This is a genomic window from Micromonospora sp. NPDC005291 (genome assembly GCF_040607415.1).
Lineage (GTDB): Bacteria > Actinomycetota > Actinomycetes > Mycobacteriales > Micromonosporaceae > Micromonospora.
Map to the genome: position 1 here is coordinate 108,807 of NZ_JBEXGR010000014.1, position 57,671 is coordinate 166,477.

General features: G+C 70.9%; 53 protein-coding genes and 1 riboswitch (2 of these 54 cut by a window edge). Of the genes, 23 read left to right on the forward strand and 30 right to left on the reverse strand.

The features are described 5' to 3' along the window. From ABZT18_RS19885 to ABZT18_RS19940, 12 genes are all read left to right on the forward strand, one after another. Positions 1–231 carry the 3' end of an aldehyde dehydrogenase family protein gene (locus ABZT18_RS19885; protein WP_354996441.1) on the forward strand. It extends 1,194 nt beyond the left edge of the window, so only the last 231 of its 1,425 coding nucleotides appear in the window; its start codon lies off the left edge, out of view; it ends in the stop codon at positions 229–231. Beyond that, positions 218–1,510 (forward strand): MFS transporter, encoded by a 1,293-nt coding sequence (locus tag ABZT18_RS19890; protein ID WP_354996442.1) that lies wholly within the window; start codon positions 218–220, stop codon positions 1,508–1,510. The genes ABZT18_RS19885 and ABZT18_RS19890 overlap by 14 nt, the downstream gene beginning before the upstream one ends. Before the next feature lie 79 nt (positions 1,511–1,589). Then, complete coding sequence (locus ABZT18_RS19895; protein WP_354996443.1) at positions 1,590–2,789, forward strand: CoA transferase; 1,200 nt, start codon at positions 1,590–1,592, stop codon at positions 2,787–2,789. 31 nt (positions 2,790–2,820) lie between these two features. Further along, entirely contained in the window at positions 2,821–3,687 is an 867-nt protein-coding gene (locus ABZT18_RS19900; RefSeq protein ID WP_354996444.1) for a cyclase family protein, read from the forward strand. Further along, entirely contained in the window at positions 3,680–5,110 is a 1,431-nt protein-coding gene (locus ABZT18_RS19905; RefSeq protein WP_354996445.1) for an MmgE/PrpD family protein, read from the forward strand. Before ABZT18_RS19900 ends, ABZT18_RS19905 begins: the two co-directional genes overlap by 8 nt. 63 nt (positions 5,111–5,173) lie before the next feature. Continuing rightward, the gene (locus tag ABZT18_RS19910) at positions 5,174–6,619 is read left to right on the forward strand and encodes a dihydroorotase family protein (protein ID WP_354996446.1); all 1,446 of its coding nucleotides are present in this window, start codon (positions 5,174–5,176) and stop codon (positions 6,617–6,619) included. Further along, the gene (locus ABZT18_RS19915) at positions 6,616–7,503 is read left to right on the forward strand and encodes a CoA ester lyase (protein ID WP_354996447.1); all 888 of its coding nucleotides are present in this window, start codon (positions 6,616–6,618) and stop codon (positions 7,501–7,503) included. Before ABZT18_RS19910 ends, ABZT18_RS19915 begins: the two co-directional genes overlap by 4 nt. 108 nt (positions 7,504–7,611) lie before the next feature. Then, positions 7,612–8,520, forward strand: coding sequence for an FAD:protein FMN transferase (locus ABZT18_RS19920; RefSeq protein ID WP_354996448.1), 909 nt, complete (start codon positions 7,612–7,614; stop codon positions 8,518–8,520). Then, the gene (locus tag ABZT18_RS19925) at positions 8,501–9,016 is read left to right on the forward strand and encodes a flavin reductase family protein (protein ID WP_354996449.1); all 516 of its coding nucleotides are present in this window, start codon (positions 8,501–8,503) and stop codon (positions 9,014–9,016) included. The genes ABZT18_RS19920 and ABZT18_RS19925 overlap by 20 nt, the downstream gene beginning before the upstream one ends. 44 nt (positions 9,017–9,060) lie before the next feature. Further along, positions 9,061–9,909, forward strand: coding sequence for an alpha/beta fold hydrolase (locus ABZT18_RS19930; RefSeq protein WP_354996450.1), 849 nt, complete (start codon positions 9,061–9,063; stop codon positions 9,907–9,909). Continuing rightward, positions 9,906–10,664 (forward strand): alpha/beta hydrolase, encoded by a 759-nt coding sequence (locus ABZT18_RS19935; protein WP_354996451.1) that lies wholly within the window; start codon positions 9,906–9,908, stop codon positions 10,662–10,664. The genes ABZT18_RS19930 and ABZT18_RS19935 overlap by 4 nt, the downstream gene beginning before the upstream one ends. Further along, a complete protein-coding gene (locus ABZT18_RS19940) occupies positions 10,661–11,872 on the forward strand; it encodes an LLM class flavin-dependent oxidoreductase (RefSeq protein WP_354996452.1) in 1,212 nt (403 codons plus the stop codon). Before ABZT18_RS19935 ends, ABZT18_RS19940 begins: the two co-directional genes overlap by 4 nt. A 7-nt stretch (positions 11,873–11,879) precedes the next feature. On the opposite strand, the gene ABZT18_RS19945 is transcribed toward ABZT18_RS19940, so the two are convergent. After that, positions 11,880–12,632 carry an FCD domain-containing protein gene (locus tag ABZT18_RS19945; RefSeq protein ID WP_354996453.1) on the reverse strand — a complete coding sequence of 251 codons (753 nt, stop codon included), beginning with the start codon at positions 12,630–12,632 and terminating at the stop codon, positions 11,880–11,882. A gap of 205 nt (positions 12,633–12,837) precedes the next feature. Between ABZT18_RS19945 and ABZT18_RS19950 the strand changes: the two genes are divergently transcribed. Then, the gene (locus ABZT18_RS19950) at positions 12,838–13,620 is read left to right on the forward strand and encodes an alpha/beta hydrolase (protein ID WP_354996454.1); all 783 of its coding nucleotides are present in this window, start codon (positions 12,838–12,840) and stop codon (positions 13,618–13,620) included. A gap of 14 nt (positions 13,621–13,634) precedes the next feature. On the opposite strand, the gene ABZT18_RS19955 is transcribed toward ABZT18_RS19950, so the two are convergent. Genes ABZT18_RS19955 through ABZT18_RS19965 form a run of 3 tightly spaced genes read right to left on the reverse strand, consistent with a single transcriptional unit; the run spans position 13,635 to position 19,668 of the window. After that, positions 13,635–16,412, reverse strand: coding sequence for a hypothetical protein (locus ABZT18_RS19955; RefSeq protein ID WP_354996455.1), 2,778 nt, complete (start codon positions 16,410–16,412; stop codon positions 13,635–13,637). 14 nt (positions 16,413–16,426) lie between these two features. Beyond that, positions 16,427–17,992 (reverse strand): hypothetical protein, encoded by a 1,566-nt coding sequence (locus ABZT18_RS19960; protein WP_354996456.1) that lies wholly within the window; start codon positions 17,990–17,992, stop codon positions 16,427–16,429. After that, on the reverse strand, positions 17,989–19,668 hold the full coding sequence (locus tag ABZT18_RS19965) for a hypothetical protein (protein WP_354996457.1): 1,680 nt from the start codon (positions 19,666–19,668) through the stop codon (positions 17,989–17,991). Before ABZT18_RS19965 ends, ABZT18_RS19960 begins: the two co-directional genes overlap by 4 nt. Positions 19,669–20,352: 684 nt before the next feature. Here ABZT18_RS19965 and ABZT18_RS19970 point away from each other — a divergent pair. Genes ABZT18_RS19970 through ABZT18_RS19985 form a run of 4 tightly spaced genes read left to right on the forward strand, consistent with a single transcriptional unit; the run spans position 20,353 to position 26,051 of the window. Then, a complete protein-coding gene (locus tag ABZT18_RS19970; protein ID WP_354996458.1) occupies positions 20,353–21,057 on the forward strand; it encodes an RNA polymerase sigma factor in 705 nt (234 codons plus the stop codon). Next, a complete protein-coding gene (locus ABZT18_RS19975) occupies positions 21,057–22,280 on the forward strand; it encodes a CU044_5270 family protein (RefSeq protein ID WP_354996459.1) in 1,224 nt (407 codons plus the stop codon). The genes ABZT18_RS19970 and ABZT18_RS19975 overlap by 1 nt, the downstream gene beginning before the upstream one ends. 44 nt (positions 22,281–22,324) lie before the next feature. Next, positions 22,325–25,795 (forward strand): S8 family serine peptidase, encoded by a 3,471-nt coding sequence (locus ABZT18_RS19980; RefSeq protein ID WP_354996460.1) that lies wholly within the window; start codon positions 22,325–22,327, stop codon positions 25,793–25,795. A gap of 40 nt (positions 25,796–25,835) precedes the next feature. Next, a complete protein-coding gene (locus ABZT18_RS19985; RefSeq protein WP_354996461.1) occupies positions 25,836–26,051 on the forward strand; it encodes a hypothetical protein in 216 nt (71 codons plus the stop codon). A 763-nt stretch (positions 26,052–26,814) separates the two neighbouring features. On the opposite strand, the gene ABZT18_RS19990 is transcribed toward ABZT18_RS19985, so the two are convergent. Continuing rightward, a complete protein-coding gene (locus ABZT18_RS19990; protein ID WP_354996462.1) occupies positions 26,815–27,489 on the reverse strand; it encodes a hypothetical protein in 675 nt (224 codons plus the stop codon). 128 nt (positions 27,490–27,617) lie between these two features. On the opposite strand from ABZT18_RS19990, the gene ABZT18_RS19995 reads away from it, so the two are divergent. Further along, positions 27,618–28,631: a tyrosine-type recombinase/integrase gene (locus ABZT18_RS19995; RefSeq protein ID WP_354996463.1), complete on the forward strand. Its 1,014-nt coding sequence runs from the start codon at positions 27,618–27,620 to the stop codon at positions 28,629–28,631. A gap of 6 nt (positions 28,632–28,637) precedes the next feature. Here the strand turns inward: ABZT18_RS19995 and ABZT18_RS20000 are convergent, their stop codons facing one another. The 5 genes from ABZT18_RS20000 to ABZT18_RS20020 form a co-directional block, all read right to left on the reverse strand. Continuing rightward, complete coding sequence (locus ABZT18_RS20000) at positions 28,638–29,267, reverse strand: fasciclin domain-containing protein (RefSeq protein ID WP_354996464.1); 630 nt, start codon at positions 29,265–29,267, stop codon at positions 28,638–28,640. A 96-nt stretch (positions 29,268–29,363) separates the two neighbouring features. Beyond that, positions 29,364–31,472: a M14 family zinc carboxypeptidase gene (locus ABZT18_RS20005; RefSeq protein ID WP_354996465.1), complete on the reverse strand. Its 2,109-nt coding sequence runs from the start codon at positions 31,470–31,472 to the stop codon at positions 29,364–29,366. Between the two features lie 114 nt (positions 31,473–31,586). After that, the gene (locus ABZT18_RS20010) at positions 31,587–32,387 is read right to left on the reverse strand and encodes an MBL fold metallo-hydrolase (protein ID WP_354996466.1); all 801 of its coding nucleotides are present in this window, start codon (positions 32,385–32,387) and stop codon (positions 31,587–31,589) included. Next, entirely contained in the window at positions 32,384–33,184 is an 801-nt protein-coding gene (locus tag ABZT18_RS20015; protein WP_355252118.1) for an alpha/beta hydrolase, read from the reverse strand. The genes ABZT18_RS20010 and ABZT18_RS20015 overlap by 4 nt, the downstream gene beginning before the upstream one ends. Before the next feature lie 108 nt (positions 33,185–33,292). Continuing rightward, on the reverse strand, positions 33,293–34,072 hold the full coding sequence (locus ABZT18_RS20020) for an endonuclease/exonuclease/phosphatase family protein (RefSeq protein ID WP_354996468.1): 780 nt from the start codon (positions 34,070–34,072) through the stop codon (positions 33,293–33,295). 183 nt (positions 34,073–34,255) lie between these two features. Here ABZT18_RS20020 and ABZT18_RS20025 point away from each other — a divergent pair, with 183 nt between their 5' ends. Both ABZT18_RS20025 and ABZT18_RS20030 read left to right on the forward strand, forming a co-directional pair. After that, positions 34,256–35,029 (forward strand): TSUP family transporter, encoded by a 774-nt coding sequence (locus ABZT18_RS20025; protein ID WP_354996469.1) that lies wholly within the window; start codon positions 34,256–34,258, stop codon positions 35,027–35,029. After that, a complete protein-coding gene (locus tag ABZT18_RS20030) occupies positions 35,029–35,802 on the forward strand; it encodes a GNAT family N-acetyltransferase (protein WP_355252121.1) in 774 nt (257 codons plus the stop codon). Before ABZT18_RS20025 ends, ABZT18_RS20030 begins: the two co-directional genes overlap by 1 nt. A gap of 4 nt (positions 35,803–35,806) precedes the next feature. On the opposite strand, the gene ABZT18_RS20035 is transcribed toward ABZT18_RS20030, so the two are convergent. Next, entirely contained in the window at positions 35,807–36,316 is a 510-nt protein-coding gene (locus ABZT18_RS20035; RefSeq protein ID WP_355169845.1) for a peptide deformylase, read from the reverse strand. Positions 36,317–36,347: 31 nt separating this feature from the next. Continuing rightward, on the reverse strand, positions 36,348–37,571 hold the full coding sequence (locus tag ABZT18_RS20040) for a chorismate-binding protein (RefSeq protein ID WP_355252153.1): 1,224 nt from the start codon (positions 37,569–37,571) through the stop codon (positions 36,348–36,350). Between the two features lie 96 nt (positions 37,572–37,667). Between ABZT18_RS20040 and ABZT18_RS20045 the strand changes: the two genes are divergently transcribed. Further along, positions 37,668–37,868, forward strand: coding sequence for a DUF5999 family protein (locus ABZT18_RS20045; protein ID WP_007460326.1), 201 nt, complete (start codon positions 37,668–37,670; stop codon positions 37,866–37,868). 124 nt (positions 37,869–37,992) lie between these two features. On the opposite strand, the gene gcvP is transcribed toward ABZT18_RS20045, so the two are convergent. The 3 genes from gcvP to ABZT18_RS20060 all read right to left on the reverse strand — a co-directional run bounded on the left by gcvP (position 37,993) and on the right by ABZT18_RS20060 (position 43,107). Further along, positions 37,993–40,815 (reverse strand): aminomethyl-transferring glycine dehydrogenase, encoded by a 2,823-nt coding sequence (gcvP, locus tag ABZT18_RS20050; protein WP_355252124.1) that lies wholly within the window; start codon positions 40,813–40,815, stop codon positions 37,993–37,995. Between the two features lie 70 nt (positions 40,816–40,885). Further along, a riboswitch (glycine riboswitch) is annotated at positions 40,886–40,984 on the reverse strand. A gap of 81 nt (positions 40,985–41,065) precedes the next feature. Next, positions 41,066–41,923 (reverse strand): NAD-dependent protein deacetylase, encoded by an 858-nt coding sequence (locus ABZT18_RS20055; RefSeq protein ID WP_355252126.1) that lies wholly within the window; start codon positions 41,921–41,923, stop codon positions 41,066–41,068. A 116-nt stretch (positions 41,924–42,039) separates the two neighbouring features. Continuing rightward, positions 42,040–43,107, reverse strand: coding sequence for a MerR family transcriptional regulator (locus ABZT18_RS20060; protein WP_355252129.1), 1,068 nt, complete (start codon positions 43,105–43,107; stop codon positions 42,040–42,042). A gap of 157 nt (positions 43,108–43,264) precedes the next feature. Here ABZT18_RS20060 and ABZT18_RS20065 point away from each other — a divergent pair, with 157 nt between their 5' ends. Together ABZT18_RS20065 and ABZT18_RS20070 are read left to right on the forward strand one after the other, a co-directional pair. Next, complete coding sequence (locus ABZT18_RS20065) at positions 43,265–43,921, forward strand: SDR family oxidoreductase (protein ID WP_355252132.1); 657 nt, start codon at positions 43,265–43,267, stop codon at positions 43,919–43,921. A gap of 70 nt (positions 43,922–43,991) precedes the next feature. Beyond that, positions 43,992–44,813 carry a hypothetical protein gene (locus ABZT18_RS20070; RefSeq protein ID WP_355252135.1) on the forward strand — a complete coding sequence of 274 codons (822 nt, stop codon included), beginning with the start codon at positions 43,992–43,994 and terminating at the stop codon, positions 44,811–44,813. A gap of 224 nt (positions 44,814–45,037) precedes the next feature. Here the strand turns inward: ABZT18_RS20070 and ABZT18_RS20075 are convergent, their stop codons facing one another. The 15 genes from ABZT18_RS20075 to ABZT18_RS20145 form a co-directional block, all read right to left on the reverse strand. Continuing rightward, entirely contained in the window at positions 45,038–46,789 is a 1,752-nt protein-coding gene (locus ABZT18_RS20075; RefSeq protein WP_355252138.1) for a substrate-binding domain-containing protein, read from the reverse strand. A 529-nt stretch (positions 46,790–47,318) separates the two neighbouring features. Beyond that, positions 47,319–48,014, reverse strand: coding sequence for a cell division protein DivIVA (locus ABZT18_RS20080; RefSeq protein WP_354996478.1), 696 nt, complete (start codon positions 48,012–48,014; stop codon positions 47,319–47,321). A 43-nt stretch (positions 48,015–48,057) separates the two neighbouring features. Then, positions 48,058–49,239: a globin domain-containing protein gene (locus ABZT18_RS20085; protein ID WP_354996479.1), complete on the reverse strand. Its 1,182-nt coding sequence runs from the start codon at positions 49,237–49,239 to the stop codon at positions 48,058–48,060. 2 nt (positions 49,240–49,241) lie between these two features. Then, the gene (locus ABZT18_RS20090; protein WP_355252141.1) at positions 49,242–49,640 is read right to left on the reverse strand and encodes a group 1 truncated hemoglobin; all 399 of its coding nucleotides are present in this window, start codon (positions 49,638–49,640) and stop codon (positions 49,242–49,244) included. A 336-nt stretch (positions 49,641–49,976) separates the two neighbouring features. Continuing rightward, entirely contained in the window at positions 49,977–50,567 is a 591-nt protein-coding gene (locus tag ABZT18_RS20095; RefSeq protein WP_355252144.1) for a MerR family transcriptional regulator, read from the reverse strand. A gap of 195 nt (positions 50,568–50,762) precedes the next feature. Further along, positions 50,763–51,227, reverse strand: coding sequence for a bifunctional nuclease family protein (locus ABZT18_RS20100; protein ID WP_354996482.1), 465 nt, complete (start codon positions 51,225–51,227; stop codon positions 50,763–50,765). A gap of 184 nt (positions 51,228–51,411) precedes the next feature. Then, positions 51,412–52,113, reverse strand: coding sequence for a MerR family transcriptional regulator (locus ABZT18_RS20105; RefSeq protein WP_354996483.1), 702 nt, complete (start codon positions 52,111–52,113; stop codon positions 51,412–51,414). A 50-nt stretch (positions 52,114–52,163) separates the two neighbouring features. Next, positions 52,164–52,616, reverse strand: coding sequence for an FHA domain-containing protein (locus ABZT18_RS20110; protein WP_354996484.1), 453 nt, complete (start codon positions 52,614–52,616; stop codon positions 52,164–52,166). Positions 52,617–52,830: 214 nt separating this feature from the next. Then, positions 52,831–53,211 carry a glycine cleavage system protein GcvH gene (gene gcvH, locus ABZT18_RS20115; RefSeq protein WP_354996485.1) on the reverse strand — a complete coding sequence of 127 codons (381 nt, stop codon included), beginning with the start codon at positions 53,209–53,211 and terminating at the stop codon, positions 52,831–52,833. Between the two features lie 60 nt (positions 53,212–53,271). Beyond that, a complete protein-coding gene (locus ABZT18_RS20120; protein WP_354996486.1) occupies positions 53,272–54,276 on the reverse strand; it encodes a DUF881 domain-containing protein in 1,005 nt (334 codons plus the stop codon). A gap of 11 nt (positions 54,277–54,287) precedes the next feature. After that, entirely contained in the window at positions 54,288–54,620 is a 333-nt protein-coding gene (locus ABZT18_RS20125) for a small basic family protein (RefSeq protein WP_354996487.1), read from the reverse strand. Next, entirely contained in the window at positions 54,617–55,561 is a 945-nt protein-coding gene (locus ABZT18_RS20130; protein ID WP_354996488.1) for a DUF881 domain-containing protein, read from the reverse strand. The genes ABZT18_RS20125 and ABZT18_RS20130 overlap by 4 nt, the downstream gene beginning before the upstream one ends. Next, entirely contained in the window at positions 55,558–56,190 is a 633-nt protein-coding gene (locus ABZT18_RS20135; protein ID WP_354996489.1) for a CDP-alcohol phosphatidyltransferase family protein, read from the reverse strand. Before ABZT18_RS20135 ends, ABZT18_RS20130 begins: the two co-directional genes overlap by 4 nt. A 291-nt stretch (positions 56,191–56,481) precedes the next feature. After that, entirely contained in the window at positions 56,482–56,946 is a 465-nt protein-coding gene (locus ABZT18_RS20140) for a MarR family transcriptional regulator (protein WP_354996490.1), read from the reverse strand. A 56-nt stretch (positions 56,947–57,002) separates the two neighbouring features. Beyond that, positions 57,003–57,671: the 3' portion of a PP2C family protein-serine/threonine phosphatase gene (locus ABZT18_RS20145; RefSeq protein WP_354996491.1), read on the reverse strand. It continues 510 nt past the right edge of the window; only the last 669 of its 1,179 coding nucleotides appear in the window; its start codon lies beyond the right edge, outside the window; it ends in the stop codon at positions 57,003–57,005.

Genomic DNA, 57,671 nt, shown 5'->3' on the forward strand with positions numbered 1-57,671 from the left:
GCCCGGGCCCACCGGTTCGCCGGGCAGGTACGGGCGGGCACGGTGTGGATCAACACCTACCGGGTGCTGTCCGACCTGGTGCCGTTCGGCGGCGTCGGCCTGTCCGGCTACGGCCGGGAGAACGGCACCGAGGCGGCCCGGCTCTACCTGCGCCCGAGGTCGGTGTGGACCTCGCTGACCAGCGGCACCCCGCAGGGGTACGGAATGGGAGGCGCGGGTGCGGCAGGCTGACAGCCCGCCCGGTGCACCGGTCGACGCGCCCGCCGCCGAGATGGGACGCGGCGGTCTCGCGTTGCTGCGGGACCGCCGCTTCGGCCCGTACTTCTTCGGGTCGCTGGCGTCCAACACCGGCACGTGGTTCCAGAACGTCGCGGCGATCCTGACCATCTACGCGCTGACCCGCTCGGCGTTCATGGTGGGTCTGGTCACCGCCCTGCAGTTCGCCATGCAGTTGGTCCTCGCCCCGGTGATCGGGGCGCTGGCCGACCGCGCCGACCGGCGGCTGCTCATCATCGTGGGGCAGACGCTGGGCGGCGCCGCCGCGGCTGTTCTGGCGGTGCTGGCGTTCCTGGACGCGTTGAACCCCGGGCTCCTGCTCACCTTCATCGGACTGTCCGGGGTCGGCCAGGCGATCACCGGCCCGGCCGCGCAGGCGCTGGTGCCCAACATCGTCGGACGGGCCGACGTCCCCCAGGCGATCGCCCTGCACTCGCTCACCTTCAACCTGTCCCGCGCCATCGGCCCGATCGCCGGGGCGGCCACCTACGCGGTGGCCGGCGCCGGCACGGCGTTCGCCGTCAACGCCGCCAGTTTTCTGGTGTTCGCCCTGGCGCTGACCGGTGTACGGCTGCCCCGGTCGGGCGACGGGACCCCAGCGCGCGGCCGGCTGGGCGTGTTCGGCGGCGTCGCCTACGTGCGTCACCGCCCCGAACTGGTGCGCTGCCTGGTCGCCGTGGCCCTGATCGGGCTGGCGATGGAGCCGATCAACACGCTGTCCCCACTGTTCGCCGAGGGCTTCGGCGGCGGCGACCTGATGGTGGGCGTCTTCATCACGTTCTTCGGGGTCGGCTCGGCGTTGATCGCCGGCTGGGTCGGCAAGCTGCGGCGGACGGTGGGCAGCGGCCGGACGGGGGCTCTGGGTGTGGCCGCGCTGGGTGCCGGGATGGTGGTGCTGGCGGTGAGTCCCGGGCCGGTGGTGGCCACCGTCGGCATCGCCGTCGGTGGAGCCGGCTACCTGCTCGCCGTGAGCGACGTCAACGCCACCATGCAGCAGGGACTGGCCGACGCGGTGCGCGGCCGGGTGATGGCGCTGTGGTCGATGTGCTTCCTCGGTATCCGGCCGGGTGCCGCGATGCTGCACGGCTGGCTGGGTGACACGTTCTCCGCGCGTACCGGCGCGTTCGTCGCGGCGGCGGCGGCGCTGGCCGCCGCCGTGGTGCTGCGCGGCGGGCTGACCCGGCCCCGGTCGGCGACCGGGCGTGCGCGGCGGGGATCGCCGGCATCCCGTTGACCCCGAACCAGATGAACGTCTATTCTGCTGAGCGAAACACTGTTCGCTTGATGCGAACGAACCGAATAGGGGAGGCCCAGTGCACGACGGACCGTTGACCGGACTCCGCGTCATCGACGCCTCGACGATCCTGGCCGGACCGCTGTGCTGCCAGATCCTCGGCGACTTCGGTGCCGACGTCATCAAGATCGAACACCCCGTCGCCGGAGACAGCATGCGCGGACACGGCCACGCCAAGGACGGCGTACCGCTGTGGTGGAAGGAGATCTCCCGTAACAAGCGGACGGTCGGCCTCAAGCTGTCCACACCGGAGGGCGCCGACCTGCTGCGGCGCCTGGTCGCCACCGCCGACGTGCTCGTGGAGAACTTCCGCCCCGGCACCCTGGAACGGTGGGGGATCGGCCCGGAACACCTACAGGAGATCAACCCCGGCCTCGTCGTCGTCCGCATCTCCGGCTTCGGCCAGCAGGGCCCCTACGCGCACCGACCCGGCTTCGGCACGCTCGCCGAGGCGATGAGCGGCTTCGCCCACCTGACCGGCGCCGAGGACGGCCCGCCGACACTGCCGGCGTTCGGCCTGGCGGACAGCATCTGCGGCATCGCCGCCTCCTCGGCCACGATGGTGGCGCTGTGGGCCCGCGACCGCAACGGCGGTAAGGGCCAGGTCGTCGACATGAGCCTGCTGGAGCCGATCATGATGGCGGTCGGTCCCGGACCCACGGTGTACGACCAACTCGGCGTGGTCGAGCACCGGCACGGGAACCGGTCCACGAACAACTCCCCGCGCAACACGTACCGCACCAGAGACGGCGACTGGGTGGCGGTGTCCACCAGCGCGCAGTCCATCGCCGAGCGGGTGCTGCGTCTCGTCGGGCACCCCGAGGTCATCGACGAACCGTGGTTCGCCTCCGGGCGGCAGCGGGCCGCGCACGCCGACCTCCTCGACGAGTACGTGGGCGGGTGGATCGCCGAGCGCACCCGCGACGAGGTCATGCGCGCGTTCGAGGAGGCCGGCGCGGCCGTCGCGCCCGTCTACACCGCCCGCGACATCGTCGCCGACGAACACGTCCAGGCCGCCGGGATGGTGGTCAAGGTTCCCGACGCCGACCTCGGCGAGGTGCTGATGCACAACGTGCTGTGGCGCATGTCCGACACGCCCGGTCGGATCCGCTTCACCGGTCGGCCCCTCGGGGCCGACACCGACGACCTTCTCGTCAACGAGCTCGGCTGCACCCCCGACACCGTCGCCGAGCTGCGCTCGCGGCAGATCGTGGCCTGACGGCCGCCACCACCGAAGGGTAAGGATTGTCGTGACCACAACGAGCATCACCGCCGGAACCAGCCCGGCGACCGGGACCGCGGCGCTCCTGGCCGCCGTCGACGCCGGAGTCCGGGTCTACGACCTGGGCCGCCGCCTGACCATCGGCATGCCACAGTCACCGAACCACCCGCCGTTCTGGCATGCCCTGCCCCGCCGGCACGGCGACGCCGTACGATCCGACGGCGGCTCCGCCGCCAACGACATCATCACCATGGGCACCCACGTCGGCACCCACGTCGACGCCTTCTCCCACGTGTCCCAGGACGGGCGGCTGTTCGACGGCTCCGACGCCGCCGACGCCGGACGCGGCGGCCGGTACGCCGAACTGGGCGCGCACACCATCGCCCCGATGGTCCGCCGGGGCGTGCTGCTCGACGTCCCGGCCGCCCTGGGCCAGCCCGACGGCTGCGCTCCCGGGTACGAGATCACACCGCGGGACCTGTCGGCCGCGGCCGAGCGGCAGGGCACCCCGGTCCGGCCCGGCGACGTGGTGCTGGTCCGAAGCGGCTGGGGCACACTGTTCGACCACGAGGACCGCACCCGCTACGTCGGGCACGACACCGGCGTGCCCGGAGTCGCCGAGGCCGGCGCCACCTGGCTCGCCGACCAGGGCGTCCACGCCGCCGGGGCGGACACCATCGCCTTCGAGTGCCTACGACCGGGCGCCGGGCACAGCGTCCTACCGGCCCACCGCGTGCTGCTGGTCGAACGCGGCGTCTACATCATCGAGACGATGGCGCTGGAGGAGTTGGCCGCCGACGGTGTCCACGAGTTCCTGTTCGTGCTGTCGCCCCTGGCCATCTTCGGCGCCACCGGCTCGCCGGTCCGCCCCCTGGCGGTGATCGTCAATGGCTGAGCAGACCCTCGCCCGCCAACTCGCCGCCTTCGCGGCCCGCACGGCCGCCGAGCCCCTGCCCGAGCGGCTCGCCACCAGCGTGCGCCAACGGGTGCTCGACATCCTCGGGCTGTGCGTGGCCGCGCACCGGCTGCCGACCAGCCGCGCCGCGTTGGACTACGTCGCCGACCAGGGCGGGCGCGCCCACGCACACGTCGTCGGGCTGCCCGACGCGGTGCCGGCGGCGCAGGCCGCGTTCGGCAACGGCGTACTCGCCCACTCGCTGGACTACGACGACACCCACCTGCCCTCGGTGCTGCACCCCAGCGCCGCCGTGGTCCCGGCGGCCCTGGCCGCCGCGCAGGCCGCCGGCGCCGACGGCGCCGCGCTCACCAACGCGGTCGCGGTCGGCATCGAGGTGACCGTACGGCTGGGGATGGCCGGCTTCGACCCGGTGCTGAACAACTCGGTGTTCTTCGAACACGGCCAGCACGCCACCTCCATCTGCGGCGCGATGGGCGGCGCCGTGGCCGCCGGCATGCTGCTGGGCCTCGACGAGGACGGGCTGCTGGACGTGCTCGGAGTGACCGCCTCCATGGCCTCCGGGGTGATCGAGGCCAACCGAACCGGCGGCACGGTCAAGCGGCTGCACTGCGGCTGGGCCGCACACAGCGCCGTCACCGCCGCCGACCTGGTCCGGCGCGGCTTCACCGGGCCGCCCACCGTGCTGGAGGGCCGGTTCGGTTTCTTCACCGCCTTCCTCCGCGGTGAGGCCGACCACGACCAGGTCACCGACGGGCTCGGCGAGCGGTGGGCGGTGCCGGACATCTTCTTCAAGCCGTACCCCGCCAACCACTTCACCCACGCGGCCATCGACGCCGGCCTGGCCCTGCGCGCGCAGGGCGTGCCCGTGGACCGGATCGAGCACATCGAACTGCGGGTACCCGCCGCGGTGATCCGCACCATCGGGGAGCCGATCGCCACCAAACGCGCCCCGGACACCGGCTACCAGGCGCAGTTCAGCGGGCCGTACGCGGTCGTCGCCGGCCTGCTCGGCGGCGGCGGGCTGGGGCTCGGGCTGGAGGACTTCACCGACGAGTTGGCCCGTGACCCCCAGCGCCGGGCGCTGATGGCCCGCGTCGACGTGATCCCCGACGACGAGTGCAACACGATCTTCCCGCACCAGTTCCCGGCCATCGTGGCGGTACGCACCGACGACGGACGGACGTGGCGCGAGGAGGTGCTGACCAACCGCGGCGGCCCGCAGCGACCCCTGTCCGACGCCGAACTGGCGTTGAAGTTCCGGGACAACGTCGCCGGGCGGGTCGACCCGGAAACCGCCGACCGCGTGGTGGCCACCGTGCTCGGCCTGGCCGACGTCACGGACGTCGGCGACCTGCTGCGCCCACTGACCCGACTCCGCAGCGGCAACGGCTCCAACTGACACCGCACCCACTCCGCTGTCCGCCAACCTCAGGAGCACATCGTGGAACCTTTCGATCTCGTAGTGAAGAACGTCAGAGTGGTGCGGCACGACCAGGCCGAGCCTGCGGCGCTGGACATCGGCGTACGCGACGGACGGGTGGCGAGCCTCGCCCGGTCGATCGACCCCGCCCGCGCGAACGCCGTCGTCGACGGTGGCGGCAAGCTCGCCTTCCCGGGCGTCGTCGACGCGCACCAGCACTGGGGCATCTACCACCCGCTGGCCGAGGACACCGGCACGGAGAGCCGCGCCTGCGCGCAGGGCGGTGTCACCTCCGCGATCAACTACATCCGGACCGGCCAGTACTACCTCAACCGGGGCGGACCGTACCGCGAGTTCTTCCCGGAGGTGCTCAGCGCCACCGACCAGAAGTCGTACGTGGACTACGCCTTCCACGTCGCGCCGATGACCGCCGAGCACATCGACGAGATCCCCGACCTGGTCCGCGACCACGGCGTCACCTCGTTCAAGGTCTTCATGTTCTACGGTGGCCACGGGCTGCACGGGCGCTCAACCGACCAGAGCTCCTTCCTCATGATCCCGCCGGACGCCCGCTACGACTACGCCCACTTCGAGTTCGTCATGCGCGGTGTGCAGGCCGCCCGCGAGCAGTTCCCCGACCTGGCCGACGAGATCTCGCTGTCCCTGCACTGCGAGACGGCGGAGATCATGCGGGCGTACACCCGGTTGGTCGAGGAGGACGGCACGCTGAGCGGGCTGGCGGCGTACAGCGCCTCCCGGCCACCGCACTCCGAGGGGCTCGCGATCAGCATCGCCGCCTACCTCGCGCACGAGACCGGCCTGCCCACCATCAACCTGCTGCACCTGTCGTCGGCCAAGGCGGTCGACGCGGCGATGCGCATGGCCCAGGCGTTCCCGCACGTCGACTTCCGCCGCGAGGTGACCATCGGTCACCTGCTGGCCGACATCGACACCGCGTACGGCCTCGGCGGCAAGGTCAACCCGCCGTTGCGTCCCCGTGAGGACGTGGAGGCGCTGTGGGGCTACCTGCTCGACGGTAATCTCGACTGGGTCGTCAGCGACCACGCGTGCTGCCGCGCCGAGACCAAGTTCGGCGAGCCGAAGGACGACATCTTCGTCGCCAAATCCGGCTTCGGCGGCGCCGAGTACCTGCTGCCCGGCCTGATCAGCGAAGGCTCCAAGCGGGGCCTGTCGTACGCCCGTGTCGCCGAGCTGACCTCGTGGGCGCCGTCCCGCCGATTCGGCCTGGCCACCAAGGGCGCCATCGCCGAAGGGTTGGATGCCGACTTCTGCCTGGTCGACCCGGACCACACCTGGACGGTACGCGCCGACGAGTCACTGTCGGCACAGGACTACACGCCGTTCGAGGGCATGGAGTTGACCGCTCGCGTCACCGACACGTTCCTGCGCGGCGAGCAGATCCTGCGCGACGGCACCGTGGTCGGGCAGCCACGCGGCCGGTACCTGACCCGCCCCACCCGGCCGTGACCGCCGTCGGACAGCCCCGGGCCACCGCCCGCAGCTACCTGTACGTGCCGGGCGACCAGCCGGACAAGGTGGCGCGTGCGGCGGCCCGTGGCGCCGACGCCTGCATCCTCGATCTGGAGGACGCGGTGGCACCGGCGAAGAAGGACACCGCCCGGGCCACCGTCGGCGCGTTCCTCGCCGACGCCGCGGCGTCGGCGCCCGCCGCCCCGCAGTGGTGGGTACGCCTCAACGCGGACACGCCGAGCGCGGACATCGTCGCGGTGCTCGGCCCGCACCTGACCGGCGTGGTCGTGCCGAAGGCCGACGTCGACCTGTTGGCCGAGGTGCACCGGCTGCTCGGCGACGCGGAACGGGATCGTGGCCTCCCGGTCGGTGGCATCGCGGTGTTCGCGCTGCTGGAGACGGCCGGTGGGGTGCTGCGCGCCGAGGCCGTGGCCGCCGCCCCCCGGGTCGAGCGCATCGGGCTGGGGGAGGCGGATCTCGCCGCGGAACTGCGCCTGCAACCCGGTCCGGACAAGGTGGAGCTGTGGCCGTTTCGCTCACGCGCCGTCCTGGCCTGCGCGGCGGTCGGTCTCGCCCCGCCGGTGGGTCCGACGGAGACGGCCCTGCGCGACCCGGACCGACTTGAGGCGACCAGCCGGTTGCTGCTGCGTCAGGGATTTCGCGGCCGCACGGCGATCCATCCCGCGCAGGTGCCCGTCGTCAACCGGGTGTTCTCGCCGACGGCGACGGAGGTCGACGCGGCACAGGACATCGTCGACCGGCTGGCGGGCGCCGAGCAGAGCGGCTCGGGGGTGGCGGTCGCCGCCGACGGGCGGATGATCGACGCGGCGGTGGCCCGCAGCGCCCGGGAGGTACTGGACCGGGCCGCCACGGACCGGTAACCGGTCCGCGTGACCCCGGCCGGCCCTGTGCGGCCGGGGGACCGACCCTTGCCTTATAAACATCATCATGTTTAGCATATTAAGACTGGTGGTGAAGGGAGAGCCCACATGACCGTCGCGTCCACCGCGCCGACGCACCACCTGCCCACCACCGTGCGACGGCACACCTGCCAGGTGTTCACCTGCGACGTCACGCTCGCCAGCCACGGCCCACCGGCCACACCCTTCACCGAGGTGCAGCGGCGGTTACGGGCACTGGACCGCAGGTACTCCCGCTTCCGCGCCGACAGCGAACTCTCCCAACTGAACGCCGCCGCCGGTCGATGGCACCCCATCTCCGACGACCTGCACGCGATGCTCCGACACGCCCTCACGGTGGCCGTCGCCAGCGCCGGCCTGGTCAACGCGGCGATCCTGCCGCGGCTACTCGCCGCCGGCTACGTACGGTCCTGGGCGACCGACACCTCGCCCGCCGCACCACCCACGACACCGACGCCCGTGCCACCGCTGGCCTCGCTGCTGGAACTGCGCGACCACACGGCCCGCCTGGCACCCGGATACAGCGTCGACGTCGGGGCGCTGGCGAAGGGCAGGTGGGCTGACGACGTCGTGACCTGGCTGGGCCCCAACTCGGCAGCCAGCATCGGGGGAGACGTGACCTGCCGGGGACCGGGCCCGGACGGCGACGGCTGGCCCGTCGACCTGCCCAACGGCGAGATCCTGCTGGTACGCGACGGCGGCATCGCCACCAGCGGCACCGGCAAACGCCGCTGGGGCACCGACCGCCACCACCTGATCGACCCAGGCACCGGGCAGCCGGCCACCTCCGACATCACCCAGACAACGGTTCTCGCCCGTACCGGCGCCAGCGCCGACTGGGTCGCCTCAGCGGTGGTGATCGGCGGCAGCCCGGCGGCGGCCCACCTCACCGCCCGACCCGACGTACACCACATGTGGCTGACCCGAATGGACAACCAACCGACAGGGGAGCGGCACCATGAACCCCACCAGCCGTGACCGCCTCGTCGAGACCACCCGGTTCCGGGCCGCCTTCCGACAGGTGCCCGCACCGGTGGCGATCGTGCTCGTGCCCGGTGGCCCGGCCGGCGTCACCGGCATCACCTGCACCTCCGCCAGCTCCCTGTCCGGCGAACCACCGATGGCCATGGTCGCCGTCGACCAGAAGACCGGCCTCGCGCCCCTGGCCGAACGAGCCGGCCGGTTCAGCATCAACTACCTCGCCGCGGACCGCGCCACCTGGGCGCGGGCATTCGCCGCCCGCGGCCGAGACCTCGACGACCTCGCCGCGGCCATGGTCACCGGCCGCACGCCGGTGCCCACCCTCGCCACCGGCACCACCGCGGTCCTCGAATGCCGCACCACCGCCGTACACCAGGGCGGCGACCACTGGATCCTGTGCGGCGAGGTGCTGCACGCCCGATCCCAGACCGACGCCCCGCCACTGCTCTACCTCAACGGGCGCTACGGCACCTTCCAGGCCGACGCGCTCTGACAACCCCGATACACGCACGACGCACCCGCCCCGAAGGCAGGAAAATGCCCCCACCACGGACCCACACCGTCGACGCCGGCGGGTTCACCACCCGCTACTGGGAATGCGCACCCCCCGGACAACCCGAGGGCACCGTCGTCCTCGTCCACGATGGAGCGTTCGGCGGCGACGCCATCGGCAGCTGGGCCGACATCATGCCCATCCTCGCCCAGCACTACCGGGTACTCGCACCCGACCTGCTCGGCTACGGCGACACCGACAAGGTCGTCTACCTGGACCGGTCACCGTACTCCTTCCGCACCACCCACCTCGCGGCCTTCTGCGCCGCCCTCGGCGTCGACGCCGCGCACTTCGCCGGCCAGTCCTTCGGAGGATCACTCCTGCTGCGGGCCCTCGCCACACCGGCACCCACCCTCCCCGCCCTGTCCGCGGTGAGCATCTGCGGCACCGGTGGCCCGTGGCGATCCGCCAAGGGAACCAGCGAACTCGGCCGCTTCGACGGCACCGAAGAAGACATGCACCGCCTCCTCGCCCTCATGACCGACCACTACGCCGGCTTCGACGAAGCCGTCCGGTTGCGCTACGCCAACACCCGCAAACCAGGACACGTACCGGCGTGCCTGGCCCCCCGGCTACGCCACCCCACGCTGCCCAGGCCCGGCGGCCCCGACGACTGGCCGGCCCCCCTGCGCGACTGCCCCCTACCGGTGCTGGTGGTCGAGGCCACCCGAGACGACCTGCTCGAACCGGACTGGGGCCGACACTTCGAGAACCTGTCCCCACAGGTCCACGTGCACCGCATGGACGCCAGACACGCGCCGAACCTCGACCAACCCGCAACGGTCGCCGCCCTCCTGCGAACCTTCTTCACGCAGGGGAGGGGCACACCGTGAGCACGCTGCTGTTCCTCCACGACGCGGACGTGCTACCCGGGCCGGTCGGCGCGCTCAACCTGCTGGCACGCAACCTCGACGTCATCGTGCCCCGACACCCCGGCTTCGGCACACCACTGGACGACACCACCCAGGAATGGGACACCGTCGCCGACCTCGCGCAGCACTACCTGTCCGGCCTCACCGCCGACCTGGTACGTGATCCGGCCACCGGCCCCCTCCACCTGGCCGGCGCGGGCTTCGGCGGCTGGATCGCACTGGACATGGCGGTACGCGCACCACACCTGTTCGCCTCACTCGTCCTCGTCTCCCCGTACGGGGTGAAACTGTCCGGGCCGACCGAACCCGACTTCGCCGACATCCTGCTGCTCGACCCCGCCGAGGTGGTGGAGCTGGGCTGGGCCGACCCCGCCGCCTGCCGCGACCTGCGGATGCCCGGCTATCCCGCCGGCCTCACCGACAGCGAATACGAACAGGCGTTCGCCGACCGGGCCGCCCTGTCGCGGTACGCCTGGAAACCGTTCCTGCACGACCCACGGCTGCGCCGATGGCTGCACCTGGCCACCATGCCGACACTGGTGCTGGCCGGCACCCACGACCGGCTCGTACCACCACGGCACAGCGCCGCACTGGCCGACCTACTGCCATCGGCGCACTTCGTCGACCTCCCGAACGCCGGGCACTACCCGTACCTGGAACGTCCCGACGAGTTCCACCAGCTGGTCCGATCCTTCCTGAGGGGAGAGGCACTGTGAGGCTCTACCACTTCACCGAGATGCCCTACCCGTTCGTCCCACCCGAGGCGGAAGAGGCCAACCGGGGCCTCAAGTACTTCATGCCCAACCGGTACTACGACCCGGTCCTCGGCCACGAGCTCTACCAGCGCTACCTCGACGAGTACGAACTCGCCGACGAACTCGGCTTCGACCTGATGGTCAACGAGCACCACCAGTCGGCGTCGACCCTGCAGGTGTCGGCGACCCTCAGCGCCGCGTCGGTGCTGCACCGCACCCGACGCGGCCGGGTCCTGGTGCTCGGCACCCCCCTGCCGCACCGGGAGAGCCCCATCCGAGTCGCCGAGGAGATCGCCTACCTGGACTCGGTCAGCGGCGGCCGCATCGACTGCGGGTTCGTCCGCGGCGTCCAGGGCGAGACGTTCCCCTCCAACCAGAACCCGGTACACAACCTGGAGATGTTCATCGAAGCCCACGACCTGATCAAGAAGGCGTGGACCAGCGGCGACGTCTTCTCCTGGGAAGGCCGCCACTACCACTACCGGTACGTCAGCGTGTGGCCACGCCCGTACCAACAGCCGCACCCACCGATCTGGATCAGCGGCACCTCCACCCGACTGGTCGAATGGACCGCCCAACACGGCTACACCCTGTGCAACCTGCTCGGCACGTACGACGACACCGCGACCTCCTTCCGGCTCTACCGCCGAACAGCCGTCGCTGCCGGCCAACCCGAACCCGGCCCGGACCGCTTCGCCTACATGGCCCTGTGCCACGTCGCCCCGACCGAGGAGAAAGCCCGCGACATCGGCCGCAAACTCATGTACTACCTCAAGCCCGGACGGTTGCGACTCGGAGCGGCCAGCCCACCCGGCTACTTCCCACCGTCCGCGGCCGTGGCCGCACTCCAGGGCCGCCTCGGCGCGGTCCGCTCGATGAGCTACGAGGACCTCATCGACGCCGGCATCCTGCTCGTCGGCACCCCCGACCAGGTGACCGCGCAGATCCACCGCCTCTACGAGCGGACCGGCGTCGGGCACCTCATCCTGATGAACCACGCCGGTGACATGACCAGCAACGAGGTACGCGACCACCTGACCCTGTTCGCCAGGGAAGTGATGCCGGCGGTAACCACCCTCGGCACCGACTGGCGCGACCAGGACACCACCTGGCGGGTCGACCAGGACCACACACCAGTGCAGGCGGTGCTCTCCAGCGCACTGTCCTGACCGGACCTCACCACCAGCCGATCACCTCGTCGCGCAGACCCGCGTAGTCGCGTTCGAGGTGATCGGCCAGGGCGGCCATGTGCGCCCGCATCAACTTCTCCGCCTCAGCCCCGTCCCCGTCGACGATCGCCGCGGCAACCGCCTGGTGCTCGCGTCGCACGTCCTCCCAGCGCTCCGGGCGACGCTCGGCCGCGACGACCCGCTCGGTGTAGATCTCCTTCAACGCCCGACCGAACAGATCCAGCACCCCGTTGCCCGACAAGCCCGCCACCACACCGTGGAAACGCTGCATGACCGCCAGGTAGCTGGCCTCGTCACGCTCCTCCAGCGTGCGGTGCTCCCGCATCGACTCGGCCAACTCGCGCAGACGCACGGCGTCGCGGCGCTCGGCAGCCAACCTGGCCATCATCGGCTCCATGATCACGCGCGCCTCGACCAGCTCACCGAACCGGGTCCGGCCCATCTGCATGAACAGCGCCATCGTCCGACCGAAGGTGTGCGGATCGACCGCCCCGACGATCGGCCCGCCACCACGACCCGGCCGAACCCGCACCAGGCCGTTGTTCTCCAGAATCCGCAGCGCCTCGCGCAGAGTGCCGCGGCTGACCCCGTACGCCTGCAGCATCTGCGCCTCGGTGGGCAGTCCCGCCCCGGCGGGCAGCCCCTGCTCGACGATGTCCTCCAGGATCTGCCGGGCCACCAACTCGCCCATCTTCGCCGCACGCTGGCGGAACCGCGGGGTCGGCTGGCCCTCAGACATGACCCGATCCTACGGCCCCACGATCTTGCCGGCCGTCGACTACTTCGCCGCCAGTCGTCGCTCTCGCTGGTCCACGGCTCGACCGGGCGGCCAGGGACGCGTTGACCGCCGCGGTCACCTCCTCGGCCAGACGGTGGCTGCTCAGCCGCATGACCCGCCGGTCGACGGTCATCTCGGTGACCCTGCCTCGGGCTACGCTCCCGGCATGAACCTGGCTGTCGACGAGTCGACACACACTGGACCGACAGTCGTCTGCCTCCCCATGTTCAGCACGACGCGCGCCGCCACGGCCGCCGCCTTCGCCCCGGCGTTCGCGGGCGCCGGCCTGCGAGAGGTGTACCTGGATCTGCCGGGCCACGGAGACTCCCCAGTGACCTGCCCACCCACCTCCCAGGCCGTACTGGACACCGTGGCCGCCTGGCTCGACCGCCACGTCGACGCGCCGGTCCTGCTGGCCGGTGCGTCCTACGGCGCATACCTGGCCGCCGGCATAGCGCGTCAACGGCCGCACCTCGTCCGCGGCCTGCTCCTCGTCTGCCCCGGCGTCACCATCGCGCCAGCAAGCCGGACCCTGCCCGAGCCCGCTGCGCCCGAAGCGCCCCCGGGCTGGCTCGACGGCGCCCCCACCGGCCTGCGCGCCCACCTCGACGTGGCGCTGGGTCACCGCACACCGGCCGTCGTCGCGACCGTGCTCGCGGCACTGGAGTCCGGCGGCCCCGGCGATGACACGTTCCAAAAGGAACTACGCGCAGGCCCCGAGTACGCCCTTCCCGACGAGGACACCGACATCACCTTCGACGGTCCGGTCAGCGTCGTCACCGGCCGGCAGGACGGCATCGTCGGCTACGCCGACCAGTTCCACGCCATGCGCCGCTATCCCCGCGGCACCTTCACGGCGATCGACGCGGCCGGGCACTACCTGCCGTTCGAACAACCCGCGCTGCTGCGGTCACTCACCCAGGACTGGCTGCACCGATCCGGCACCTGAGAACAGCCCGCCGCTCACGCCGACTCCGGATTCAGCTCAGCGCCAACCTGCAGACAGATCAGCGCCGTCGGGGTGCGCACCTCCCAGGGCTCGTCGACGGCTACCTCCTCGCCCGGTCGGTCGAGCGCGTCACCGATCAGATCCTCGATCGGCGGGTACGGGTTCCCACCGTCGCGCCAGGGACGCGGCGTCAGCGCCGGGATCTGCGAGGTCTCCAGGTACCGCCCGACCGCGTGCTCGTAACCGGCTCGCACCGGCACCGTCACCCGCGCGGCACCGGCCTGCAGGAACGCCTCATGAACAGCGTCCGAGCTGGTCCGGGACCGTAATGTCGCCCACCGCTCCCGACCGGCCCACTGGTACGGGTAGAACAGGTAGACCATGTTCTCCCACTCGAAGAGATCCTCGCCGAACTGGATCTGGTCCGCCTCCGCGCTGATCTCGACACGGTTGATCCGGGGCGCGTCGTCGGCCGGAAAGGTCAGACTGCCGAACTGGTCGAACTCATGACCGAAGAGGACACTCTGGCAGGCCCGTTTCAACTCCACCTGCTCGACCCGCCGGTTCACCTCCGCCGACTGCTCGGACCGGTACACCGCACGGGCCAACCGCAGACGCTGGTCGTTCTCGTACGCCGCCAGCTGCGTCAGATAGCTGGCCCGAATCGTCTCGTACGCCCGCAGCCGCCACGCCTCGTACGCCGCGGTGGTGCGCTCGCAGCGCACCCGCACCACGACCGTGAGCCCGCCACGCTGATCGGCGCTGATCCCGACCGGCAGCGGCCCGGGGAGCACCTGGTCGAGCGAGACAGTCATCTGGCCGTCCCCGCCGTCGCTGCTGCTGACCCGCTTCTCCCCGATGGAGATCTGCACGGCCTGCGGCGGGCTGCCCTCCTCCGCGGTGTACTCACCCTCCACCAGCCCCCACGTCGTGGTCACGTACGCCTCGGTCGCCTCGTAGCCGGCCGGCACCGACACCTCACCAACGTACGAGCTGTAGCCCCACTCCGGCTGCGACTTGTCCGTGGAGTTGCGGGGATAGTCGAACGGCCGAGCCGGGGGATCGGCGAACGTGACGGTGGCCGACACCTCCGACTCGGGCGGCGGTTCCACGCCCACCACATCCCAGCGCGCCGCCTTGTCGGCGTAGTTCTCCTCGTTCAGATCGGCCACGTCGAGGAACCAGCCGGTCGGCTTCGCGACCGCGCCCTCGTCGGTGCTCAGCTGCGCCAGGTGGACCAGCACGGCGGCCGGCTCCGGCACGACAAACTGCAGCAGCAGCCGTTCCCCGTAGTTGTAGACCTGAGCCTGGTCGACCTTCGTGAGCCACCGGTACACCCCGGTGATGTTCACCGACCCGTCGCCGTTGTCGAACCGGTGCTCGTTGGTCTCGGTCACCCGCGTCGTGCTGGTGATCGAGCGACGCTCGGACACCTCGCTGCGCAGCAGCTCGGACGCCCGCTCGGTGAGGGTCTTCGAGTACGAAACAGCCGAGCTCATGCTGCTCGCGGTGGTCGTGGACCGGTCGGCGTTGATGTCCACACCAGCCTGGACCGGGCCGAAGCCACCGGAGACGCTCACCCCCAACGACGTCGACGTGCTCTGGGTCGCCGCGGTGGTCAGCGCCCGGTCCAAGCTGTTCTGCTCCGTGGTCTCCAACTCCTGCGTCGTCTCGGCGATCGACTGCGTCGACGTGGTGACCGACTCCCGGGTGCTGGTGTCGACCACATGGGTCCGCCCGCGTACCTCGCTGGCCAGCACGTTCTCCACATGCGAGATCTCACCCAACTCGTAGCGCAGATGCGCCGTCCGGATGACCATGAGGTCACCGCGGCCGGCGACCCGCGCCTGCGCGCCCAGCACCGGCACGCGGGGCGGAACGTACTCGATGTCGTCACCGATGGGCACGCTCTCGACCAGCCGTCCCGAATCCGCCACGTCGGCCCGCCGATCCGCCCGACGGCGGGCAGCCTCCCGTTCGGTGTCGAACAGCGTGCGCAGGGCACGCAGCGTGGCCGTGGCCGGCACGCCCAGTTCGCCGGCGGCGCGCGACACCGCCTCGATGGCCGGGCCAAGGTCGACGAAGCCAGCCGCCCGCACATCGGCGAGAGTCGGATCCGTGGAACCGGTGACGCGTGCCCGGACGAGCAACCGCCCGACGTGCACGGCCAACTCGGCGAACTGCTGGGCATGCCCGATGTCGGCGTCGAGCTGCGGCGCCGGCTTCGGTGCGGGCGGTAACTCCAGGTCACGACCACCGACCAACGAGCGGACCAGGCAGGCGTCCTCGGCGGCACTGCCGGCGAGACGGACCAGCGTGATACCGCGCAGCAGGCGCAGAACGACACTCGACACCACGCCACGCGGCCGCCCCAGGAACCGACCGAGAGCGGTCATGTCCACGGCCCAGCGCGTGAGGGCGGCCACCAGAGCGCCGAGCTGTTCCGAGGTCACCTGCCGCTCGGCCGCCCACTCGGTGATGACCTCACGCAGCTTCCCGACGGTGAGCCGCGAGTCGACCGCGGCCCGCCGCACCAGGGCCACAACCAGGCGACCGAGAGCCTCGACCGCGTCGTCGTGCTCCTTCCTCCGCGCCGCGTACAGCGCCCACGCCTGCTCCACGTCGCGGTTGGTCACCGCGTTGCGGACCGGCGGCGACCAGTCGTCGCGGAAATCGAAGACCGGCCCGATGACAGCCGGTCCGGCCGTACAGGCGCCGTCCTCAGCGCCCCCGGGGTCACCCGCCCGACGCACCTGCACGAAACGGAGCGTGGCCTCTGGTATTGCCGGCATGGCCGATCCTCCAGTCAGAGTTGAGGCAGATGCAGCGCGGTCGGCATGCCGTAGCCGTCGACATGGCTGTTGAGTCGTCGCACGAGCGCGTTCCAGGCCCCGGCCGCCTCCGGTGTCGAGGCCAACGCCCTCTGCCACTCGTCGTCCCGCAACGCGGCCATCAGCTCGGCCAGGGTCCGCTGGTCGAACGCCACGACGGGCTCGGCCACCCGGGCGACGTCGGTCAGGGGAAACGGCTCCGCGGTCGCGCCGTACTGTGACGTGTAGTCCTGCGCGCGCGCCGCGAAGTCGTAGTCGGCCTCTTCCGCGACGGTCGGGACCACCCGGTTACCCCAGCGGTCCAGCCGGGTCATCCCGCCCATCATGCGTCCGGCGTAGAGGTCGGTCAGCGCGTGGTCCCGTGGGGAGAGCAGGTGCAGATTGCCCGGCTCGCTCGCCCCGGTCAGCATCGACAGCCGACTGCTCCACACATCCTCGTCGAGCTTCCTGCGCAACGTCCGAACCCACCGCTGCATCTCCCTGATGAACCGCTGAGGTCTCGCGTGCTCCCACTCATAGACACGGATCGCCACGTTCCGCGCCGAGGGAAGCCCCATGGCCATCTCGAACAGCTCATCCCGGGACAGCCGGTAGTACGGATCACGGCCGTACCGGCTGCGCACATCCAGCGGATCCCCCCGCGGCACCGTCGCGCTACGACCGTGGTGATCCCACAACCGCTGAAGCTCGACGCTGTCGACGGTCAGGACCCGCTCATCCTCCAGCCGCGCCGCGAGCTCCCACCGCGCCTGCGCCACAGTCCGAGCGCGAGGCGGCCCCTTCTCGAACGAGAAACGGTAGATCGGGGCGTCCCCGGTCGAGATCATGTGGGCGATCTGCACCTCGGACACCAACAGGTCGGGGTCGTAGTCCCAGGCGTGCACCTCGTCGAGACTCCGCACCTGCAGCTCCCGGAACAGCTCCGGACCCCGCGCGGTCAACGGGATCTCCCGATCCCACACCCGCGACGCCATGACCATGCCGATCGAGCGGTGACCCCGGCCGGTCACCACCGCGCCGTACGCCGGGTAGCGCGGATCCAGGCCCACCGGAGCGTTCATCGGCATGACGTTCAGATCCTCGGGCAACTCGACGTGGAAACCCTCGTGGTACCGGTACGACCCATAGGACACCCCACCGTCGAACGGCGTCGCGGCCGCCCGGAAATCAGCGTACGAACGCCGCAACGCGTCGATGTAGCGCGCGGGGTCCGACGTGCGCAGCAGCGTCGCGGACGCCTCCCCGAGCAGCGCGTCGACCACACCGGCCAGCAACGACCCCTGGCCCGCGCCCGCCAGGAACCCCTCCATCGAGATCGTCGGGAAATCCCGACGCGCCGCCTCGAAGGCGTGCTGCAGGAAGCCGGACCGAAGACAGACGCCAGACCGGTCCACCAACTGCTCGACATCGCGCAGAAACGCCAGCGGCGCGACGCCCGGCCGCAGGAGCGCCCGGGCCTGCGGAGTCATGCGCTGGAGCTGGCCCACCAGCGCGAGCCGCTCCGGGACGGACAAGCCGGCACTGCCCGGCGCACGCGTCATGGTGGGCTTCCCTCGACGCGTTCGACCAGCGAACGGGCCAGCACCCCATCGTCGGGCACCACCGCCTCCGCCGCCTCCCGCAGACGCCGGCCGGGATCATCGCCGAGGGTCGTGACCCGCCGACCCGAGGCCAGCAACGAGCCGACCGCCCGCTCGGCAACCTCGGGAAGCAGCACACCCCCGAGGGTGATCGCCGCTTCCAGGCCGCCCATCGGCTCGCCGTACAGGTCCTTCCCGGTCAGCACGTACGCCCCGACGCTGCCCAGATCACGCAGGTCGTACATGACCTGCACGGGTGGGAACGGAACGAACTCGCCAACCGCCACGGCGATATGGACGATCTCCTCGATCGTCGCCGGCCGTGCCTCCAACTGGGCCCCGGTGTCGACCTCACCATCGGCGACCATCAGCGGCACGTCGTCGAAGTGCGTCACGATCTTCTCCCGGTACTGCACGACACCCTCGATGTCCGATCCGCCGGCCACCCCGAGGGGCAGGTCCACCAGCACCCGCACGTTCTTCGTGCGGACCACGGTCAACCGGAAGCACGGTGCGAAAGGCGCGGTCGTCGCCGGCGGCTCGGCCGACACCTCACCGTCCGCGTCCAGAAAATCGAGTCGATAGGCAAAGCGGTCCTCCGCACTCGCGGGATCGACACGGAGACGAATCGGTACGGGTGCGCTCTCCGGCAGCCCGCCAAGCCACTGGACGTACGTGTCGAGCAGACCCGTCACCATCGCGAACACGGCGTCGTCGACGACCTTCGCCGCTTCGACCAGCCAATCCGGCTGCCAACTCCACGGGGCTCCCCGGGGCAGCCGACGCAGATCCGGCTTCATCAACACCAGGTCCACCCCGTCCGCACGGGTCTCCTGCACGGCAACGGGCCGCGGCTCGTCGAGCGCCCGAACCAGAGCCACCGCGTTCGCGACGACGTCCGGCTCCACCAGCGGTACGGGACGCAACGGCGCGCCCAACGCAGGAACCGTCATCGGATGACGGTGCCGCTCGAACTCGAAGCGCAACGCCTGATCACAGGTGACACTGCCGTCACCCGGACGGTAGGCCGCCCGGACGACACCCAGGGCCACCTCGCCCAGCAGCGGTCGCTGCTCGAACGTGACACCGGGCGCCGCCGCGACCCGCAGCGACATCGCACCCCAGTGGAAGATCGCCGACGGGTCCGTCGCCGGGTCGCCCGCCGGCGCATCGGAGATACCGAAGCCATGCGCGGGCGCGAACGCGTAGCCGTAGGGGAGTGGGTCGTACTCGACCGGCCCACGCCCCGACGGCAGCATGACGGTCTCCACCGCATCCCGGATCCTGTGCTCGACCGTCAAATCGAAGGCCAGGGGACGCGCGGTCGCGAAGTCCAGCACCGTCGCGGCGGAGACGTCGAGTGGACGGCCCAGCGAGGCGGCCGTAGCCACCTCATAGAACCAGCCGGGCAGGTAGACGATGGAGAGGTTCTCCGGGCCGAGATACCGCACGTGCAGCACGTTGCTCATGGCATCGACGCACACGAACACCGGGTCGACCGGAGACCCGCGGCACAGCTCCAACCAGCGCCCGCCGACGTGGTCCGGAGCGTCCACGGCCAGCCAGACGTCCGCCAGCAGACCGCCCAGATGCTGAACGGCAGCTCCGGCGGCCTCAAGGTTGGCGGCGTTCACCATGGCAGGAGGCTAGCCCGCATCGACCATGAACACTGTCGCCGATGCGCCAGCCGTCAATCCGGCCGATGTGTCTCCTCGCCGGCCGGGCAGCAGTCCAGCTCCGCTCAGCTGCCAGCGCCCGCCGCCGCAAGCCTGGTCCTAGATCCGATCCAGCCCAGCCGCGACGATTACGGCAGGCGCTTCTACGTTAACGGCCGGCACCGCCGCCAGGCGATGCTCCACGCTGGCGTACGCCGGACCCTGGTCGCCCACTGGGACTGGCCCGAACCGGGCGGCGAGCAATGAGGGAGGACAACGCCGCGCTGACCGAGGCGGTGCGTCAGCTCGTGGCGCAGGCTGGCACGGTGGGCCGAGTTTCCGGGCGCGAGCCCTGGCGCGAACTGATCGTTTGGGTTACCCGGGGACGGTCGGGCCGCCGAACCGGCTGGCCCGTTGTCCGGTCCTGACAACACCCTGGCAGGACACTATCTCCGCCGAACGGCACGGATGGCGCACCCGCGCCGCTCGGCGGCATGTGAGTGTGCCTCGGTCGGGCTGACCCGACGTTCAGCCGCAGGCCGCGTTTGTGAGCCTCGCGGGATGCCAGCCGTCGGGGCGTGAAGGGAAGCAGGTCGGTCGGGCGTAGAGGGGTATCGGATCCACGACGCTCCCTGGAGGACAGGCATCCATGACCGGACCTTTTTCGTGACCGCGCCATCCGGGTGCGCGGTCGACCCCGAGTCCCTGGCCGGCACCGACCCGCCCGACGACGTCGGTGCGGTTGCCGACGTCGTCCTGATCGGGCGGTCGCGTGACGAGCCGGAGCTGTTCGGTGTGCTCTTCGACCGGTACTACCCTGAAATTCACCGGTTCGCCGCGAACCGGCTCGACGCGGTCGTCGCCGACGACCTGGCAGCGGAGACCTTTCTGGTCGCCTTCGGCAAACGGGCCCTTTTCGACACCGGGGAACCCGCCGACGGCAGTGCCTCGGCCGACCGTGCCGGTGAGACCGGCATCGGAGCGGGCGGACATGTCCGGGCATGGCTGTACGGCATCGCCACGAACCTGATCCGCCGCCAGCGGCGTAGTGAGCAGCGCCGCTATCGGGCACTCGCCCGGGCGCCGCGGGACCAGCCCGTCGTCGGTCACGACGAGCGGATAACCGCGATGGTCAGCGCGCAGAGCGTGCAGCGTGATCTGGCCAAGGCGCTGGCCGCGCTCTCGGCCCGGGACCGTGACGTACTCCTGCTTGTCGCGCTCGGCGACCTCACCTACCACGAGGTCGCGGTAGCTCTGGAAATTCCGTACGGCACGGTCTGCTCCCGGCTCAACCGGGCGCGTCGCAAGGTGCGCAAGGCACTCGGCGACACCGATCCGACCAGCCACGATCGAGACCTGGGGAACCTGTGATGGACGAAGTGCGGATGATCCGCGAGGTACTGGGGACGGCCCCGACACCGCCCGCCGAGACGACGGCGCGGGCCCGGGCGGCCCTGCTGGCGCAGGCGCGAACCGATTCTGCGACCAGCCGGGCGAGCGACGTGGCGAAGCCGGGGCGTCGCCGCGCCGCAGCGATGCGGTGGTCGGGGCGTACCCGGCCGGCGGGACGGAGTGACCGGGCCGGCGCCCGGTGGTGGCACTGGTCGCTGGGTGGGCTCGGAATCTCGGGTGCGGTTGCCGCCGCGCTGGTCGTGCCGGCGGTCCTCGGCCCGGCGACGGTTCCCGGCGACCCGGACCGGGGTGGGGTGGCCAGCCTTCCGGCCACGGTCCCGATCGGCGACGGCGACAACGCCGGGACGGTGCTGCGGCTGGCCGCCGCGAACGCCCGGCTCGACCCGGCCGTCCAGACCCGGCCGGGGCAGTTCGTCTACCGGGTGGTCGAGGAGGGATCTCTGTACGTGGCCGGCGACGTCGAGGGGGGCGGGCCGGTGGCCAGGATCTGGCAGGTCCGCCGGCACGAGATGTGGTATACCGCCGAGGGCCTGCATCCGGCACGGACCCGCATCACGGAAGGGGTCAGTCGTACCCCGCTGACCCCGGCAGACGCCGAGGCGGCCCGCAAACTCGGGTACGACCTGACCGCCCCGCCCAAGGTCGAGGAGTACGGACCGGCGCCCGGCTACCAACCGCCTCCCGGCTGCACGAACTGCTGGGCGACCCGGGACCCGGGCGAGCTGTACCGGCCGACCCCGGCGTACCTGGCGGGCCTGCCAACCGATGCGGCCCGGCTACTGGAAACACTGCGGCAGGCCGTCAGCGGCCAGGGCAGCAAGCACTCGCCCGACCAGCAGGTCTTCACCGCGGTGCTGGACCTGCTCAGGGAGGCCGCCCCGATCATGCCACCGGCGCTGCGGGCCGCCCTCTACCACGCGGTCGCGCTGATTCCCGGGATCGAGCGGGTCGGCGGCCGGGTCGAGCTGGGTGGTCGGCAGGGCGTCGCGATCGGCCGTGACGGTGAGGCAACCGGGAACGAGACCGAGCGGGAGGAACTGGTCTTCGACACCGCCGGTCGCGAACTTCTCGGCTTCCGCACGGTGAAGATCCGGACGGGGAACGGCATACCGGCTGGCACCCTAAGTTCGGCGCACGTGGTCACGTTCACGATCGTCGACCGGGTCGGTGAGGTCCGATGATCGCCAGGAGAAACCTGTGCTGGGTCGGCGGCGGACGGAGACTGTTGGGTGTCGGACTGTCCGTCGCCGCGCTCCTCGCGGTCGTACCGACGTACGGGGCGGCCGAAGCCCCTTCCCGCGGATCGGCGGGGGCAACCGGCGACGGCAGGACGGCCGGTACCGGACTCACCGGGTCGAGGGCCGTCGGCACGGTAACCCTGATCACCGGGGACGTGGTCCGGCTCGATCCGGACGGCGAACCCTCGATCCAGCCGGCTACCGGGCGGGACGCGACCGGCCCGGTCCGGCCCGTCTCGTACGCCCGCTACGAGCGGAACGGTGCCTGGTATGTGATCCCCACCGACGCCGTACCCCTGCTCCGGGCGGACCTGCTCGACGAGCGCCTGTTCGACGTCACCGGCCTACTGGCCCAGGGGTACGACGACAGCGCCAGTCAGGTGCTGCCGCTGCTCGTCCAGTACGCCGACACCGGCCGGGCACGGCGGGCGGCTCCGCTGGCGGGAACGAGGGCCCGCCGGGTGCTGCCGGGGCTGAAACTGACCGCGAACGACCAGCCGAAGGCATCGGCAGCCCGGTTCTGGGCGGATCTGGTCCGTCAAGCGAACCCAGGGGCGCGAAGCATCCAGGGTGGCGTCAAGAAGGTGTGGTTGAACGCCCGTTACCGGGCGACGCTGGAGCGGAGCGTGCCGCAGATCGGTGCACCCGCAGCCTGGCAGGCGGGCTACACCGGTAAGGGTGTCACGGTGGCGGTCCTCGACTCGGGGTACGACACCGACCATCCGGACCTGGCCGGGCGGGTGTCGGCGGCGGCGGACTTCACCGGGACCGGGAGCGTCGAGGACCGGTTCGGCCACGGTACGCACGTGGCGGCGACCGTTGCCGGTTCGGGAGCCGGCGGTCGACATCGCGGGGTCGCCCCGGACGCGAAACTGGCGATGGGGAAGGTCCTCGACGACTCCGGTGCTGGGCCCGAGGAGTGGCTTCTCGCCGGCATGGAGTGGGCGGTCACCAAGGCCGGTGCGAAGGTGGTGAACCTGAGTCTCGGCGGGGCCCCGAGCGACGGTACCGACCCGGTCAGCCAGGCGGTGAACCGGCTCAGCGCGGACCACGGCACGCTCTTCGTGGCCGCCGCCGGCAACAGGGGCGCGTACGCACCGGTGTCGGCTCCGGCCAGCGCCGACGCGGCACTCGCGGTCTCCAGTGTGGACTCCGCCGACCGGATCAGCGGGTTCTCCAGCCGAGGACCTCGGATCGGGGACGGAGCACTGAAACCCGAGCTGGCCGCGCCGGGCGAGGCGATCCTGGCCGCCCGAGCGACCGGGGCGTACCCGGGGACCGCCGGTGCTCCCGACCACGTCCCGCTGTCCGGCACCTCGATGGCCGCGCCGCACGTCGCCGGGGCGGCGGCGATCCTCGCACAGCGGCACCCCGACTGGACCGGTACGCAGCTCAAGGCGGCCCTGGTCGGCAGCGCGGCGACGGCCCGGGAGTCCCGGGTCTTCGACGTCGGCGCCGGCCGGGTCGACGTGGCCCGGGCCGTCACCCAGCCGGTACGGGCCGAGGTGGCCGGCCTCAACGCGGATCTGCCCTGGGGGGCGCCCGGTGTCACCCGGGAACTGACCTACCGCAACGACGGGTCGACGCCGGTCACGCTGCGGCTGACGCTGAGCCTGGCCGACACCGCCGGTCAACCGGCCCCGCCGGGACTGGCCACGCTCGGCGCCACCACCCTCACCGTGCCGGCCAGGGGTCGCGCCACTGTCCCGGTGCGGATCGCCAGCCAGGAGAGGGTCGGGACGTACGGCGGGGTCGTGATCGCCGCTGGCGGTGACAGCAGCGTCCGGACCCCGGTCGGGGTGCGGCAGGCCGCCGAAACGCACGAGGTCACCGTCCGGCCGCTGGACCAGCAGGGCAGGCCCAATGACACCGTCACGACGATGGTGGTCGGCGTCGACGCCGTGAACAGCGGATTCCGGGACTTCGTGCGGGGATCGGGCACCGTGTCGGTGCCCGCCGGACGGTACGCCCTGCTGGCCAGCGCCGAGCTGCCGCCGATGGCGAACGGCGGGATCCGAACCGCTGTTCTCGGCTATCCAGGTCTGACGGTCGCCGACGACACCACGGTCACCCTGGACGCCCGATGGGCCCGGGCCGTACCGGTCGGCGTAGCCGACCAGCCGGCGGCGACCCAGGGAATACGAGAGATCATCATCAGTGGGCGGTGGGCCGGCGCGCCGAACAGCACCAGCATGGCGAACATCTTCGAACCGCAGTTCGGCGAGGTGCTGGTGGGCAGCGCACCCGGGGTGAACGCGGAGGAGTTCAGCCTCACCGACCTCGCAGTCCTGGAGCGGCCGATGCTGGAGCTGTCGGCGACCGCACCGGAACGGTTCCCGGTCCGGGTCGGCTGGCTCTGGCGGCCCGGACCGACGCCACCCTTCGAGGGGACCGCGCGACTTCCGGCCGTCCGGCTCGTGATCGGTGCGACCGGCGAGCTGCCCGATGTGGACGTCGCCGGCGCGCTCGCCGTACTCACCTCGCCGGACGACGCGGCGGAACCATTCGCACTGGCCCCGGTGGTACGGCAGCTCCAGGAGCGGGGTGCCCGGATGGTACTGATGGCGACCGGATGGTTCAGCTGGGCGGGTGAGCCGCTCGCCCAGCCGACCATCACCTCGGGACCCGGCCACCCGGGACTCGACAGATTTGTCGAACTCGCCGGTGCTGGGGCGCTCACCGCGACCGTGACCGGGCAGCCGGTCAGTCCGTACCGCTACCAGCTGGGATACCAGGTTCGGGGGCGGATCCCGTCGGACCTGGCGTACCGGCCGACGACGACCCAACTGGCCGCCGTGCCGACCAGCTACCACGATGCGGGCCAGGGGGTCCGGCATGTCCGTTCGTCGCTCCGGCTCGACGACGACCACCACGGGGTGTCGTTCACGGTGCCGGTGTTCGCGCCGCTGCACCGCACCGAGTACTACACGCCAGGTCACTGGCAGATCAACGTCGGAAATAACGTCTCGTGGGCGGCCGCGCGGGCCGAGATGGACCTGCTACCCGGGGGCAACCCGGCGGTCAGTTGGGACAAGGCGGTGGTGGGACCGGCGCTGACCGGACCCACCATCGACAACGCCGGCGAGCCGTGGGTGAGCCGGCAGGGCGACGTGTTCGACGTGGCGTTGCCGATGTTCACCGACGCCAGCGGCCATCCGAAACCCACCGACGAGTTCGGTGAAAGCACCACGGGTAGCACCAGCCTGTACCGGAACGGTCAGCTTGTCGGCACGGTGGCCGAGCCGGGCCGGGGCCAGTTCGGCGTACCGGCCGGGACGGCGACGTACCGGCTCACCGCTTCGGCGACGCACCACTCGCCGCTCTGGCGGCAGAGCACGACGGTCAGCGGGTCGTGGACCTTCCGGTCCGGTACGGAGCCGATCCGGCAGCCACTGCCGCTGCTGGGAATGCTACCTCGACGCACCGGTCGACCTGCGCAACACCGTACCGGTCGGTGACCGTCGGCCGGTACGGGTGTCGGTGCACCGGCAGGACGGGGTGGCCGAGCGACCGGTCGCGGCGGTGACCGTCGCCGTCTCGTACGACGACGGCCGGAACTGGCGCCCCGTGCCGGTCAACCGGAACGGCGCCGGCTGGCTGGCGTCGGTACCACACAGCCGGGCCGGTTACGTCTCGCTGCGGGCGAAGGCCACCGACGCGGACGGCAACGCGGTAGAGCAGACGGTGATCGGGGCGTACCAGGTCGGCGGATGACACGGTGGGGATCCCGCCGCTCGGATGCGATCGGCAGGATCCCCACCATCTTCGGCGCTGGCCGCCGACCAGAGGCCACGATGCGTGTACCCGCGCCGTTCCGCAGACCGCCAGGGCGACCCAGCGACCACATGCGCGCCGACCATAGGGCGAGTGAGGCGGGCAGCGCATTCACCGCGCTGGCCGGCAGTGGCGTCGGCGGCAGATCCGGACAGTCGACCGACCCCAGGCGGTCGCCGGCGCACTCGCCCGCTACCCCCACCAGATCCAGGCTGTGGTGTTTCTCGACGCGGTGCTGCCGCGGCCGGGCGGCTCAGGCCCCAGCCGAGGCGACGGCGGCCGGCCCGGCGGTGGGCGTGGTCATGAGGCTGGCTCCGGTGGGACATCGGGGGAGAGGGTCCAGTCGGTGCGGCCGGTGGGATCCCAGTGCGCGATCGACGCGCGGATCGCCGCCGCGTAGGGCCCGTCCAGCCTGGTGACGGCCTCGACCTTCACCCTCGGGCCGAGGACCACCACGTAGCGGGTGAAGGTCGGGACGCGCTGGAAGCCCGCTCGGCGCGAGGATTCGGCCTCGCGCCTGAGTAAGCAGGAGGCAAGGGTGCAGCGGTCCTCTAGTCACGGGTGCCCTCGCCGTGGCTCAAGTACGTGAGAGGGCTCAGAAGATGGCTCAAGTTGCTGAGAATGGCTCAGGAACCCGCCTGGGCATAGATTCGATAATGCACATTATGTAAAGTGGACCGATCTGGCGGTCCCCTGCGGGTGGTCAATCGCGCGTCAGTCCTGGCGGAAGCGCGTCCTCGTCGGGTTGGACGACGCGGGCGTTGACCAGCGGATTGCGCCGCAGGCCCGCGACCACAGCGGTGCTGCCGCCGACGTCGGTCCAGGTGTCGTCCCAGAGGGCGGAGACAAGCCAGGAATGATCCGCCGGAAAGAACAGGTCGGGCAGCGGCCCGTCGCCGCGCATGTGACCGGTCCGCCACGTGAGGGCCTGTTCGGGGCCGGCTTCGACCAGCACGTAGGACCAGCCCCAGTAGAGCGACACCTTCGGAGCGCGGGGAAAGACGATGTCGTGGGCGCCGGTGTCGAGATAGCCCAGCCACCAGGGCTGGTCCGGGGTACACGCCGCCAGCTCGTGGACGACGGCATGTTCGTGGGCGTCGAAACTGACGCCGTCGGGCGGGTGGAAGGTGGCGTACGCGTCGAACACCGGTGGGATCGCGGTGGTGACGGACAGGCCGTCGGGTGTGGTGTTGCCGGCGAGCCAGGCCACGTCGCTGGCCGTGCCGATCCGCCAGTTCCGCCCGTCCTTGGTGACGCCTTCGGGGGCCGTCCCGGTCGATGCGTCATCCGCCTCGCGGCTTCCGGCGACCGCGGCTGGTGATGCCCATGGAGCCCAACCGGGCTGGTCGGTCACTCGCCACTCGTCGGCCCACCCCATGCCGCGCACGATACGTGTTTCCTCGACCCAGCGCGGTGAGCTGGTCGGACGGTGGCTCTGGAGTTCTGGTATCTACTCCCCCTCTCCCCACCTTCCGGGGAACGCGAAAATGCTGCATAATATCCCTTATGCATGACAAACAGGACGAATCGCTCGGGGTGCTGATCGAGGAGTTCCTGATCGCCCGGGCAACCCGCAAGCCCTCCCCGCACACCCTGGCGGCGTACCGACGGGACCTGCAGGCGGTGGCGGTGCTGGTCGCCGAGGATGCCGCCACTCCCCTGCCCCTGGACGCGCTGTCGATCACCGACCTCTCCCCCCGCGTGATGCGGGCGGCCTTCGCCCGGTTCGCCGCGCCCCGGGCGCCCGCGTCGGTGCACCGGGCCTGGTCCACCTGGAACAGTTTCTTCACGTTCCTGGTCGCCGACGGGGTTGTGGCGGGTAACCCGATGCCGGCGGTCGGGCGACCTCGGGCGCTACTCCCCCAGCCGAAGCCGCTGCGCGGCGCGGACACCCCCGAGGTGCTGCTCGCGTCGGCCGCCCGTGACGACGGTCGGCAGCGTGACCCGTGGCCGGAGCGGGACGTCGCGGTGTTGGCGGTGGCGCTCTGCGCCGGGTTGCGGCTGTCGGAGCTGCTGGCGCTGCGGGTCGGCTCGTTGGGTGGTCGGCCTGGTGAGCGGCGGGTCGAGGTGACCGGGAAGGGCGGGCGGCCGCGGGTGGTGCCGATCGAGGCCGACCTGGATCGGGTGCTGGTGGACTATCTGGACAGTCGGGCCCGGCGTTTCGGGTCGCGGTCGGTACGCCCCGACTCGGCGTTGCTGGTGGATCGGCACGGCGAGCCGCTGCGCCGCGGCGGGCTCCAGTATCTGGTGGAGTCGTGTTACCGGCGGGCGGGCATCGGTGACCGGGTGCCGCGTGGGGCGCGGTTGCACGCGCTGCGGCACACGTTCGCCACCCGGCTGGCGGAGGACGGGGCGAGCGCGGCGGAGATCATGCGGCTGCTGGGGCACGCGTCGTTGGCGTCGTCGCAGACGTACATCGAGGTGACGGCCGGGCAGCAGCGAGATGCGGTGCGGGCCAACCGGACCAACCGCGCGCTGGCCGCGCTCGTGCCGGTCGATCGGGGGGCGGCGGCGCGGTGAGCGCGGTCAGTGGGCCCGTTGGTCGGCGTCGTTGGCGGTGGTCGGCAGTGGGCCGAGGACCGCGTTGATGATGTGGATACGGGTGTTGGTGGCCTGGTAGTCGCCGCAGACCGCGTCGGCGCGGTCGGCGAGGCGGGCGGCGGGGCCGGTGCGGGTGATGGCGACGGTGGTGCCGTCGAGGGTGGTGGCGGTGCCGGCCTTGACCAGGTCGTCGATCCGGTGGGTTCCCGTGATCAGGTGTGCCTTGAGCAGGGTGCGCAGCTGGTCGGTGTGGCGGGCCATCAGGTCGTCCCAGTTGTCCTCGGAGAACTTGGCGGCGAAGGCGTCGTCGGAGGGCGCCAGGATGGTGACGCCGCCGCCGGTGGGCAGGTCGGTGAGGACTCCGCTGGTGCGCAGGGCCGCCTCGAAGGTGGTGAGGGTGGGCATCCACCGGAGCGCCTGGTCGACGGGTTGGCCGGCGAGGAAGGTCGGGTTTCCGGGGTCGGTGCCGGTGGGTAGGGCGGCGCAGAGTGGTCCGGTGACCTGGGGTGCCGGTGGGGCCGCCTCTGTGGCGGGTGCGCCGGTGCAGGCGGTGAGGGCCAGCAGCAGTGCCGGCACGAGGAGGCGGAGGGGCCGGGTGGGTCGGGGGTGCGACACGGCGGTCTCCACGGGTCGGGGGTCGGTGGATGGGGTGTGCCGGCGGCGCGGGCGTGGTGCCCGCGCCGCCGGCACGTTGGCTCGGCTATCTGGTGGTTACAGTGCCGCGCACTGGGTGGTACGCGGACCGTGCACGGTGTTGGCGACGCCCAGGTTGATCGGGGCGGGGCTGTTGCCGGTGCAGCTGAGCGGGCCGCGGATGGTGCTGCCGGCCAGCAGTGGTGCGTCGGTGCCGGTGGTGTTGCCGGACAGGCTGACCGGGCCGGCGATCGAGACGTCGATGAGGGAGACCGTGTTGGTGGTCTTCGTGATCTGGACCGGGCCGTTGATGGTGCTGTCGGCGAGCATGACGCCGGCGGCGCTGGTGGCGCTGACGGGGCCACTGATGGTGGTCCCGGTCGCGACGAGTGCCGCGCCCGCCCGGACGGTGACCGGGCCGTTGAGGGTGGCGTCGGCGGCGCAGGTGAAGCCGGAGACGGTCAGTGGTCCGTTGCGTCGGCCGGTGAGGGTCGGGTAGATGCGTTCGCCGTCGGTCAGCTTCTCCACGCCCTTCGTGTCGAGGAGCAGTGGGATCAGGCCGCGTTCGGGCTGGTTGAGGGGGACGTAGTAGCCGTCGGTGGTCTTGATGACCTTCCAGCCGTGTGCGGCGATGCGCTGCGCCACGGTGGTGCCGACGCCGCCTGGGCCGTCGGTGCGTGCGCCGTTGTACTGCTCGTCGGTGAGCTTGTAGGCGCACGGGGCGTTGTCGAGGATGAGGTCGGCGCGGGGGGCGTCGAGCGGCGGCGGGCTGTCGCCGGGGTGCGGGGCGGGGTGGGCGGGGATGGGTCGGGAGCCGCGGAAGACGAGGCGGCCGGTGTTGGCGGCCTGGATTTCGATCGACTCGGCGCGGGCGTTGAGGATCTCGCCGCGGTCGGCGCGGTGGTAGTCGAGGAACTGCTGGAACGTCCACAGGGCCGAGTAGGTCTTGCGGCGCCGGTTGTTGGCGGTGTTGCCCTCGTCGGGTCGGGTCTGTCCGCCGGAGCTGCGCAGTTCCAGCAGGGAGTTGGCGACGTTCTTGAGCCCGAGGGTGTTGCGCAGGATGGTTTCCTCGCTGAGGCCGACGTTGCCGCCGCCTTCGCAGCCGTAGGGGCAGGCCCACCAGCCGGCTTCGGCGCCCTTGGCGTACATGTGGCCTTCGATCATGTCCTGGGACTGGTCGAAGATGGGTTGGGCGACGTTCTGGTGGCGGGGCGGCAGCATCGGCAGGTCGCCGGCGCGGGAGTTGCCGAACTCGTGGCCGTCGTAGCCGGCGACGGGTCGGTAGTCGCGGACCATCTTGATGTACGCGGCGGTCTCGGGCTGGCGGATCAGCGAGTAGTCGCGGTTGAGGTCCTGCCCGGTGGAGTTGCCGCGGGTGTTGGCGGCCCGGCCGTCACCGTTGATGGTGGGGACGATCAGGACGGTGGTGCGGCTGAGTAGGTCGGTGACCCGGGGGTCGGTGCTGAAGGCGAGTTGCCGGGCCATGATGAGGCAGGCTTCGCGGTCACCCGGTTCGTTGCCGTGCACGTTGCAGTTGATGGCCACGGGTGCGGTGGCGGCGACGGCCTCCGGGGTGGTGGCCGGGGTGGGGTAGCCGATGACCATCATGTTGACGGGTCGGTTCTGGACGGTGCGGCCGAGCTCGACGACGCGTACCCGGTCGCTGAGGGCGTCGATGGCGGCGGTGTAGGCGTACTCGTCGGTGTCGCTGGTGTACTGCGCGGCGTGGGCGGTCTCCCACTGGGTGCGCAGTTGCTCGCCGGGGGTTCCGGGGTTGCCCCAGGGTGCGGTGGTGGTGGCGACGATCGGCTCGGAGTAGGGCTGTTCGGTGGTGCCGGCTCGTGCGCGTACCCGCCATTGGAACATGTCTCCGGGGTTGAATCCGGAGTCGGCGAAGGTGGGTGACTGTTGGTTGATCTGGCGGTTGGGGCGCCAGATGCCGACGATGGTCGGTGCGCCGGTGGGGGTGCCGTCGGCGTCGACTGCGGTGCGTTCGATCTGGTAGTCGGTGGCGCCGTCGACCGGCTGCCAGGCGAGGGTGGCGTACCCGTCGGCCTGGCGGATGGTGAGGTTGGCGACCTGGTTGGGTTCCGCGGCGCTCTGGGCGTTGGCGGGGCTGGGTGCGATGGTGAGTGTGAGAGCGATGAGGGTGGATACGGCAATGAGGGTGGGTCGCTGACGTCTCATGTGGCCTCCGACTGGTTGATCGTGGCGCGACTCGCACAGCATGGTTGTCGGAGATCGTCGATGCAATGATCTTGAGGGAATCTTGCGACTCGGGGCCGCCCTCCCCCGGCGCTGTTATGCGGTGACTGTGGTGGGTTCGCCGAGCGGGAGCCAGCGGATGCTGTCGCGGACGGCGGCCGGGGCCGCGGCGAACGCCCGCTCGATGACGTCGCGGGGCTCCTGGAAGTGTTGCCAGCCCTCGTAGTGCACGGGGATCGCGGTGGGGGCTCGTAGCGCGGTGCACAGCTGTACGGCCCGTCGGGCTGTCATGGAGTAGCGCAGCGGCCCGGTGATCGGGAACCGCACGCCGCCCAGGTGCAGCAGCACCGTGCCGACCGGGATGCGGGTGGCCACCTCGCGTACCCGGCGGGTCAGCACGGTGTCGCCGGTGATCCAGAGTGCGCCGTGTTGTTGCCCGGCCCAGCGTAGGGCGAAGCCGATGACGTCACCGACGATCGGGGCGCTCAGCGGCGGGCCGTGTCGGCACGGTGTCGCGGTCACCTCGATCGTCGGCCGTCCAGGGTGCGTGAGGCGAATGGTCTGCCCGGCGCGCAGACCCTGGGCGTCGTGGCCGAGTCGGCGCGCCCCGGACGTGGTGGTGAGGACGGTGTCCACGCCGGTCAGGAGTGCGCGGCCGGTGTCGTCGAGGTTGTCGCCGTGGTGGTCGTGGCTGAGCAGAATTGCGTCGAGCGGCCCGAGGTCGGCGGCGGGGACGGCCGGGCCGGTGACCTTGCGCGAGGAGGTGCCCCAGCCGAAGGTGTAGCGCCGACCGGGCGGGTCGAACGTCGGGTCGGTGAGCAGCCGCCAGCCGCCGATCTCGATCAGCGTGGTGGGGCCGCCGATGTGGGTGATCCGCAGCGGCGGGGCGGTGCTCACCGGGCGTGCCGCAGGGCCCAGTCGAGGGCGTCGTCGGCGATCTGCTGCCAGCCCTGCTGGGCGGGTAGCAGGTGCGCGTACCCGTGGTAGAGCTTGACCTCGGTGAGGGTGTCGCCCTTGTAGTGCGCGGCGTTGGAGCGCTGCACGCTCGGCGGCATGATGTGGTCTTCCGAGCCGGAGATGAACAGCAGGGGCGCGCGCTGGTCGTTGTGGTAGTTCACGGCGATGTCCTGTGGGCCGGGCAGCAGGTTGGCCAGGACGCTGTCCCAGAGGATGCCGCCGGAGGCGGGGATGGCGTAGCGCTCGTACAGGGCGCGGGCCTGCTGCTCGTCGAACGTGTTGGTGAACGCGTAGTTCCACTGCTCGAAGGTGAACCCGACGGCGCGGTGCCGGTTGGCCGGGTTCTTCAGCACCGGGAAGGTGGAGCGTAGCTGCGAGAACGGGATCACGGTGACGCCTTCGGTGGGCGCCGAGTTGAGGACGACGGCCGAGGCGCCGTACCCCCGGTCGAGCAGCACCTGTGTGAACGCCCCGCCGGCGGAGTGGCCCATGATGATCGGCGGCTTGGGCAGCGCCTCGACCACCGCGCTGAGGTGGTCGATGACCTGCGGGGCGGTGAGCGTCTCCAGGGGTGTGGGGTCGGCGTTGAGCGCCTCGACCTCGACCTCCAGCCCGGGGTACGACGGGGTGAGCACCTGGAAGCCCTTGTCCTGGTAGTGGGTGACCCAGTGTTCCCAGCTGCGGGGGGTTACCCAGAATCCGTGGATGAGGACGATCGTGTCCGGCGTATCGCTCATGGTCAGCTCCGTGAAGGTCGGGGGCGGCGATGGCGCAACGACGGTGGTGTCGGTGAGCCCACCCTAGACATTCGTGACCCACGATGGCGGTGTGTCGGGGGACGACTGTCAGCCGATGTCGACCAGCAGGGGCCGGTGGTCGGAAATGGTGGACCGCGGCGTGGTGACGGCCCGTACCGGTGGAAGCTGCTCAAGGGCGTGCCGGTCGGCGAGGATGTGGTCGAGTTGGACGCGGGGTTGCCCGGAGGGGTAGGTGGGGCGACGGCCCAGGGGGTGCCAGCCGGAGATGAGCCGGGCCGGGCCGGCGGGCAGGTTGAGGTCACCGAGCAGGACGCGGGGGCCGGGCAGCGCGCGGAGGGCGCGGACGGTCTGGCGTAGTTGGCGGGCGTTCCAACCGGGTACGAAGGACAGGTGGGTCGCGGCGACGGTGAGCGGGCCGTGCGGGGTGTCCAGGACGGCGGCGAGGACGGCGCGGGGTTCGTCGTGGAGCAGGATGAGGCCGCCGCGGGGGCCGGGCACGTAGACCGGTGACCGGACGGGGGCGGGCTTGAGTCGGGTGACGTGCCAGCTGCGGACGGGGTGGCGGCTGATCAGCCCGATGCCGTAGCAGGGTTCGCCGTGCCCGTCGTCGTCGTGGCGGAGCGGGCGGAACTGTTCGCCGGGGGTGCCGACGACGGCGGCGGCGAAGCGGTGGTGGGGTGCGTCGAGGGCGTGGGCGGCGATGGCGGTGAGGTCGAGGTTGCCGCTGCGGTGTTGGTCGCGGTCGACTTCCTGCAGGGCGAGCACGTCGGCGTCGAGGGCGCGTACGGCGGCGGCGAATCGGTCGGAGTTGACGAGCCCGTCGGTGAGGGATCGTCCGTGCAGCAGGTTGAAGGTGGCCAGGCGCACTCCTGCACCCTACGTCCCCGTGGCATGGTTGCCGGGTGGTGAAGGTGTTGGTGTGTTCGGTGCTGGTGTTCGTGGCGGTCGGCGCGTTGGGGGTGTGGTTGCGGCGTACGCGGGGTCGGTGACCGGGTGAGGCTGGCCACTCGGGTGCCGGTCAGGCGCGTCGGGTAGGGAGAATTGCCGGCCGTGGACGCCGTGACGCTGAGTACGCTGCTGGCCGCCGCCGCGATGGCCGGGTGGGTCGATGCCGTGGTCGGCGGTGGTGGGTTGTTGCTGCTGCCGGCGTTGCTGGTGGCTGCCCCGGGGTTGCCGGTGGCCACCGCGCTGGGCACCAACAAGTTGGCCGCGATCTTCGGTACGGCGACGGCGGCGGCGACGTACGCCCGGCGGACCAAGGTCGACTGGCGGGTGGCGGGGCCGGCGGCGGGGCTGGCGGTGTTCAGCGCGGGCGTGGGTGCCGCGCTCGCCGGGGCGGTGCCGGCGTCGGCGTACCGGCCGGTGGTGTTGGTCGTGTTGGTGGCGGTGGCGGTGTTCGTGCTGCTGCGTCCCCGGCTGGGTGTGGTGGCGGCGCCGCAGCGGCGGACCCCGGTGCGGGTGGTGGCGGTGATCGCGCTGGCCGGGGTGGGTATCGCCCTGTACGACGGGTTGATCGGGCCGGGCACCGGCACGTTCCTGGTTGTGGCGTTCACCGCGCTGGTGGGCGCGGACTTCGTGCATGGCTCGGCGATGGCGAAGGTCGTCAACGCGGGTACGAATCTGGGTGCGCTGGTGGTGTTCGGGGTGACCGGGCACGTGTGGTGGTTGCTGGGTGCGGCGATGGCGGTGTGCAACGTCGCCGGTGCGGTGGTGGGGGCGCGGATGGCGTTGCGTCGTGGGTCGGGGTTCGTGCGGGTGGTGCTGCTGGTGGTGGTCGTGGCGTTGGTCGCGAAGCTCGGTCACGACCAGTGGGTGGCCCGCTGATGGCGGCGGTACGCGCGGAGCACGACCGGGCGGTGCTGGCGCGGTTGCTGGGGCGTGACCCGGTGCTGCACGCCTACCAGTTGGGTGACCTGGACGATTTCTTCTGGCCGTACACCTCGTGGTTTCGCCGGGGTGAGCAGGTCGTGTTGCTGTACCACGGGGTCGACCCGCCGACGTTGTTGGCGTTCGCGGCGCCGGCGGACACCGCGGCGCTGGCGGTGTTGCTGGCGGAGGTGACACCGGTGCTGCCCGCCCGGCTCTACGCGCACCTCTCCCCCGGGCTGACCGACGCCCTGGCGGGGTCGTTCCGGTTGGATCCCGGTGGCCGGCACCACCGGATGGCGTTGACGGACCGGGCCCGGCTGGCGGCGGTGGCCCCGGCGGGTGTGCTGCTCGGACCGGCGGACCTGCCGCGGCTGCGTGACCTGTACGCGCGGGCGTACCCCGACAACTGGTTCGACGCGCGGATGCTCGACACCGGGCAGTACCTGGGGGTACGCGAGGGCGGTGAGCTGGTCGCGGTGGCCGGGGTGCACGTGTTCTCACCGGCGTACGGGGTGGCGGCCCTGGGCAATGTCACGACGCATCCGCGCTGTCGGGGGCGGGGGTTGGGCGCGGCGGTGGTGGCGGCGTTGTGCGCGCGACTGCGGGAGAGCGTCACGCATGTGACGTTGAACGTGAAGGCGGACAACGCCGCCGCGGTGCGCCTGTACGAGCGGGTGGGTTTCACCCGGGTCGCCGACTACGACGAGTGGACGTTGACGGCCCGGTAGCGCGTCAGCGGCGGCGGCTGGGTGAGTCGAAGCGGCCGGCGCGGATCTCGCGTAGGGCGCGGCGGCGGATGTCGCCGCGCAGGGTGTCGACGTAGAGCGTGCCGAGCAGGTGGTCGGTTTCGTGTTGCAGGGCGCGGGCGAGGAACCCGCTGCCGGCGATGGTCAACGGCTCGCCGTGCTGGTCGACGCCGTGGGCGGTGGCGTGCAGGGCCCGTGCGGTCGGGAAGTACAGGCCGGGGATGGACAGGCAGCCCTCCTCGTCGTCCTGGAGCTCGTCGGACAGCTCCAGGGTGGGGTTGATGAGGTGGCCGCGGTGCCCGTCGGCCTCGTAGACGAACACCTGGGCGCTGACGCCGATCTGCGGTGCGGCGACCCCGGCGCGGCCGGGGGCGCCGAGCAGGGTGTCCATCAGGTCGGTGACCAGGGCGCGCAGCTCGGCGTCGAAGGTGGTGACCGGCTCGCATCGGGTGCGCAGGACGGGGTCGCCGATGATCCGGATGGGCCGCATGGTCATGCGGGTCAGCGTATCGCCGGTGGCGGCGGGTTCAGCGCCCGGCCAGGGTGGCGCGGATCGGGGTGGTCTTCGCGGCGGCTTCGGCGACCTCTGCGGTGGGGTCGCTGTCCCAGGTGATGCCGCCGCCGGCCCAGGTGTGCAGCTTCTCGCCGTCGGCGGCGGCGGTGCGGATGGTCAGGCCGAGGTCGACGCGGCCGGGGGCGACCCAACCCAGCGCGCCCATGCCGGCGCCCCGACCGACGGGTTCGAGGGCGCTGATCTGGGTCAGGGCGGCGAGTTTCGGCGCGCCGGTGACGGAGCCGCCGGGGCAGGTGGCGCGCAGCAGGTCGGCGAGGCCGAGGCCGTCGGCGGCGGCGGCGCGCACGGTCGACTCGGCCTGCCACAGGTCGCACCAGCGGCGGACGGCGAACAGGTCGTCGACGGTGACGGTGCCGGTGCGGGCGATGCGGGCGAGGTCGTTGCGTTCCAGGTCGACGATCATGATGTGTTCGGCGCGTTCCTTCGCGCTGGCGAGAAGTTCGGCGCGGCCGGCGGCGGTGGCGGGGCGGGTGCCCTTGATGGGTCGGGTGATGAGGTGCCCGTCGGTGACCTCGACGAGGGTTTCCGGGGAGGCGCAGCCGATCGCCCACCCGTCGCCGGTGAGTACGCCGCCGTAGCGGGCGCCGGGGAGCGCGCCGAGGCGGCTCAGGGCGGGCAGCGGGTCGCCGGTGTAGCGGGCGGCGGCGTGTCCGACGATGTTGGTCTGGTAGACGTCGCCGCGGCCGATGGCGGTGCGGACCGACTCGATGGCGGCGGCGTGTTGGCGGGGGGTCCAGCTCTCGGTCCACGGGCCGAGCCACCAGGCGGGCGGTGCGCTGGGCGGTGCGGGTCGGATGGTGGTGCCGTGCTCGTAGATGACCACGGCGAGGTCGGGTAGGGCCGGTGCGGGCTCGGGCGCCGGGGTGGGTGCGCCGGCCAGTAGTGCCCCGGCGGCGGCGGACAGGTAGAGCGCGGCACCGCACGCCCCGGTGTCCGAGTGCGTCGTGGCGGGTCGGGTCAGGTCGTGCAGGGGCAGTCCGTGCGCGGCGAGGAACTCCTCGGCGAGAGCCGCGGGGTCGCCGCCGTCGCCGCGGCGCCACTGCAGGCGGGCGCGTTCGGTGAGCGCGCCTCGACACGCGGCGGGTGCCGCGGGTACATCGACCACCACCTGTGGGAGCGTTTCCACGCCGTACGGTCCGACCTTCCTCATCCGTTCAGTGGATTTCCCGTGCACCAGGCGGGCACCTGCTCGATGCTGGACACTTTCGCTTGGTACTGTGCGTCACTGGTCATGTGAACCATGACACAGTGCCCCCACAGTCCGGAGAACCCGATGTGCCAGCACCAACCGACCTGCCCCTCCGCTGAAGCCACCGACCGGGAAGCCGCACGAGTCCTCGCCTGCTTCCGTGAGCAGGGCTGGAGCCTGCTCTGCAACGGCGTCATCGTCTTCGAGGACACCGGCGAGCTGCTTCCCGACGGCAGCAGCATCGCACCGCACCGCGGCCCCGCCCGCCACGCCCTCGTGGCCTGATTGACCACCCAGCGTCACCGAATAGCCGCCGTCGACCCAGGCTAGTCCCCCGGTAAGGGACGTCCCCGCCCAGGTCGCAGCGGCTGCCGGGGCGGCCACACCGCCCGCCCCGGCTCGCCCGTTGTCAGTCCTCGAACGCCTCCGGCGACGGGCACGAGCAGACCAGGTTCCGGTCGCCGTACGCGCCGTCGATACGCCGCACCGGCGGCCAGTACTTCCCGGCCCGGTCCACCCCGGCCGGGTACGCGCCCACCGACCGCGGGTACGGGTGCTGCCACTCGTCACCGCTGACCATCGACGCGGTGTGCGGCGCGTTGGCCAGGGGGTTGTCCCCCGCCGGCCACTGCCCCGACCCGACCTGCTCGATCTCCGCGCGGATCGCGATCATCGCGTCACAGAACCGGTCCAGCTCGGCCAGGTCCTCACTCTCGGTCGGCTCCACCATCAGCGTCCCCGCCACGGGGAACGACATCGTCGGCGCGTGGAAGCCGTAGTCGATCAGCCGCTTCGCGACGTCGTCCACGCTCACCCCGGTCGCCTTCGTCAGCGGCCGCAGGTCGAGGATGCACTCGTGCGCGACCAGGCCCTTGTTGCCGGCGTACAGCACCGGGAAGTGCCCCCGCAGTCGCGCCGCCACGTAGTTCGCCGCGAGGACCGCCACGCCGGTCGCCCGGGTCAGCCCGGACGCGCCCATCATCCGCAGGTACGCCCACGGGATCGGCAGGATGCCCGCCGACCCGTACTTCGCCGCCGAGATCGCCGGCGTGGCGTCGACGTGCGCGCCCAGCGGGTCACCGGGCAGGAACGGCGCCAGGTGTGCCCGTACCGCCACCGGACCGACCCCCGGGCCGCCGCCGCCGTGCGGAATGCAGAACGTCTTGTGCAGGTTCAGGTGCGACACGTCCGCGCCGAACTTGCCCGGCTTCGCGAACCCGACCAGGGCGTTGAGGTTCGCACCGTCGACGTACACCTGCCCGCCGGCGTCGTGGACCTTCGCGCACAGCGACGCGATGCCCGTCTCGTACACCCCGTGCGTCGACGGGTACGTCACCATGATCGCGGCAAGCGCGCCCCGGTGCTTGTCGATCTTCGCGTCGAGGTCGACCAGGTCGACGTTGCCGTCGTCGTCGCAGGCCACCACGACGACCCGCATGCCGGCCATCACCGCCGAGGCCGCGTTGGTGCCGTGCGCCGACGACGGGATCAGGCACACGTCGCGGTGCGCCTCGCCGCGGCTGTGGTGGAACGCCCGGATGGCCAGCAGCCCGGCCAGCTCACCCTGGGAGCCGGCGTTGGGCTGCACGCTGACCGCGTCGTAGCCGGTCACCTCGGCCAGCCAGGACTCCAGCTGACCGATCATCTCCCGGTACCCGGCGGTCTGCGCGTCCGGGGCGAACGGGTGGATGTGCGCGAACTCCGCCCAGCTGATCGGCTCCATCTCGGTGGTCGCGTTGAGCTTCATCGTGCACGACCCGAGCGGGATCATGCCCCGGTCCAGGGCGTAGTCGAAGTCCGACAGCCGGCGCAGGTAACGCAGCATCGCCGTCTCCGAGTGGTGGCTGCGGAACACCGGGTGGGTCAGGAAGTCAGTCGTGCGGGCCAGGTCGAGCGGCAGGGCCGGGTCGACGGCGCCGTCGAAGGTGGGCACACCGAACGCCGCCCACACCGCCTCCAGGTGCGCGACGGTGGTCGTCTCGTCGCAGGACACACTCACCCGGTCGGCGTCGATCAGCCGCAGGTTCACCCCACGCTCGACGGCCGCGGCGACGACCTGCGCCGCCCGTCCCGGCACGCTCGCGGTGACGGTGTCGAAGAACGCGACGTCCGCGACGTCCACGCCACCGGCGCGCAGCCCGGCCGCGAGCCGCGCCGCCATGTCATGGGTACGCGTCGCGATGTCCCGCAGCCCGTCCGGGCCGTGGTAGACCGCGTACATGCCGGCCATCACCGCGAGCAGCACCTGCGCGGTGCAGATGTTGCTGGTCGCCTTCTCCCGTCGGATGTGCTGCTCACGGGTCTGCAACGCCAACCGGTAGGCCGGGTTGCCGTCCGCGTCGCGCGACACCCCGACGAGACGCCCGGGCAGCATCCGCTCCAGGCCCGAGCGCACCGCCAGGTAACCGGCGTGCGGCCCACCGAAGCCCATGGGTACGCCGAAACGCTGGGTGGTGCCGGCGGCGATGTCCGCGCCGATCTCCCCCGGTGCGCGCAGCAGCGTCAACGCCAGCAGGTCCGCCGCGACGGTCACCAGGGCACCGACGGTGTGCGCCGCCTCGACCAGCGCCGCGTGGTCGCGGACCGTCCCCGACGCACCCGGGTACTGCAGGTGCAGGCCGAAGAACTCGCCCGGCAACTCGTCACGCTCGACGTCGAGGACCCGCACGTCGATGCCGAGCGGCTCCGCCCGACTGGTGATCACCGCGATGGTCTGCGGCAGCGCGTCGGCGTCCACCACGTACACGGTGCTCTTGCTCTTGGAGGCCCGGCGGGCCAGGGTCATCGCCTCCGCCGCGGCGGTGCCCTCGTCGAGCATGGAGGCGTTCGCGGTGGCCAGGCCGGTCAGGTCGGTGACCATGGTCTGGAAGTTCAGCAGCGCCTCGAGGCGGCCCTGGCTGATCTCCGGCTGGTACGGCGTGTACGCCGTGTACCAGGCCGGGTCCTCCAGCACGTTGCGGCGGATCACCGCCGGGGTGTGCGTGCCGTGGTAACCCAGGCCGATCATCGACACGGCGACGGTGTTGCGCGCGGCGAGGGCCCGCAGCTCGGCGATCGTCTCGGCCTCGGTGGCCGGGTCCGGCAGGTCGAGGGTGCCGTGCCAGCGGATCACCTCGGGGATCGCGGCGTCCATCAGCTCGTCGATCGAGCCGTGCCCGACGACCTCCAACATCCGGCGCTCATCGTCCGGGCCGGGACCGATGTGACGGGTGGCGAACTGCTCTACGGTCATGGGGGCGCTCCCGGGCGAGGTCGACGGATCGGCCTCCCCCTCTGTCGCGCCCGCAGGGCACTCCACAGTGCCTTCCCACGAGGTCCTTTTGCCTGAGAGGTTCCGGGGAGGATTTGCCCCTTCGGCGCCGCCCTGCGTGCTGTTGGGCGGTCTCTCCCACGTGGGTGTTACCGGCATGGTCAACGCTACCAGCGCCGGTGTTACCGGCAGATGTCCTACCCCGGGCCGTCACACCCCGCGCTTCAACCCGTCACACCCCGGCCGGTGTGGCCGTCGCCGCGTCACCGGCGACCCGCGCTGCCAGCTCCGGCAACAGGGCACCCAGCGGCGCGTCGACGCACACGGTGGCGTTCCCGTCGCCCCGGGTCGGCCCCTGGTTGACGATCGCCACCGGGATGCCCCGTTTCGCCGCCCGAATCACGAAACGTCGCCCCGACATCACCGTCAACGAGGACCCGAGCACCAGCAACGACCGGGCCTGCTCCACGGCCGCGAAGCAGCTCGCCACCCGCTGCGGCGGCACCGTCTCACCGAAGAACACCACGTCCGGTTTCAACATCCCGGTGCCACAGATCCCACAGTCCACCGGCCGGAACGCGGCAACCTGCTCGTCAGGGAGATCCACATCACCGTCCGGGTTCACCGCGGCGACCTGGGCCACGAAGTCCGGGTTGGCCTCGCGCAGCCGCCGGTCCAACTCCTCCCGGGATGTCAGGTTGCCGCAGTCCAGGCAGGTCACCTCGTCCAGGCGACCATGCAACTCGATCACCGACGTGCTGCCGGCCGCACCGTGCAGACCGTCGACGTTCTGGGTGATCACCGCGTCGACCAGGCCGGCGTGTTGCAACCCGGCCACCGCCCGGTGCCCGGCGTTCGGCGCCGCACCGGCGATCAACCGCCACCCCAGGTGGCTACGCGCCCAGTAGCGCCGCCGGGCGAGGGGATCCCGGGTGAACGCCTGGAAGGTCATCGGCGTGTGCCGGCGGGCCACCCCGCTGGGCCCCCGGTAATCCGGGATACCCGACTCGGTGGACAGGCCCGCACCGCTGAGCACCACCACCCCACCACCGGCCACCAGCGAGGCCAACGCGTCGAAGCTCTCCGTCACCCCTCCATGCTGCCTCAGCCCGGCCGGCGACGCCGAACCCGCGGGCCGGTCCTGGTTGTCGGCGGACGGCCCCTGGTAGGGGCCACGTCGTTGCCCTCGCTTCGCGGACCGTTGGTCTACGCCGCGACGACATCGGCGATGACGCAGGCGACATTGTCCGGCGCCCCTTCACCCTGAGCCAGATCGATCAGGCTCCGCACCGTCTCCGCGGGATCGGTTGGTGCGCTCAGCGCCACCCGCAGGGCGTCTCGGTCGACGACAGCGGACAGCCCGTCGGAGCACAGCAGGTACCGATCACCAGGCAGAGCGGTGCGGAGCGCAAGATCGGCCTCTACCTGCTGGCCCCCACCGAGGGCGCGCACCAGCAGAGCGCGCTGAGGGTGCGTGGCGGCCTGGTCCCGGTCGAGCTTGCCCTGATCCACCTGGGCCTGCACCCAGGTGTGGTCCTGGGTGAGCAGGGACAGTTCTCCCCCGCGCAGAAGGTACGCCCGGGTGTCACCGATGTGCACCAGAGCCAGTTGGGAGCCGCTGCGCAGCAACGCGGTCAGCGTGGTGGCCGGCTGATGATCATCGGTCGCCAGCCCCCGCACGGTGCGGTCGGCGTCGGTGACCGCACCGGCCAGCATCGTCAGCAGATCGACGGCCGGCACATCGGCGAGTTCCAACGGCCGCAGGGCGTCGATGGCGGCAGCGCTGGCCGCAGCGCCACCGGCCCCCCGCATGCCATCGGCGACGGCGAACAGCCGCTCACTGGCGTACACGGCGTCCTCGTTGCTGTCGCGCACCGCCCCGGTCTCGCAACCGGTGGCGTACCGGACGGCAAGGGTGGGATTGACGTGAGACATGGTGATGCCCCCTTCAGAGAGATGCTCGACGAGGAAGGTGGCGAGCCGAGCGCGAGCCGCGGTATCGGCGGTGACCTGCTGCCAGTACGCGGTGATCGCCTCAGCCGCCGCCGCGGGCTCCAGGCCGCAAACGGTGCGGATCTTCGCCAGTGGCATGCCGATGCGACGTAGTTGGGCGACCAGTCGGGCCAGCGGCAGCTGGTCAGGGTCGTAGAGCCGGTATCCGGACTCAGGATCGACCGCGGCCGGCAACACGAGCCCGACCTGGTCGTACAGACGCAACGCCTTCGGCGTCAGTCCCGCCGCCTGCGCGAACGCCCCGATGGTCAGCAGCCCCACGTCGACATCCTCCTCGTGCCGGTCACTGCGACCGGCACGTACCAGGCTGGGGGTTGCCCAAAGGTCAAGGTCAAGGTCGGCGGCCCCAACCCAGGAAAACAGCCCTTTCGGCCCCTGATGTCGCGTCTCCTACCGGCACCGCCGGTAGGTTGAGCGCATGCGCGTCGTCATCGCCGGAGGCCACGGCAAGATTGCCCTACTGCTGGAGCGTCACCTCGCCGGGCGCGGTGACACCGCCGTCGGCCTGATCCGCAACCCCGGGCAGGCCGACGCCCTGCACGCCGCCGGCGCCACCGCCGTCGTCTGCGACCTGGAACACGCCGACGTCACCGACGTCGCCGCGCACCTCGACGCCGCCGACGCGGTGATCTTCGCCGCCGGTGCCGGTCCCGGCAGCAGCGCCGCCCGCAAGGACACCGTCGACCGGGGCGCCGCGGCGCTGCTCGCCGACGCCGCCACCCGCGCCGGCGTCCACCGCTACCTGCTGGTCTCCTCGATGGGCGTGGACGACCCACCCGCCGCGGGCACCGACGACGTGTGGGCCGCGTACCTGCGGGCCAAGCGGGCCGCCGAGGACGACCTGCGCGGCCGCGACCTGGCCTGGACGGTGCTGCGCCCCGGACGGCTCACCGACAACGAGCCCACCGGCCGCGTCACCCTCACCCGGCACGCCGGGCGTGGCGCGATCAGCCGCGCCGACGTCGCCCTGGTCCTCGCCGCTCTGCTCGACACACCCGGCACCGCCGGTGCGACCCTGGAACTCGTGGACGGACCCACACCGATCGCCGACGCCGTCCGCGCCGTCCACTCCTGAGGGACAGCGCCGGCTCTCTGCCTTACTTCCGTCCCGGTGTTCAAGCGCCTTGTGAGCGACCATCGGAGCTGTGGAGATCGTGGAACAGCTCGTGGTGGGTAAGTACGGGGATCCGGAAGTGTGCGAAGACGCGATCGTCGTGACCGCTGAGCATGCGGCGGTTATCGATGGCGCCACGGATGTGAGCGGCCGGCGCTACGGGAGCGCGGCGGCCGGGTGGTGGGCCATGGCGGCTTGCCGGGACGCCGTGCGGCGGCTTCCGCGCTACGTCGACTCGCACACGGCGGTTGCGGCCATGACCGCGGAGCTGGCGGCCCGCATCGACTCGGAGTTGATCGCTTCGGAGCGGCCGAGTGCGGCCGTTACCGTCTATTCGCGAGCGCGTCGCGAGATCTGGCAGGTCGGTGACGCCGGATTCGCGTATCGAGGGCTCCCCGCGTCGGTCGGTCAGCCGCGCAAACTGGTCGACGAGGTCGCGGCGTCCTTCCGCGCTGCGGTTCTTGCCGCAGAGGCGGCCGCCGGAACGATCAGCATGGATCGGGTAGTGGAGGTGGATCCGGGACGACTCGCGGCGCGAGCTCTGACCGGGCGACAGGGCGCCCTGCGTAACAGCACCGGGCCATATGGGTATGCCGCCATTGATGGACGGCCGGTTCCTCCGTCGTTGGTGGTAGTACATCCGGTGCCCGATGACATCGACGAAGTGGTGATCGCCAGCGACGGCTATCCGGTCATCGGCGAGACCTTGGCCGAGTCCGAGTCGAAGCTTGCCTCACTCCTGGAAAAGGACCCTTGGTGCGTGGCCGAACTCGCCGGAACCAAGGGGGTTCTGCCGGGGCAGGTGAGCTTCGATGACCGCGCCTACCTGCGTATCCGCTTCCCGGCGCGGTGACAATCGCCGACGGACGACCTCCGTGAACGGCGACGATCGACGTCGCGGCCGGTCCGGCGCAGGGCGGCGACGCCGAGGCCGTGGTACTCCGTGGACCAGCAGACGACGAGGCCCCGCCTTCCCGCCCGCCAGGTGTCGACGGGTGGGAAGGCGGGGCCTCGTGTCAGGCACGTTTTCGGGGGAACCCTCCACCCTCGATGACGTCGGTGGGGGCGGCAGGGCCCCTACTTGGCTCCGGCGGCCGCTGCCAGGAAGATGTTCGCCATCGCGGCGGCGAGATCTTTGGGATTCTGCGCGGCCTCGGCCCGGCCGCCGGTTGTCTCGGCAACCGCGCGCAACGTGTCCAGGTCCGCGCTTTCGCCGATGCCGATCGAGAACACCGGCACGGGGGGCTGGTTCTGGGTGAGCTGTTTGAGGAACTGTGCCTTGTCCATGGCATGGGGTGAGTTGCCGTCTCGACCGTCGGTCAAGACGACGACGATTGTCCGCCGATCTGGCCTGATCTTGGTTTGCATATAGTCCACGGCGTCGAGCACCGCCTTGTACAGCGGCGTTCCGCCATCAGGAATAGGGGTGTATGCGGCAATCTTTCGACCGATGACGTCGCGACGCGTTTCGCCTTTCACGGTGCCGGTGACCGGCCCCAGGGGAACTACCACCTCGGTTGACGGGCTTTTGGCAGTTGGCGTGCCGAAGAACCACAATCCGAGTTCCGTGTCATTGGTGAACGTCTGCGCGGCGACAGCGCCGAAGGACCGAAGCAGCGTCGCCTTGGTCTCGGTGCGACCCGGCCCGACGACCACGGGAGCGGCCATGGAGCCTGAACGGTCGACGACCACGAGCACCTGAAAGCGTTCCGGTTGGTACCGGGACCATGCGGCCGCTTCTAGACCCAGGCTCACGTCTGCGACCGCCGTCGGATCGGCGATCTTCAAGGGCAGGCCAGTGGGAACGCCGACCCGAGGCGACGGCCCCCCGAACCCGGTGAGGCGAAAACCTGCGGCCACCAGGGCGTTGCTGGTGTCCACCGATCGCAGACTGCCAATGAACTGGCTCAGCAGCCGGCGCTGCACGGCGGTGGCGGTGGACTGCCCTGCGATCGCCACGGGGTAGTCAGCCTCGACCGCGATGTCGCTGGCATACAGGCTCAGCACTGGATTGTCGCGGCCATCGTTGTGCTTCCAGAGCTGCTGCTCGAGCACAAAGAACATCCCGAGGTCGGCAAGGGCCTTCCGGTCGCCGCCCTGCTCGGCGGCGACGCGTAGCAACTCACCGGCCGACGCGTCCGCGTCGAGTAGCCTGGTGCGCAGCGCGAGGGCCCGAAGCTGCGCCACGCCGGCATCGGTTCCAGGTGAGGCAGCGGCGGCCTGCACCGCCACGAAGGACAGCAGACCGGCGGTATCCCGGGAGGGGTCACCCATGCTGAGCTTGACCGCCCCTCCCACGACACCGCTCAACAACGTCGCCCACGAAAAACCGGATCGGGCCCACGGCGTACCGGCCACACCTGCCGGCGCAGCAAGAACCAGAGGTGACCGTGCCAGGGAGTCGTCATGGATGGGGTAGACACGCCGGTCCGGGTCGACGCTGTCCAGCCAGATGCGGGACGACGGGATCCACACCTGCAGCGCTTCCGGCGCACCCTTCTGCGCCGTGATCGCCGGGTCTTCCCCGACGATATCCACCGGACTGCAGACCTCACCCATCTTCTCCACCGCCGCTGCCACCGCAGGCACAATCTCGGGGGCCACGACAACGTGCAGGGACTCCGCGCCTTTCCCGCAGGATGAGCCCGGTGACAGCTTGTCAATGATCCCCGCGTAATTCGTCGTGGCGCCGACTACGAGTCCCGCGACGACGACGACAGAGGTCAGCACAAGAAATTTACCCCGGCGCCGATGCCGGCGACGATGGCTTTGCGGCGGCTCACCCCCGCCCAGCTCCTCGCCACGCTGACCATAACGGTTGGTAGTCACCGATGAACGATCCCTGCCACCACTATCGGTAGTCATCTCTTCTCTCACAGTTTCATATGCGCGAGTTCGACCGCTTGGACGGGCGGTAACTGATCTTCGCGTAAAGTTACTTGATGGGTGACAAGGACCTGGAAGCGGTCGCCAAGGCTGCGCTCATTCGCCTGGGGATGGACGGCTTCGTGCCGTCCTTGTCGATCCGCGACGAGCGGCACGCGCAGACGCGGCGACTTCCCACATCCGTTGTGGGTCACCGGCCCCGGCTCGAAAAGACCCGGCCAGCGCCACAGCAGCGACCCGCTCGATCTCCCGGTAGACCGTCGAGCGGGCCACACCAAAGAGATCGGCCACCTCGGCGCTGGTGTGCTCGCGGGCTATGCGCAGGGCGGCCAGGTGCGCTTCCTGCCTGGCGCTGAGCCTGATTGCCTTGCCTCGCAGTCGGCCTGCGGCCTTCTAACTCCTGGTGTCGTCGTTCCTACCAACACCCGAGCCGGGGTGAGGTCCGGCAGAAGCGGACCCCACCCCGGCGGCGTCACCGCTGCTGGTGCCGCGGCAACGCCGACTGCCCCGCCGTGCCGCCCACGAACGGCGCCCCCGGTGTCTCCGCGGCGATCCGGTCCATTGTGCGGGCCAACTGCTCACTGCCGTCGTCGAGATGCCGCGCCGCCGCCTGCATGTGCGACACCATCATCTCGCCGAAGATCCGCAACGCCTCCCGGGTGGCCACCGTGTCGTCGAAGCTCGACCCAGCCGCGCTGCGGTACTCCGTCACCGCCCGCTCCGCCGCCTGCTTCGCCTCCGCCTCCGCCGCCTGCATGTAGCTCTCGTACTGCATCCGGGCGTACTCGGCGACCCGCCGCGCGTAGTCGTGCGCCTGCGCGATGATCTGCTCCGCCTCCCGTTGCGCCGCGGACAGCAGATTCACCTCCCGCGCCGCGGGAGCCTTCGCCGCCGCTCCCGTGCTCGGGATGACCCCGTGCCGGTGCAACTCCACCCGGTCGGTCAGCCGCTCGTTCTCCGCCCGCAGAGTCGCGACCTGCGTCACCAGTAGGTCCAACTCGTCGGCTACCTGCACCCGGAACCGGTCCACGTCAGCGTTGTCGTAGCCACGCCGGGCGAACGACGCGACGCCGAACTCCCACCGACGGACCCGGTCGGCGGTCATCCGCACCTGCACACCGCCGGATACCTGCATCCCGTCGTACCGACTGATCGGGGTCGCACTCACCTGTGCCCGCCTCCGTTCGCGACTGCCGGGCCCGCAAGCTCACTCACCTGTGCCCACCTCCGGAAATGTCACCAACGGTCGACTGCTGCACCGCCGTACGCCAGGCCGGGCCGTACCACTGCTCACCCAGGCCCTCGTGGTGCACCTGACCCGCGTGGAAACCCGCCTGGACCAACGTCTGCACCGCGTGCGAAACCATCTCGTCCGACCCGCACACGAACACGTGCCGGGAATGCCAGTCACCGTCGGCCAACGCCCGGTCCACCGCGTGCACGAACTCCCCCGGCCGGTTCACGTCGGCACCCACCACGTAGGTCACCGTCAACCACGGATACGACGACGCCAACTTGTCGATCGCGTCGCTGTCGTAGAGTTCACTGCGGGAACGAGCCCCCACGTAGAGGTCGACCCGTCGGCGGGAACCCTCGGCGGCCACCTGCTCCACCAACGCCTTCACCGGCGCCCAGCCGGTACCCGCGGTCAGCAACAACAGATCACTGGAACCCGCCGACCACAACCCCAGCCGGTCCCCCACCGGCGCCGCCAGGTGGATCCGATCCCCGACCGCCGACCCGTACACCAGACGTGACGACACCGCCCCACCCGGCGCGGCACGCACATGCAACTCCAACGTGCCATCCGCGCGCGGCGCGTTCGCCGGCGAGTAGTACCGCCACGACCGCACCGACGGATGCGACACCCCGACCGACTGACCCGGGGTGAACGGCAACAGGTACTGCGGACGCACCGTCAACACCGCCACGTCGAACGCCCGCCGCTCGTGCGCCACGATCTCCGCCACCCACCACGGCGGGTTCACCGCCTCGGCGGCCTGCGCGGCCTCCGTCATCACCTGCGCGACCAACCCGTACGCGGCGGCCCAGTCCTGAGCCAACTCGTCGGTCCACTGCTCCCCGAGGAAATGCCGCAACGTCGCCAACAGCGCCTCACCGACCGCCGGGTAGTGCTCCGCGCGTACCGCGAACTTGCGGTGGTCCGCACCGAGATCCTGTAGAAAACCCACCAACCCGTCGACCCGGTCCACGTTGGACACGATGTGCCCCAACGCGGTGACGAGGCGGTCCCGCTGCCCGGCCATGTTCGTGGGGAACATCTGCCGCGTCTCGGGGTGAGCGAGGAACAACGTCGAATAGAAGTAGAGCGGCACCTGGTCACCGTGGCCGGCGACCAGGGACCAGCTCTGCTTGAGCCGGGCCGCGTCCACGCTCAGGCGCCCGACCGGTCTCCGGCGGCCACCACCTGGTCCTGCACCTGCCCCAGCACCGTCTGCACGTCCGCCAGGATGTCCGCCGGAACACCCAGCTCGGTCAGCGTCACCATCAGGTGCCCGCCCACCTTCACATAGTGCTCCACAGGGATGTTCAACGGCTGATGCGCCTCGGCCAACCCACGACCGGTGTACTCGTTCGGGCCACCCAGCACCGTCGTCAACATCAACGTCAGGTGCCGCCGCTGACCCGCCATGTCCACATCGGTGAAGTAGCCAGCCAACTCAGGGTCGGCGAGCACCTTCTCGTAAAACAGATCGACGGCAGCCTTGACCGAGCTGGCACCGCCAATGCGGTCGTAGTGCGAGGCGGGAGCGGTTTCTTCGGTGACCGTCACGGTCGTTCCTTCCGGGGGGTGAAGGGTCGCGCGGGGTCGGCGCGAAGGGGCCCGGCCCACGGAGCGACATCGACGTGCCACGGCGACACCGCGCCGGAACCGTGTCGGACCATAGCGTGTCAACCGCCTCCGGTCAGGGCCCCCCGATCGGGTTACCGACACCAGCCCAACACGCTACGTCACCACTGCCGGCGCGTATCTCCACAACGGGCCACCGGAACGACACCCACCGTATCCACAGTGGAGCGCAAAGACCTACCGACCCGACCCACGGTCACCGACGGTCGCGAGAAAACCAGTCGGGAAAAAACTGGATGAGCCGAACGCCTCGGGCGCTCAGCCAGCCCGCCGCCGCGCCCGTCGCGCCGCCAACTCGTCACCCATCGGATCCGCCGCCACCGCCGGCTCCACCGGACCGCTCACCGCCGGCTCCGCCGGCAGATGCGACAACGACCCCTGGATCTCCTTGAAGGCCCCACCGATCGCGATCCCGAAGACGCCCTGGCCACCCTGCAACAGGTCGACCACCTCTTCCGGGGACCGGCACTCGTACACCGTCGTCCCATCAGAGATCAGCGTGATCCCGGCCAGATCCTCCACACCACGCGACCGCAACGCCTCGATCGCCTTGCGGATGTTCTGCAGGGACACCCCCGCGTCCAACAACCGCTTCACGACCTTCAACACCACCAGGTCCCGGAACGAGTACAACCGCTGCGTCCCCGAACCAGAGGCGTCGCGCACGCTCGGCACCACCAGCGTCGTCCGCGCCCAGTAATCCAACTGCCGGTAACTGATGCCCACCGCGTGGCAGGCCGTCACACCCCGGTAGCCCACCGAACCGTCACCCTCAGTCGCCACCGTTGGCGACGAGGCACCCGGCTCGTTCAACTCTGCACCCGGATCGGAATCCCGCGGCTCGTGCATCCGGACAACCTCCCCGTCAGTGTGGCGACGCGTCGTTTCCGGGACGCGCACCCCTCGACATGGCAACCCTATAGCCACCCTCAGGGGTTACCACGGAGGAACCGACGCGACACGCCGCGCAGCCACCGAGAAAGATCACCAACCGGACCGGGGCATCACCCACAGTCACAGCCGGGCGCAGAGTCGGCGCCCACCTCAGCCCGCGAAATCCTCCGGACGCACCTGATCCAGGAACTCGCGGAACTTCTCCACCTCGTCCTCCTGCTCGTCAGGGATGATGATCCCCGCCTCGCTGAGGACCTGCTCCGCACAACGAATCGGTGCCCCGACACGCAACGCCAACGCGATCGAATCGCTCGGCCGCGCCGACACCCGCACCCCATCGCCGATCAACAGATCCGCGTAGAAGACGTTCTCCTTGAGCTCAGTGATCTCCACCGCCTGCAAGGGCGCCTTCAACGCCGCCAACACGTCCCGCAGAAGATCATGCGTCAACGGCCGGGCCGGCTTGACCCCCTGCTGCTCATAAGCGATAGCCGTGGCCTCGACCGCGCCGATCCAGATCGGCAGATAGCGGTCCCCCTCGACCTCCCTGAGCAGGACGATCGGCTGGTTGCTGGGCAGCTCCACCCGAACTCCGACCACGCTCAGCTCGCGCACCGCCGCCTCCGTGTCGTTGTCACCTACGCCGCACCGCGCCCTTCCCTGCACGGTACACGGACCGCGACACGGCCGTCCCATGCGCTACGGCACCACGCTCGCGCCAGAAAGGGGTTACCCCGGCAAGCCTACGGCACGCTTCCCGGAAGAGATCTTTCCGCTCAGCCACCACCCGCCGGGCCCCTCACCGACCCAACGTCGAACGCAGACCCACCCGCACCAACGCCGCGTGCAACTGCTCCGACAACGCCACCAACTCACGCGCCGTCTCCGCCGCCCGCGCCCGCGCCGCCGGATCACTCTGCCGCGCCAACGGCGCCACCAACTGCGCGAACAAACCGACCTCGCGGTCCGCCGCCGTCCGATAACCCCGCAGGTGCCGCGGCTCCAACCCGTACGACGCCAACCCCGCCACCGCCGACGCGATGATCAACGCGTCCGCGTCATACCACCCCGGCGGATCCGACACCAGGACACCGAGCCGCTCCAACTCCACCAACGTCGAGTCGTCGATGCCACTGCGCGCCACCAGATCCGCCCGGCCGAGCCGCACCTGCGACGACTCGGCCGGCTCCGCCGACTCACGACCCGGCACCGCACCATCGGGACCAACCGCCACCAACGCCCGCCGCGACCGCCCCGGCTGCTCACCGGACGAATCCCACTCCGCCAACTGCTCACGGATCACCCGCAACGGCAGGTACTTGTCCCGCTGCGCGGTCAACACGAACCGCAACCGCGACACATCGTCCCAGCTGTACTTCCGGTAACCCGCCGCCGTCCGCTGCGGCTCGACCAGACCCTCGGCCTCAAGGAACCGCAGCTTCGAAATCGTGGTGTCCGGAAAATCGACCCGCAACTGCCCAAGCACCTCACCGATGCTCATCAGCGGCTGAGACCGGGCCGCCCCGGGTGACGTGGAGGCCGCAGGCTCGTTCACCCCCGGCCGGCCTCTTCCTCCGGGCGCGGACCGGCGATGAACACCACCCGGAACTTACCGATCTGGACCTCGTCACCATTGCTCAACGTGGCCGCCTCGACCCGCTCACGATTCACGTACGTGCCATTCAGGCTGCCCACGTCGCGCACCGTGAACGTGCCACCGTCACGGTGGAACTCCGCGTGCCGACGCGACACCGTCACGTCATCGAGGAAAATGTCACTGTCCGGGTGCCGGCCACTGGTCGTCACATCGTGGTCCAACAGGAACCGGGCACCCGCATTCGGGCCTCGACGAACCACCAGCAACGCCATACCCGGCGGCAACGAACTGGACATCCGGCTCGGCACCACATCGGTGTCCGGCCCCTCCAGCACTTCGTCGAGCGAACCGAGATTGAGCGTCGAAGTGACGTCGAGCGGGGGGAACTCGTCGTCTGGCCGCGTCATGGGACCACCTCACGGATCTGTTCGGTCGGCGTCGGGTAATGGCGGGTCTGGCCGCCGGGCACTCGAACACCCGGCGGCTGGCTCCCCGTGCCCGGGAAGGCAATTCCGCAACGCTCAACTATTGGGTTCTCGGTCGACTGGGCGAGCCTAGCCAGCGCCGAAATGCAGGGCAACCGGACGCGCGCAGACATCCCACGCGCCGGATCAAGCACACTCAGCCTTCGGTGATCTTCTGATACGCGCCCGCCGTCAGCAACCCGTCCGTCGCCGTCGGATCATTCGGCGTGATCTCCACCAACCAACCCTCACCGTACGGATCGGTGTTGATCAGCTCAGGGGTGTCACCCAGCGCCTCGTTGCGGGCCGCAACCGTACCGGCGACCGGAGCGTAGATCTCCGACACACTCTTGGTCGACTCGATCTCACCCAACGAGTCACCGGCCGCGACCACCGCACCCGCCTCGGGCAACTGCACGTACACGATGTCACCCAGCGCGTCCTGCGCGAAGTGCGTGATGCCGACCCGGATCGAACCCGTGCCGTCACCCGCCACCCACTCGTGCTCGGCGGTGTATCGCAGATCCTCGGGAATCACCAGACGCGTCCTTCATCCATCGGTGCCCCGGACCACCCGGGTCCGGCGCGGCCGCGCCGGTCAGGAGACCGGACGGGCGTGTTCCAACTTGATCGGCACGTGCAGCGCCGAAACCTCGGCAACCTCACGCTCCCCAAACGTCACGTTACCGCCGCCACCCCGAACCGACGCCACCACCCCACCAGGAATGTTCAACGCCGTGCGCATCGTCGCCGGATCACCGATCACCGTGATGGTGAACGGCCCCGTCAACCGACGCCCCTCCACCACCAACGACCCGTTGTCCCCGTCGAGGAAGTACGTCGACGCGATGACCCGCACCGTCGCCCGGTCCGCACCGGAAATCTGCATCGCCTCCGCGCCCGCACCCCGCAGCTCCTGCACCGCGTCCAGCACCCGGTTCGCCGTGATCGGCTTGGCGCCAGCATCGAACTGCACCGTCAACCCCGGCCCGACCGCCGGCAACGTACCCGCAAGGATGCCCAGCTCGTCCGCCCGCCGCGTCGCCTCGTCCAACGCCGCCTGACGGCCCTGCTCACCCGATTGCAACTGCCGCTGACTGTCCTCCAGAGCCCTGATGTCCTGCTGGAGACGGCTCTCCCGCGCGTCCAGATCCGACAGGATCCGGACCAGGTCCTCCTGGCGCGTCGCCCCCAACGTCGGATCCGTCGACGTCGTCTTCAACTGCACCACCAACGTGAAGCCCAGCAACGCCAACAACGCAACGATCATCACCCCGGCCGTACTCAACCGGGACCGACCCGCCGCCACCGACTCCCCGACCGGCTCCGCCAACCCGTCGGAACTCGCCACCGGCGCCTCCGAACGCGACACCGCGCTCAGGTCCACCGTCGCGCCGTCGTCAACCAGATCCACGTCCGGCTCCACGACGGGCTCCACGTCCGGCAGCTCCCGCTCCACCGGCTCCTGCGGCGCCAACGGGCTCAACTCGTCCGGATCCGGCGCATCCGGCCGCGGATCCGGCTCACCCGCCGGCCCACCCGGCCGCGCCGGCCCCGCCGGCTGCGGCCACCCGGTCCCCGTGTCGGTCTGCTCGTCACTCATCGCATCCCAACCTACGCCCGGAACAGGTGTCGACGGATCGCCGCCACGTTGCCGAAGATGCGCACCCCGAGCACAACGACCACGCCGGTGGACAACTGCCCGCCCACCCCCAACTGGTCACCCAGATACACGATCAGACCAGCAACCAGCACGTTCGAGATGAACGACACCACAAACTGCTTGTCGTCGAAGATGCGGTCCAACCTGGCCCGCACACCACCGAACACCGCGTCCAACGCGGCCACCACCGCGATCGGCAGGTACGGCTGCAACGCCGCCGGCACCGAGGGATCGAGCCACACACCGAGCACCACACCGGCGAGCAACGCCAGCACCGGGATCATCGGCCACCTCCGGAGGGGCTAGTGGTCGTCGTCGGAGCGGACGACCCGGGACTGCCGGACCGGACACCCGACGCGGAAGGGCTCGGACTGACCGACGGCTTGGCGTAGCGTAGCTGCGGCTCCGGAGCCGCCGGCAGGGTGAGGTCGTCCGACTCCCGCACACCGAACGACAACCCGGTCTTCTGCGCGACCTCCCGCATCAGCGCCGCGTTACGGCTGTCCTCGAATGTGCGCCGCATCGAACCCGGGCCGATCGCCGACACCTCGTACGGCCCGGTCACCGGCCGGAAATCCACCAGCATCGCCTCACCCGCCGACCGGATCGTCGACGTCGCTGTCAACCGCTGCCCGTTGATGGCGATCGCCTCCGCGCCGGCACTCCACAACGCGTTCGCCACCCCCTGCAGGTCGCTGTAGAGCACCCGTGGCGGCCCAGCGCCGGCGCCGGTCACCGCATCCGCGTTGTCCGGCGCGTCCGCCAACCGCACCACCACACCGTCGCCGCGCACCCGACCCAGCCCGGTGCTCGCCTCCTGGTCCCGCAGCCGGGCGGCCACCGACCCGCTCAACGCCGCGTCCCGCTGCCGACTGACCTCCTCGCGCAGCTGGTCCGCTCGCGTGGACAACCGGTCGGTCTGCTTCTCCCGCTCCTTGATCTGCGCCACCAGACCGGAACGGGCCTGGCTGCGCCCCGGCTCGTCGGCCATCGTCTGCCGGTACGCGACCGCGAACAGGAAACCGAGCATCACCACCACGACGAGGCTGATCGACCGTGACGGCCACGCACGCCACCCCCGGGCCGGTTCCGTGGACGCCGACCGTCGACGAGCGGCCGCCGCGTCCGCGTACCCCGGGTCCAGCGGATTGCGGAACAGCTCGGTGAGGAAATCCGGCGCGTACACCCGGTCCTGGCGGGGTTTCCCGGGCCGCGGCGCGCTCACGCCGCCGCCCCCGGGCCGCGCGCCGCGCGCACCAGCCGGGCCGCCTGTACGACGTACATCCCGCCGGCCACCCAGTAGAGCACCAACCCCCACCAGGCCAGACCCCAGCCGATGGCGTTCGCCGCCGTCGCCACGTCGGTCGCCGCGGTGCCCAGCAGCAGCACCGGGAACGCTGCGAGCAGCAGGAACGTGGCGGTCTTGCCCACGTAGTGCACCGGCGGCGGCCCGTACCCGTAGCGACGCAGCACCGCCAGTGAACCGAGCAGGAGCAGCTCACGGGCCAGCAAGGCCGCGGTGAACTGCCACGGCACCACCTCGCGCGCGGTGAAGGCGACCAGGGTGGCGAGGATGTAGAGCCGATCGGCCAGTGGGTCGAGCAGCTCCCCGAGTCGGCTCACCTGGCGCAGACGGCGGGCGATCCAGCCGTCGACCCAGTCGGTGGTGCCGCCGATGGCCAGCACGACGACCGCTGCCACGTCGGCCCGCTCGACCAGGAACAGGTAGAGGAAGATCGGCACGCCCAGCAGCCGCCCGAAGCTGATCAGGTTGGGCAGGGTGAGCACCTGGTTTCCGGGAGTCTGGTCACCGGTGTCCCGCGGTTGCTCTGGCCGAGCCGGCCGACGCGACACCGATCCTCCTCCACGGCACGCGGCCCTCGGCCGACGTCCGGCGCGGCTGAGGGTCGTGCGCGCTGTTGGGCCGGCCACCGCCGGCTTCCCCTGCGGCCCCGGGTGGGGCCCCTTCCCTGATGCGGCCCGCGATCTCGATGATCACGGGCCGGGTAAGTGCGCTGCCACTATATCGGGCTTCTCTCTGCTGCCTGGGTGCCGCCGTGCGGCGCTCGGCGCGGTCCTGTCGCACTGTGGCGTGGATCACCACGCGTAGAGCGTCCTAGGATAGTAGTGGAAGGCGGGCCGCCCTCAGGCGGTCTGAACCGCGGAATCGGTCTGCTGCTCGGGCACCGACTGGGTCGCCGCCCGAGCGAACGCGACCAACGACAGCAACAGATCGTGCTGCAGCCGCGCCGGCATCCGATCCAGCACCGTCTGCACCGCACGCTGCCGCCGCTCGGCTAACTCCCTGAGCAGGGTCAGCGCGGCGGCGGTCGGCACCAACCGCACCTCACGCCGGTCCCGTGGATCGGCCACCCGGCGCAACAGACCGGTCGCCTCCAGCCGGTCGCAGAGGCGGCTGGCTGACGAGGGCACCACATCCAGCAGCTCCGCCAACCCGTTGACGTTGGTCTCCTGCCGACTGCTGATCAGCGTCAACACCCTCAACTGGGTGGGCGGCACCTGGTGCCCCGACGCGGCCGACTCGAGGACGGCGATCAGTGTCTCGGCAGCCGCGTCGATCGCCGCGGCGAGATCCGCAGGTCGCTCCACCCGATGTCCCCTGCCGTCGTCGCGCTGGTGCCTGCCCGGCAGAGCGGCGGCGACCCTCACCCGCTGCCCCGCCCACGCGGACCGTGCCAGTCCAGACAGACAACGACGGCGTCGTCGCGCAGATCGGCGTCCGCGTGATAGGCGTGCAGTTCGCGCATCACCGTACCAACTGCCTCGGCCGGCGGCTGCAACCGCGTGGCGCGTAGGGAACGGGACATGACTCGCAGCCCGTACGGCTCCTGCCCCGGCGGCTCGGCGGCCCACACCCCGTCGCTGACCACGAAGAGGCGGTCGCCCGGCGCGAGTTGCAGCTCCTGCAACTCGTAACGGGTCTCAGCGAACATGCCCAGCGGCATCTGCTGCTCCAGCTCCACCGGCTCGACCACGGATCCGCGCATCCGCAGCATGTGCGGGGACCCCGCGTCGACCGCGCGTACGCGGCCGGTGCGGGTGTCCACCTCGAGCAACAGGGTGGCCACGTACCGACGGCCCCGGTGTTGGTAGAAGACCGTGTCCGAGGCCAACTCGGCCTGCTCCACCAGGCCGCCATCGGAGCGCCGCGCGTTGCGCATCGCGTTCACGGTGACGGCGGTCAGCATCGACGCGGCCAGGCCACTGCCCTCACCGTTGAGCACCGTCAGGGTGAGCAGGTCGCCGTCCAGGGACCAGTCGAAGTGGTCGCCACCAACGGTGTACGCCGGCTCGAGCTGACCGGCCAGATCGAA

What these genes read in the sequence shown, in the direction of transcription:
- ABZT18_RS20030 (WP_355252121.1), top strand. Translation starts at nt 35,029, where the DNA reads ATGGCGGCGGTACGCGCGGAGCACGACCGGGCGGTGCTGGCGCGGTTG.
- ABZT18_RS19955 (WP_354996455.1), bottom strand. Translation starts at nt 16,412, where the DNA reads ATGCCGGCAATACCAGAGGCCACGCTCCGTTTCGTGCAGGTGCGTCGG.
- ABZT18_RS19950 (WP_354996454.1), top strand. Translation starts at nt 12,838, where the DNA reads ATGAACCTGGCTGTCGACGAGTCGACACACACTGGACCGACAGTCGTC.
- ABZT18_RS19920 (WP_354996448.1), top strand. Translation starts at nt 7,612, where the DNA reads ATGACCGTCGCGTCCACCGCGCCGACGCACCACCTGCCCACCACCGTG.
- ABZT18_RS19965 (WP_354996457.1), bottom strand. Translation starts at nt 19,668, where the DNA reads ATGGTGAACGCCGCCAACCTTGAGGCCGCCGGAGCTGCCGTTCAGCAT.
- ABZT18_RS19905 (WP_354996445.1), top strand. Translation starts at nt 3,680, where the DNA reads ATGGCTGAGCAGACCCTCGCCCGCCAACTCGCCGCCTTCGCGGCCCGC.
- ABZT18_RS19995 (WP_354996463.1), top strand. Translation starts at nt 27,618, where the DNA reads ATGCATGACAAACAGGACGAATCGCTCGGGGTGCTGATCGAGGAGTTC.
- ABZT18_RS19930 (WP_354996450.1), top strand. Translation starts at nt 9,061, where the DNA reads ATGCCCCCACCACGGACCCACACCGTCGACGCCGGCGGGTTCACCACC.
- ABZT18_RS20015 (WP_355252118.1), bottom strand. Translation starts at nt 33,184, where the DNA reads ATGAGCGATACGCCGGACACGATCGTCCTCATCCACGGATTCTGGGTA.
- ABZT18_RS20005 (WP_354996465.1), bottom strand. Translation starts at nt 31,472, where the DNA reads ATGAGACGTCAGCGACCCACCCTCATTGCCGTATCCACCCTCATCGCT.
- ABZT18_RS20110 (WP_354996484.1), bottom strand. Translation starts at nt 52,616, where the DNA reads ATGACGCGGCCAGACGACGAGTTCCCCCCGCTCGACGTCACTTCGACG.
- ABZT18_RS19925 (WP_354996449.1), top strand. Translation starts at nt 8,501, where the DNA reads ATGAACCCCACCAGCCGTGACCGCCTCGTCGAGACCACCCGGTTCCGG.
- ABZT18_RS20035 (WP_355169845.1), bottom strand. Translation starts at nt 36,316, where the DNA reads ATGACCATGCGGCCCATCCGGATCATCGGCGACCCCGTCCTGCGCACC.
- ABZT18_RS20125 (WP_354996487.1), bottom strand. Translation starts at nt 54,620, where the DNA reads ATGATCCCGGTGCTGGCGTTGCTCGCCGGTGTGGTGCTCGGTGTGTGG.
- ABZT18_RS20045 (WP_007460326.1), top strand. Translation starts at nt 37,668, where the DNA reads ATGTGCCAGCACCAACCGACCTGCCCCTCCGCTGAAGCCACCGACCGG.
- ABZT18_RS19990 (WP_354996462.1), bottom strand. Translation starts at nt 27,489, where the DNA reads ATGGGGTGGGCCGACGAGTGGCGAGTGACCGACCAGCCCGGTTGGGCT.
- ABZT18_RS20065 (WP_355252132.1), top strand. Translation starts at nt 43,265, where the DNA reads ATGCGCGTCGTCATCGCCGGAGGCCACGGCAAGATTGCCCTACTGCTG.
- ABZT18_RS20105 (WP_354996483.1), bottom strand. Translation starts at nt 52,113, where the DNA reads ATGAGCATCGGTGAGGTGCTTGGGCAGTTGCGGGTCGATTTTCCGGAC.
- ABZT18_RS20120 (WP_354996486.1), bottom strand. Translation starts at nt 54,276, where the DNA reads ATGAGTGACGAGCAGACCGACACGGGGACCGGGTGGCCGCAGCCGGCG.
- gcvP (WP_355252124.1), bottom strand. Translation starts at nt 40,815, where the DNA reads ATGACCGTAGAGCAGTTCGCCACCCGTCACATCGGTCCCGGCCCGGAC.
- ABZT18_RS19945 (WP_354996453.1), bottom strand. Translation starts at nt 12,632, where the DNA reads ATGTCTGAGGGCCAGCCGACCCCGCGGTTCCGCCAGCGTGCGGCGAAG.
- ABZT18_RS20095 (WP_355252144.1), bottom strand. Translation starts at nt 50,567, where the DNA reads ATGCACGAGCCGCGGGATTCCGATCCGGGTGCAGAGTTGAACGAGCCG.
- ABZT18_RS19975 (WP_354996459.1), top strand. Translation starts at nt 21,057, where the DNA reads ATGGACGAAGTGCGGATGATCCGCGAGGTACTGGGGACGGCCCCGACA.
- ABZT18_RS19960 (WP_354996456.1), bottom strand. Translation starts at nt 17,992, where the DNA reads ATGACGCGTGCGCCGGGCAGTGCCGGCTTGTCCGTCCCGGAGCGGCTC.